This is a genomic window from Enterobacter cloacae complex sp. IR5412, from assembly GCF_049237385.1.
GTDB lineage: Bacteria > Pseudomonadota > Gammaproteobacteria > Enterobacterales > Enterobacteriaceae > Enterobacter > Enterobacter intestinihominis.
The window spans coordinates 6,142-63,812 of the sequence record NZ_JBMKHQ010000001.1 but is presented as its reverse complement, the minus strand read 5'-3'; the positions used below and the strand labels follow the sequence as shown (position 1 = coordinate 63,812).

Below are 57,671 nucleotides of genomic sequence, written 5' to 3'. Positions count from 1 at the left end.
AAGTCATACACCACGCGACGCTCGCAACCCATGATCAGGTCCAGGTTACGCAGACCGATATCGAAGTCGATTACGACGGTTTTCTTTCCCTTCTGGGCCAAACCAGTAGCGATGGCCGCGCTGGAGGTGGTCTTGCCAACGCCTCCTTTACCCGAAGTCACAACAATAATGCGTGCCATAGAAATTCCTTGTTAAAAGGGATCAATTTAACGGTTGAACGGTCAAAGCGTTATCTGCCAGCTGCAGACGAGCCGCTTTGCCATAAAATTCGGCTGGGATTTTATCGCTCAGCCAATATTCACCTGCGATAGACACCAATTCTGCCGTCAGGTGAGTACAAAAAATTTGTGCTTCTCGATCGCCGCTGGCGCCCGCAAGCGCACGCCCACGCATCATACCGTAAACGTGAATATTGCCGTCTGCAATCAGTTCTGCGCCCGCACTGACGTGGCTTGTAACAATCAGATCACAGTTTGGCGCATAAATGCGCTGACCGGAACGAACCGGCAGATCAATCAATCGCGTTTTTGTGACTGGGGCTACATTTTGCGCCGGAGGCGGGGGAGCGGGAACGGTTGCAGGCGTTGCACGCGGGGCTTTTTCTTTGCCCTCGTTCAACAAGGGCAAACCCGCGCGTTCAATTTCGGCTTTTAACTCTGCGTCTTTGCAGCCGCTAATACCCACGATGCGCAACCCCGTGGAGACGACGGCCTGCTGGAGTCGCTTCCAGTTAACCGGCCCCTCAAGGTCGCTTACATTAACGACAACAGGAGCATGCTTAAGAAAAGCGGGAGCCTGCGCGATTTTGTCTTCTAACGCCTGACGAATAACCTCGGGTTTTGCATCATGCAAATGAACCACTGATAAGGTGAAGCTACTGCCTTTAAGCTCGATGGGCGTATTTGACATCCTGGCCTTACTCAATTTGCTATTAACCGCAACACATCGCCGCGATATTCCGAAGAGTATCAGGCATGTTATAGTCAGGAGTATATTGAGGCAAGCAACCACCCATTAATTCAGAGTAAAAACATGTTTTGTGTGATCTACAGAAGTACCAGCCGCGACCAGACCTACCTTTATGTCGAAAAGAAAGACGATTTTTCCCGCGTGCCTGAGGAATTAATGAAAAGCTTTGGCCGACCGCAACTGGCGATGCTGCTGCCGCTGGACGGCCGTAAGAAGCTGGTGAACGCCGATCTGGAGAAAGTCAAAAAGGCGTTAACCGAGCAGGGCTATTATTTACAGCTTCCGCCGCCACCGGAGAATTTATTAAAACAGCATCTTGAGGTGAGCGGAAAGAAATAAGCCCGGGTCATTCCGGGAACAACTCATCAACCGATTAGGGGTCGACCATGTATCAACATCATAACTGGCAAGGTGCATTACTGGATTATCCCGTCAGCAAAGTGATCTGCGTGGGCAGCAACTATGCAAAACATATTCAGGAGATGGGCAGCGCCGTGCCGGATGAGCCGGTTCTGTTTATTAAGCCAGAAACTGCACTGTGCGATATTCGCCAGCCGCTGGTTCTGCCGCAGGGGCTGGGCTCGGTGCATCATGAAGTGGAGCTGGCGGTGCTGATCGGCGCGACGCTGCGCCAGGCGACCGAAGAGCATGTAGAGAAAGCGATTGCGGGTTACGGTGTCGCGCTCGACCTGACCCTGCGCGACGTCCAGAGCAAAATGAAGAAAGCGGGGCAGCCGTGGGAAAAAGCCAAGGGCTTTGACAATTCATGCCCGATTTCCGGTTTCGTTCCGGTGAGTGAATTTACCGACGATCCGCAGAATACGCCCCTCAGCCTGAAGGTCAACGGCGAGATCCGCCAGCAGGGGACGACCGCTGACATGATCCATAAGATCGTTCCGCTGATTGCCTACATGAGCCGCTTCTTCACCCTGAAACCCGGCGACGTGATCCTTACCGGCACTCCGGAAGGTGTGGGGCCGCTGCACAGTGGCGACGAGCTGGACGTCAGTTTTAACGGCCTGTCGCTGAAAACCCGCGTGCTGTAAAAGCACCTTGCCGCCTGAAAAGGGCGGCAAAACTTGCATCAACGTGCCAGACTCGTTATAAGGTGCGCTCTATTTTGACGTGTGGACATCCCGATGAACGACATTCCTTTCTGGCAAAGCAAAACTCTCGACGACATGACCGACGCGGAGTGGGAATCGTTGTGTGACGGCTGTGGGCAGTGCTGCCTGCATAAGCTGATGGATGAAGATTCGGATGAGATCTATTTCACCAACGTAGCCTGCAAGCAGTTAAACATCAAAACCTGCCAGTGCCGCAACTACGAGCGCCGTTTCGACTATGAGCCGGACTGCATCAAGTTAACCCGTGAAAATCTGCCGACCTTTGAGTGGCTGCCGCATACCTGCGCGTATCGCCTGCTGGCGGAAGGTAAAGATCTGCCCACATGGCATCCGCTGTTGACGGGGTCGAAAGCGGCGATGCACGGCGAGCGTATTTCCGTGCGCCACATTGCGGTGAAAGAGTCCGAGGTGCAGGACTGGGAAGACCACATTATGAATCATCCTAATCGGTGATAATAAAAAACCCGCCGAGGCGGGTTTTTTATTGTGCGCAATTTTGTCGGGTGGCGCTGCGCTTACCCGACCTACAAAACTGACGTTGCCGTTTTGCTTTTACCTTCCAAAAAGATCGCGTTTCTTTGGCTTGAACGGCTGGGCAATCAGCACCAGCAGCGCTACCACGAAGTAGGCGACAAAAATGCCCACCAGCCACTGCGGCATCTCCAGCGTCAGAAACTCCCACTGGCGTACAGAGCAGTCACCGGAGGCCACAAACACCTGCGGCAGCCATTTATCCAGCGGCAGCCAGCTCGGGAAGCGGGCCGCAAAGTCGCAGGTCATAAACGGCGACGGGTGAAGCTGCATCTGGGTGTGCTCCCAGGCAAGCGCAATCCCTTTCCCGGCGCTGTACAGCCAGATGGCAATTGCGGCATAGCGTAACGGTGTTTTAGGTGCAATCGCACCTACCAGACCTGCGCCCATAATGCCGAACAGCGCACAACGCTCATAAATACACAGGACGCAAGGTTTCAGCCCCATCACATGCTGAAACCACAGCGCGACCATTTCCAGCGCAAAGGCGGTCAGGGCCATCAACAACCACGCTCCGCGACCGCGTGAGCACTGGTTCAAAAATCGCAACATAATCATTTCCCTGGAACATGCTTAGACAGCGCAGTGTAAACGAATTTTAATGCGCCGCAAGTATACCTGCTTGCAACAACCATTGCGTACAGGGAACGAGAGTAATTTTGATGCACAGCAAACCAACAAGGGTAAGCACCAGCGTGTACGGCAGCGCCATCCAGACCATTCTTCCATAAGAAAGTCGTATGAGTGGCGCCAGCGCCGAGGTCAGCAGGAAGAGGAAGGCCGCCTGACCGTTCGGGGTTGCCACGGAGGGGAGGTTGGTTCCAGTGTTGATCGCCACCGCCAGCAGCTCGAACTGTTCACTGCTGACAATCCCTTGCTCCATCGCGGCTTTAGCCTCATTGATGTATACCGTCCCGACAAAGACGTTATCGGATATAGAAGACAACAGACCGTTAAACAAATAGAACAGCGTTAGCTGCGAATCTGGCGTGGCCTGAAGCACAAACGCGATGATTGGCGCGAACAGATGTTGGTCAATAATCACCGCCACGACGGCGAAAAACACCGCCAGCAGGGCGGTAAACGGCAGCGCTTCGGTAAAGGCTTTTCCGATAGCATGTTCGTCCGTGACGCCGCTCAGGCTGGTTGCCAGAATAATTACCGACAGACCAATCAGCCCCACCTCGGCAAGGTGGAAGGCCAGCGCAGCGATAAGCCACACGCCGATGATGCCCTGTGCAATCAGGCGCAGCGTCTCCTGGCGCGTGCGTTGTTTGCGGCTCTGCTCGTCAAACTTATGCAGCTCCTGACGGACCTGATCGGGCAACTTCGCGCCATACCCAAAAAGGTTGAATTTTTCGACCAGCACGCAGGTCGCTAAGCCGCAGATCAAAACGGGCACGCTGACCGGCGCCATGCGCAGGAAAAATTCGCCAAAATGCCACTCAGCCGCTTTGGCGATAATCAGGTTTTGCGGCTCTCCAACCATTGTCATCACGCCGCCCAGCGCCGTCCCCACGCCCGCATGCATCATCAGGCTGCGCAGAAACGCGCGGAACTGCTCGAGCACATCGCGGTTGTGCGCCTCAACGTGGCTGTCGTCCTGTAAGTTATCGCCAGGACGAGACGAGGCGACCCGGTGGTAAATACCGTAAAAGCCGACGGCGACGCTGATCACCACCGCCACAACCGTCAGCGCATCCAGGAAGGCAGAGAGGAAAGCCGCGGCGAGGCAAAACGCCAGCGAGAGCAGCGTTTTCGACGGAATGCTCAGCAGCAGACGGGTGAAGATAAACAGCAGAAGCTGCTTCATAAAGTAGATCCCCGCCACCATGAAGATCAGCAGTAGCAGGACTTCAAGATTCGACGCAATCTCGTTTTTAACATGCTCCGCGCTGGTCATTCCAATGATCACGGCTTCCAGCGCCAGCAGCCCGCCGGGCAACAGCGGATAGCACTTCAATGCCATCGCCAGGGTAAAGATAAACTCGGCGACCAACATCCACCCGGCAACGAAGGGATCCAGCAAAAAGATAACGGGATTAACGACCAGGAATACCAGTAGAGTGAGTTTGTACCAGTCAGGTGACTGACCTAAAAAGTTGCGCCACAGCGCGCGCCCAAATGAAATTTCCACGACAGACGTCCTTTCCCCGTCAAATAAGACAAGACATCAGTATACGCAAAAACGGCGGCGGAGAGGGGGATAAAGCCATTTTGTAAATTTCATAAAAATGAAACGGCGATCCCTCTTTTCTGTCTCTGCTGCGCTATCTGCCTCTGCGCGCCTCTGGTATGATGAGTGCAATTTGCTAAAGCTGTGTAATGGAAATCTCACTATGGTCATTAAGGCGCAGAGCCCGGCGGGTTTCGCGGAAGAGTACATCATTGAAAGCATCTGGAATAATCGTTTCCCTGCGGGATCAATTCTACCTGCTGAACGCGAACTCTCTGAACTGATTGGCGTCACCCGTACCACGCTGCGAGAAGTGCTCCAGCGTCTGGCGCGCGATGGCTGGTTGACGATACAGCATGGCAAACCCACTAAGGTGAATAACTTCTGGGAAACGTCCGGGCTGAATATTCTGGAAACGCTGGCGCGTCTCGATCACGAAAGCGTACCGCAGCTGATTGACAATCTGCTTTCGGTGCGCACCAACATCGCTACCATTTTCATCCGCACCGCGTTTCGTCAGCATCCTGAAGATGCGCTGAAGGTACTTGCCACCGCCAATGAGGTGGAAGACCACGCGGACGCCTTTGCGACCCTCGACTACAACGTGTTCCGCGGTCTGGCGTTTGCTTCCGGCAATCCGGTTTACGGTCTGATCCTGAATGGAATGAAAGGGTTATATACACGCATTGGTCGTCACTACTTTGCCAACCCTGAAGCCCGCAGCCTGGCGCTCGGCTTCTACCATAAACTGAGCAAGCTCTGCACCGAAGGGCTGCACGATCAGGTCTATGAAACGGTGCGTCGTTATGGCCACGACTCCGGTGAAATCTGGCACCGAATGCAGAAAACCCTGCCGGGCGATCTGGCGATTCAGGGCCGGTAAAAGAAAAAACCTCTCTATTGAGAGGATTTTTTTCGCCCGGTGGCGCTTCGCTTACCGGGCCTACAAAACCCGTAGGCCGGGTAAGGCGTAGCCGCCACCCGGCTAAAACGCACTACAGCGTATTCATTCGCGCCGGACACCGCTCCAGCAGCTCCACGCTGCCATCTTCATTCTGCTGCTCCAGCGACACGTCAAATCCCCACAGGCGATGCACATGCTTCAGCACTTCCTTACGCCCCTTATCCAGCGGCGCGCGGTTGTGAGGGATATAGCGCAGCGTCAAAGAGCGGTCACCGCGCAGATCCACATTCCAGACCTGAATGTTCGGTTCAAGATTGCTCAGGTTGTACTGAGACGACAGGCGCGAGCGGATCTCACGATAGCCCTCTTCGTTGTGGATCGCAGAGATCTCCAGGTAGTTGTTGCGGTCATCATCCAGTACGGTGAAGAAGCGGAAATCACGCATGATCTTCGGCGACATGAACTGGCTGATAAAGCTCTCATCCTTAAAATCACGCATCGCGAAGTGCAGCGTTTCCAGCCAGTCAGAACCGGCAATATCCGGGAACCAGTATTTGTCCTCTTCGGTGGGCGACTGGCAGATACGCTTGATATCCTGGAACATGGCAAAGCCGAGTGCGTACGGGTTAATGCCGCTGTACCACGGGCTGTTATACGCTGGCTGGAATACCACGTTGGTGTGGCTGTGCAAAAACTCCATCATAAACCGCTCGGTGACTTTTCCTTCGTCATACAGGTGGTTAAGAATGGTGTAGTGCCAGAAGGTCGCCCAGCCTTCGTTCATCACCTGGGTCTGCTTCTGAGGATAGAAATACTGGCTCACCTTGCGCACGATGCGCAAGATCTCACGCTGCCACGGCTCCAGCAGTGGGGCGTTCTTCTCCATAAAGTAGAGCAGGTTTTCCTGCGGCTCGGAAGGGTAACGACGCGCCTCGGCGACGGTTTTCTCCTCCTCACGTTTCGGCAGGGTGCGCCACAGCATATTCACCTGGCTTTGCAGATACTCCTCGCGGCTCTTCTGCCGGGCTTTCTCTTCCTGCAATGAGATCTTCTGCGGACGCTTATAGCGGTCAACGCCGTAATTCATCAGCGCGTGGCAGGAGTCCAGTAGCTTCTCTACCTCGTCCACGCCGTAGCGCTCTTCGCAGTCGGTAATGTATTTGCGGGCGAAGATCAGGTAATCGACGATGGAGCTGGCGTCCGTCCAGCTGCGGAAAAGATAGTTATTTTTGAAGAACGAGTTATGTCCATAGCAGGCGTGCGCCATCACCAGCGCCTGCATGGTAATGGTGTTCTCCTCCATCAGATAGGCAATACACGGGTTAGAGTTAATAACGATTTCATACGCCAGCCCCTGCTGTCCGTGCTTATACAGTCGCTCCGTTTCAATGAATTTTTTACCAAACGACCAGTGCGGATAGTTAATCGGCATCCCGACGCTGGAGTAAGCGTCCATCATCTGTTCCGAGGTGATGACTTCAATCTGATGGGGATAGGTGTCCAGACGATAGAGTTTGGCCACCCGGTCGATCTCCGCCAGGTAGACATCCAGCAACTCGAAGGTCCAGTCGGGTCCATCGCTCAGACGGGTGCTGTCCCTTGACATGGAATCTAGTGTAGCCATTAGCGCGCCCTCGTTGTTGGTCGCTCTCTCTGACTGGAGAGCCTCCTTTCAAGCATAGATCACCCCATTCAAATACGCGGGGCGCAGAAATTTTTTCTTTGCGATTTCCCGTTTTCGATACGGCAAAAAAAGCGGTGCTCGCAGAATTTTCTACTGGTTAAAAATAACGCGCAGCAGGAGATCCCAAATAAGCGCTATCCCCTGATACAGCGGGATATGTGAGTTGAGTCACCATAAAAAAGTCATATGTTGAATAATATTTTCAGCTAGGTTATCAATCTGTAATTAGATGATTGTTCTTTTGCTCATAATGGAGTGGCTATGCGTGTTGTCATACTGGGAAGTGGTGTCGTTGGCGTAACCAGCGCCTGGTATTTAAGTCAGGCGGGACATGAGGTTACCGTTATCGATCGCGAATCCGGTCCGGCGCTGGAAACCAGTGCGGCGAATGCGGGGCAGATCTCCCCGGGCTACGCTGCGCCGTGGGCGGCCCCGGGCGTTCCGCTGAAGGCGATCAAATGGATGTTTCAGCGACATGCGCCGCTGGCGATAAGCCTTGACGGCACACAGTTCCAGCTTAAGTGGCTGTGGCAGATGCTGCGCAACTGCGACACCCGCCACTACATGGAAAACAAAGGGCGCATGGTGCGCCTCGCAGAATACAGCCGCGATTGCCTGAAAGCGCTGCGTTCCTCAACGGGGATCGAATATGAAGGGCGCCAGGGCGGCACACTTCAGCTGTTCCGTACCGCGCAACAGTACGAAAACGCGACCCGCGATATCGCCGTGCTTGAAGATGCGGGCGTACCCTATCAGCTGCTGGAAGCCAGCCAACTTGCCCAGGTGGAGCCAGCACTTGCCGAGGTCGCGCACAAGCTGACGGGCGGCCTGCGTTTACCGAACGATGAAACCGGCGACTGCCAGCTTTTCACCCAGCGTCTGGCGCGCATGTGTGAGCAGGCCGGGGTGAAATTCCGCTTCAACACCTCTGTCGACAAGCTGCTGTCGGAAGGGGAGAAGATATACGGCGTGAAGTGTGGAGAAGAGGTGATCAAAGCCGATGCTTACGTGATGGCGTTCGGATCCTATTCTACCGCGATGCTGAAAGGGATCCTGGATATTCCGGTCTATCCGCTGAAAGGCTACTCCCTGACCATTCCCGTGAAAGAGGACAGCGGCGCGCCAGTATCAACCATTCTTGATGAAACTTACAAAATCGCCATCACCCGTTTCGATAACCGGATCCGCGTCGGCGGCATGGCGGAAATCGTGGGCTTCAATACCGAACTGCTCAAACCACGTCGTGAAACGCTGGAGATGGTCGTCGGCGATCTCTTCCCGCGCGGCGGTTTCATTGAGCAGGCGACGTTCTGGACCGGCCTGCGTCCAATGACCCCGGACGGCACGCCGATTGTGGGCCGTACGCCTTACAAAAATCTGTGGACAAATACCGGCCACGGTACGCTTGGCTGGACCATGGCCTGCGGTTCGGGCCAGCTGCTTAGCGACCTGATTTCCGGGCGGACGCCGGCAATTCCGTTTGACGATTTAAGCGCCGCACGCTATCAATCAGGGTTTACCCCCTCGCGTCCACAACACCTGCACGGCGCGCATAATTAAGGAGTCGTCATGTCCCGTCCCATTCTGGCCCAGCTGGATTTGCAGGCGCTGAAGGATAACCTGCAAATTGTTCGTCGTGCTGCGCCGGGTTCTCGTGTCTGGTCGGTGGTGAAAGCCAACGCCTACGGTCATGGTATCGACCGTATCTGGAGTGCGCTCGGCGCCACCGACGGTTTTGCCTTGCTGAATCTGGAAGAGGCCATCCTGCTGCGTGAGCGCGGCTGGAAAGGACCGATCCTGCTGCTGGAAGGATTCTTCCATGCGCAAGATCTGCCTCTGCTGGATAAGTACCGCCTGACGACCAGCGTTCACAGTAACTGGCAGATCAAGGCCATTCAGGACGCGAAGCTGCATGCCCCGCTGGATATCTATCTCAAAGTGAACAGCGGTATGAATCGTCTGGGCTTCCAGCCTGAACGTGTGCACACGGTCTGGCAGCAGCTTCGTGCGCTGAAAAACGTCGGTGAGATGACGCTGATGGCGCATTTTGCCGATGCGGAAAAGCCGGACGGCATTGCCGATGCTATGGTCCGCATTGAGCAGGCGGCAGAAGGGCTGGACTGTCCGCGCTCGCTGTCGAACTCAGCGGCAACGCTCTGGCATCCCGAGGCGCATTACAACTGGGTGCGCCCGGGGATCGTTCTGTACGGCGCGTCACCCTCAGGTCAGTGGCAGGATATCGCCAACAGCGGCCTGAAGCCGGTGATGACGTTACGAAGCGAAATTATCGGCGTGCAAACCCTGAAAGCGGGCGATACGGTGGGCTATGGCAGCCGCTATCGGGCAGCGGGCGAACAGCGTATCGGTATCGTGGCGGGGGGCTATGCAGATGGTTATCCGCGCATCGCCCCGAGCGGCACGCCGGTGTGGGTCGATGGCGTGCGTACGGGCACGGTAGGCACCGTCTCAATGGACATGTTGGCTATTGATTTGACGCCATGTCCTCAGGCGGGGATCGGCTCACCGGTTGAGCTGTGGGGCAACGAGGTTAAAATTGATGATGTGGCCGCTGCGGCGGGCACTGTCGGGTATGAACTGATGTGCGCGCTGGCGTCAAGAGTGCCTGTTGTGACGGTGTAACATGTGTGTGCCGAGTGGCGGCTTCGCCTTACCCGGCCTACAAAAGCCCGAACGTAGGCCGGGTAAGCGTTAGCGCCACCCGGCAAAAAAGCAGCTACTCCTCCTCCTCCTCCATCGGCCTTACGCCGACTTTGCGCACCGCGTTATCCTCTTTCTCGGCCACCGTCCAGACCATCCCGGCAAACTCCACCTGGTCACCGACGACCGGTGCAGCCCCTAATAATTGCTGAATAATCTCGCCCAGTGTTTGCTGGTTATCGCGATTCTCCAGTCCTCCCTCCAGGCCATAAATCAGCGCCACATCCGCAAAGCGGGCGCTGGCTTCGAGGATAAAATCGCCGAAGAAACGCTGATCCAGCGCCACCGGGGGCGACTGGCTGAACAGCTTGCCAAGGGCAGGCAGGTCGCGCTCGCGGCCAATCACGCAGAGGATATCGTTCTCTCGCAGCCGCGTGCTGCCGGTCGGGTGAAGCAGGGCGTTATCCCGGAACAGGGCGGCAATACGCGTTTCAGCGGGCATATGCAGATCGCGTAACGAAGCACCCACGCACCACTTATCGGCGCTTAACTGATAGACAAACTGTTCCCACGGGTTGTCTGGGTGAATATCCAGCCCCACGCGGGAGACCGGCCAGCCAACGGGCGGTACCACCACTTTGGCTTTTTTCGCCGCCCAGCCCAGCGACGTCCCCTGGAACAGCAGCGATACCAGCACCACGAAGAAGGCGACGTTGAAGAACAGACGAGCGTTGTCTAGTCCGGCCATCATCGGGAAAACCGCCAGGATAATCGGCACCGCGCCGCGCAGCCCCACCCAACTGATAAATATCCGCTCACGCAGGTTAAACCCGCGGAACGGCAGCAGCCCGGCAAACACCGACAGCGGACGGGCGATGAAGATCATCCAGGCCGACAAAAGCAGCGCTGGCACGACGATAGGCAGCAGGTCGGAAGGCGTCACCAGCAGGCCCAGCACCAGGAACATGGCGATCTGTGCCAGCCAGGCCAGCCCGTCAAAGTTTTGCAGTATCGCATAACGGTTACGAATCGGTCGGTTGCCCAGCAGGAATCCACAGAGGTAAACCGCCAGAATACCGCTGCCGTCCAGCGCGGTGGTGACGGCAAAGATCAGGATCCCGCCGCTCAGGGCCAGCAGCGGGTAAAGGCCGGAAGGCAGCGTAATACGGTTGATTGTCTGCTGTAACAGGTAACCGCCGCCGAGACCAATGATAATCCCGAGGCCAAACTGCTGGAGGATGTGCCAGGCGAACATCCAGCTCAGGCCAGTTTCGTGCTGCTGGATCATCTCAATCAGGGTGATGGTCAGGAACACCGCCATCGGATCGTTGCTGCCGGATTCAATCTCAAGCGTGGAGCCAACGCGCTCGTTCAGCCCCTTGCCGCCGAGCAGCGAGAACACCGCCGCCGCATCGGTAGAGCCGACAATCGCGCCAATAAGCAGGCCTTCCATCATATCGAGGTTAAACAGCCAGGCTGCCATCATACCGGTCAGGCCGGAGGTGATTAGCACGCCGACGGTAGCCAGAGACAGCGCCGGGCCTAAGGCAACGCGAAACGAACTTGCCTGGGTGCGCATGCCGCCGTCCAGCAAGATCACCGCCAGCGCGAGGTTACTTACCATATAGGCGAAAGGGTAATTATCGAAGGGGATACCGCCGATTCCGTCAACCCCCGCCAGCATGCCGATAGCCAGGAAAATGACAAGAATAGGTATGCCAAGGCGCGATGAAAATGAACTTAATAAAATGCTGAAGGTTACCAGGATGGAACCCAGAATGAAAAGACTGATTATCGCTGTGGCACTCAATGTCGTCTTACTCCCACCTCAATGTGAACGCTGTTATTAAAACCCTAACATATTAACAACTGTATCTGCGTTTTATTGAGGGGGAATAACGGCTTTTTTATGCCTTTAAGACCGGATGACCGCTGATTGTTAACCGACTGCCTGAATTACCGTGTGCAAGGTGCGCCCGGGCACCCAGTGGCAAGGTAACGGTTTGCTGCTCATGGCCGAAATTCAGACCGGCGATCACCGGAATATCCAGCCGGGAACGAATGAAATCGACCATCGTCTCCAGCGTGTAGCCCGCGTCGTAATCGTTGGGGGCTGACCCGCTGAAACTGCCCAGCACAATGGCCGACTGCCGATCCAGGATCCCGGCGTGATAAAGCTGTAACAGCATGCGTTCGACGCGGAACGGGTGTTCGTTGATATCTTCCAGCACCAGAATGCCGTCCTCGATCTGCGGCAGCCACGGTGTCCCAATCAGCGATACCAGCATCGCGAGGTTTCCGCCCCACAGCTGCCCTTCACATTCCCAGTGCGGTCCGTTGCCTTGCCACGCGACGGTAAACGTCGGGTTTTGCAGGGCGCGCCAGAAATGGTCCTGCGTAAACGCATCCAGCTCCGGCGCACCAAAGTTGCCGGCCAGCATCGGGCCGCTAAAGGTAATGACGTTATGCAACGCCAGCAGGCCGAGCTGGATCGCCGTGAAATCGCTGTGTCCGCAGATTAACAGCGGATCCTGCTGCTGGCGTGCGGCCAGCCCGGCCCAGTCGATGCTCTCCAGCAGCCGGCTTGCGCCATAGCCGCCGCGCACGGCCAGCACAATAGTGTTTTCACCTTCCAGCGTCGCCAGGCTGTTGATATCGCTCAGTCTCTGCGCCTCCGTACCGGCAAAACGCTGCATGCGGCGGGGGATAATTGTCTGATTTTCTACCTGATGGCCCATTTCCAGCAGGCGCTGAACGCCCCGCTGTGCCGCCTCCTGGTTGATGCAGTAGCCCGACGGTGCGATGAGATGAAACTGAGGCATGGCAATTCCTTGCTGAATGAGAATCTAATTGTCTATATCATGCCGCTTATACGCCGCCTGCTTCAAGGGGCGACGTACCGCGATGACCGGCTATAAGGATAGATGACGTGAAATTGAGATGGTTTGCTTTTTTGATTGTGTTGCTCGCTGGCTGTAGTTCAAAACATGATTATAAAAATCCCCCCTGGAATCCTGAAGTCCCGGTAAAGCGGGCCATGCAGTGGATGCCGATCAGCGAACAAGCCGGGAAGGCCTGGGGCGTGAGCCCGCGCCTGATCACCGCGATCATCGCCGTGGAGTCCGGCGGTAACCCGACGCTGGTGAGTAAATCGAATGCGGTGGGGCTGATGCAGTTAAAAGCCTCTACGGCGGGAAGAGAGGTCTATCGCTACATGGGCTGGAAGGGACAGCCATCCACCAGCGAGCTGAAAAACCCGGAACGTAATATCTCTATGGGAACCGCTTACCTGAGCATCCTGGAGCATGGCATTCTGAAGGGGATTGACGATCCGGAAGTGATGCAATATGCGCTGGTGGTGTCGTACGTTAACGGAGCTGGCGCGCTGCTCCGAACCTTCTCATCCGATCGCAAAGAGGCGATAGAAGAGATTAACGATATGGATAAAGATGAATTCTTCGAACACGTTGTGAAGAATCATCCGTCAGCACAGGCTCCACGTTATATCTGGAAAGTACAGAAAGCAATGGACGCCATGTAACGTCTTTGTCGGGCGGCAGCACGCTGCCCGACGCCTTTCAGCGCACTTTATTCGCGCGTTCCCGCGCTTCACGCTCCAGTGAAAAAATGATGCGCTGTAGTTCGCGCTCGGCGCCTGGCCCGACATTCAGAAAGCGAAAACTCAATCGCGGCGTGGTAATGGTTTCGTTTTTGCCGTCCACCACCTTGCGCTCGCTGATGGCAATCAGCTGGGCGTCAAACCAGAAGCGTCCCCATCCGCCCATATCCAGCTCGATCTGACTAAAACGCATACCTTCCACCAGCCCTTCCGGCTTCGGCATATCCATCAACGCTCCCATGCCGCCCAGCGACAGGTCGAAGAGACGAAAGCGGATCTCTTTTTTGTCCGGCATTTTCGCCTTACAGAAGTAGGCCGGGTGAAGCGGGGCGCTGATGCGAAAATACTCGCGGCGCTGCACGAACCAGAGATTAGCGGGCAGGGGGGTGATAAACGCAGGCAAACCCTGGTACACGATCGTGGTCAGGCGAGGCAGTATAAACTCAACTTTAGCCCCCTGCGTTTCGGCCATCACCGAGAGGTTTTCTGCCTGTAGCGCGGCACGGTTTTCATCGCTCTGGCTACCCAGATCCACGATCAGGTGTTCTGCCGTCACGTCCAGGATCTTGCTGATAAACTGGCTGGTTGACCAGTTGATGCGCAGCGGCACCTCGCCCTTTTTCAGGTCGCGTAACACCCCTAATACAGCCAGCGGATTTTGTTTCAGGAACTGCTCACTGTAGCTACTCACGCCAGATGGCTCCTCGATAGATGACAGACTGTCTCTGGGTTATCGGCACGCTGGCATGAAACTTAATACAAACGATCTGTTTTTCTCCGCTGATATTGATTCGGTAATAAAAATGATAATAATTGTCGTTCCCAATATCATCTAATAATAAGACGACACTATGAGCACCTCACGTTTTGCGTTATGCGCGTTGGCAGGCGCCGTTACGCTGGCATTACAGACACAGGCTTTCGCAGAAGAACCCACCATCGTGGTAACCGGTACAGAGCAGGGCAGCGCGCTCCCTGCCTGGACCAATAGCGCCACGAAATCAGCCGTCGCGGAAAGTAAAACGCCGCAGGTGATCAACACCATCGCCGCTAAAGAGATTGAGCAGCGGCACGCCAGTTCGGTAAACGAGATCCTGCGCTATGCGCCGGGCGTTTCCACGGAGGTGCGCGGGAGCACCTCTTACATGAGCGAGTACAAAATCCGCGGGTTCAACGTCGATCAGGAGTTCTACAACGGCCTGCAACTTCCCTATAACGTCACCGGGAACACCAAAGCGCGAATCGATCCGCTGCTGATTGAGAGCGTCGATATCCTGAAGGGGCCGTCATCCGTGCTGTATGGCGGCGGCTCCCCGGGTGGGCTGGTCAATATTCAGAGTAAAAAGCCGCAGAAAGAGGCGAAAACGGAACTGGGCTTTAATACCGGAAACCGCAATCTGAAAGAGGGGTACCTGGATTCCACGGGGCAGATCGCGAACAGCGACTGGAACTATCGTCTGCTGGGCAAAGCGACGGAAAGTGACGAACAGGCGCACACCACGCGCTATGAAAACTATCTGGTGGCCCCCTCCGTTACCTGGCAGCCGGATGACAAAACGCGCCTGACCATTGACGCGCTGGCGCAAAATACGCCGAGCCTGACGCCGTCTGATCCGATGCCGCTAAGCTATCTGCGGTCTAAATACGCCGATCGTCGTGACTATGCCGGGGATGAGTGGAGCGGCTTCAAACAGCGCCAGTGGATGCTGGGCTACAGCTTTGAACATGAGTTTGACAGTGGCTGGGGCTTTAACCAGAAAGCGCGCTACTTTGACGTGGATACCCACCAGCGCAGCGCCTATTCCACCGGGACGGGCAGCGAGGTCTACCAGCTTAACCGCTTCGCCTATACCACGGATGAAGATTTGCAGAGCTTCAACATTGATAATCAGGTTACCCGAACCGTCGCGCTGGGGGACTGGCAACATCATCTGCTGGCGGGCTTTGACTACCAGAAGCTGAACTCTCACTTCCATTATCGTTACGCCTCGTCCACACCGGGTATCGATATGCGCAATCCGGATCACTCGCAGATCGATAACGATGCGCTGGGGCTTGAAACCGCGCAGAAAAACCGTCTCGGCTATCAGCAGAATGGCTATTACCTTCAGGATCAGATTGCGTTTGGCGGGCTTAACGTGCTGGCCAGCCTGCGCTTTGACGACTACCGTTCCGTCACCACCAACTATCTGCAAAACGGTGACAAAGCCTGGGTATCGCAGGATCGCCTCACCAAACGACTGGGGGCGCTTTATGCCTTCGAAAATGGTCTCTCGCCGTTTATCAGCTATTCGGAAGGTTTCGCACCGGTATCGCCGCAGGGTACGCTGACCGCGAAAGACGTTAAGCCCACCACCAGTAAGCAGGTGGAGGGTGGGGTGAAATATCTGCTGGCGGAATATGCAACTACCTTCACCGCCTCGGTGTTTAACATTCGTCAGAAAAATGTGGTGACCAGCGATCCGGGCTTCCTCAACTACCGACAGACCGGGGAAGTGGAATCGAAAGGCGCGGAGCTTTCCGCTATTAGTCGTCCAACGGATAACCTGACGCTAATTGCTAATTATGCCTACACCCACGCCATCAATACCGAAGATGACAAGTACCAGGGCAAACGACCGACGCAGGTCCCTGAGAACGCCTTTAATCTGTGGGGAGATTACACCTTTGACAGCACGCCGCTGAGAGGGTTAACGCTGGGGGCTGGTGCACGCTACACCGGGCCGATGGAGATCTCGCCAGCCAATGACGCAGGCAAGCTGGGCGGTACGACGCAGTACGATCTGGCGGCATCTTACCGCATGGGCGAACTGGCGCCATCGCTGGAGGGGCTGACGCTGAAAGCGAGCGCGCAGAACGTCACCAACAAAGAGACGCTCACCTGCTATGACGCGACCAACTGCTGGATAGGCCGCGACCGCACCTTCCAGGTCGGGGCGAGCTACAGCTTCTGAAAAAAGCCCGGTGGCGCTACCGCACTGAACAGTCCCCTCGCCCCTTTGGGGAGAGGGTTAGGGTGAGGGGCGCTACTGCGCCGCCTGTTTAGCAGGTGCAACATCATCGTTTGCCGCAGACTGATTCTCCGGTACGCTGTCGCACGGCTTCTCTTTCGGGCAGACCATGTCCAGCATCCTGAGCGTCACACCGTTACTCCAGCCGAAACCGTCCTGCAACGGATACTCACCGCCGCCACCGCCGGTACCTGTCGAAGAGACATCGTACTTCTCAACCAGTTTCTTCTCGCGATCGTAGGTATGCTGAACGTTTTTCAGGAAACGCCAGGTCACGTCCATCGCCACTTTCTGCTGACCATAGTTCTGCAACCCTTCCACCGCTACCCACTGCAACGGCGCCCAGCCGTTCGGCGCATCCCACTGCTGCCCGCTGTTGATGGTGGTGGTAGAAATACCGCCCGGTTTCAGCAGGCGCGACGATGCGGCTGCGGCCACTTTATCGGCGCGATCCTGTGATGCGGCCTTCACATACAGCGGGAAGAGGGCCGCGGCAGTCAGCTGATTACGCACCTTCCTGGTTTTCAGATCGTAATCCGCATACCAGCCCTCTTTATCGTTCCACAGGTGGCTCTCCATGGCTTTCTGACGTGCGGAGGCCAGCGCGTCATATTTACTTGCGCTTGCGGTATCCCCGTCTTCCTGGCTGGCACGGGCCAGCAGTTTTTCCATCTTAAACATCAGCGCATTCAGATCCACCGGCACGATGCTGGTGGTGCGGATGGTACCCAGCTTCTGGGGATCGTCCATCCAGCGGGAGCTGAAATCCCAGCCCGAGGCCGCGGCAGAGCGCAGATCACGGTAAATCTCGGTGGCCGGACGGTTAGGGTTATTTTTGGCGGTGGTCACGTCATCCAGCCACGACTCAGGGCGTGGCGTGTCCAGATCGTCCCAGTAGCGGTTGAGGAGGGAGCCGTCATCCAGCTTCACTACGCGTTTGTTTGCCTGACCAGGCTGGAGCCCATCAGCCCCCTCCATCCAGTAGGCATACTCCTTCTCCATCTGCGGACGGTATTTCTTCAACGCGTCGCTGTCATGCGTGGCCAACAGTTCCACCATCAAAGAAAAGAAAGGCGGCTGAGAGCGGCTCAGGTAGTAACTGCGGTTACCGTTAGGGATATGGCCCCAGGTATCAAGCTCGTATGCGAAGTTGTCCACCATGTCGCCGATCTTATCCCAGTGGCCGCTCTCGGCCAGCCCCAGCATGGTGAAATAGCTGTCCCAGTAATAGACTTCGCGGAAGCGTCCTCCCGGCACGACATAGGGTTTTGGCAGAGGCAGGAGGGAGTCCCATTTGTTCGCTTTGTCGGTGGTGCGGGTCAGCACAGGCCACAGATCGTCTATGTGTTCGCGCAGGCTCTGGCCCTCAGGGGGAACATATTTCTCACCCTCCTTCGGCAGGATAAAGTTCATCTCCACGAAGTGACGCAGGTCAAAACCGGACTGGGTATGCTGCATCCGGTAATCCGCCAGGATCATCAGCGGGTCGCTTTTGGGAACGGCATCCGCGAAGGTTTTCTGATCCGGGAACAGTTTGGCGCTCTGAACGTCATTAAAGAGGGGGCCAAGAAGAATATCAGGTGAGCTTTGCTGGCTCGTTGGCTGGTCTTCAGCATAACCAAATGCGGTAACACCGAGTAGTGCGCCTGCCAACGCAAGGGGTAAAAAAGCGGGGCGTCGTGCGCGAGGTCTTATCATCGGTTCGTCTCCTGTCTTCGCTGAGCAGCGTGACCGCTGTTGTCAATTACCTGAAAACCTTAGACGAATATCGATAACTTCGCGTGTTGAATGTCCCATTTTTCGCATAACCAGATAATTCGGGTGCGCTTTCACTACACCAGGGTTGGATTACTTAATTTTTAACCACACCACGGAAAGGCCGGGTAAGCTTCACGCCACCCGGCTTAAGCCCTACAACCCTTTTTTATCCATCAGCACCGCCAAATCCACCAGACGGTTTGAGAAGCCCCACTCGTTGTCATACCACGACAGGATCTTCACCATATTCCCGCCAATCACCAGCGTTGAAAGCCCGTCGATAATGGATGAGCGCGGGTCGCCCTGATAATCACTGGAGACAAGCGGTTCATCGCTGTAGCCCAGGATGCCTTTCAGCGGCCCGCTACCGGCAGCCTGACGGAACGCGTCATTCACCTCTTCGGCGGTCACGTTGCGGCTCAGCGTCACCGTCAGATCGACAATCGACACCACTGGCACCGGCACGCGCAGGGAATACCCGGTGAGTTTACCGTCCAGTTCGGGGATTACTTTCCCGAGCGCTTTTGCCGCGCCGCTGGAATAAGGCACAATCGATAATGCTGCCGCACGCGCGCCGCGCAGATCTTTTTCTGGCTGGTCATGCAGCGCCTGGCTGTTGGTGTAGGCATGCGTGGTGTTCATCAGCCCGTGTTCAATGCCAAACTGCTGGTGCAGCACCTGCGCCGCTGGCGCCAGACCGTTAGTGGTGCAACTCCCGTTACTGACCACAAAATGCTGGGCCGGATCGTACAGCGTGTGGTTCACGCCCATTACCACCGTAAGATCATCATTTTTAGCCGGGGCGGAAATAATGACGCGTTTTGCGCCGCCGCTCGTGATATGCACCGCCGCTTTATCACGTTCGGTGAAGAAACCGGTGGCTTCTATTACCACCTCAACGTCAGCGTCTTTCCACGGAATGTTTGCCGGGTCGCGTTCACTGAATACGGTGATGCGTTGCCCGTCAACCTGTAGCGCGCCGTCCGCCGCTTCCACAGGTACCGGTAGCGTGCCGAGCAGAGAGTCATATTTCAGCAGATGGGCGAGGGTTTTACTGTCCGTCAGATCGTTAATGGCCACAATCTGGAGATCCGGATTGCCCAGCGCCGCGCGCAGGACATTACGTCCGATACGGCCGAAACCGTTAATACCGACCTTAACCATGATGCACTCCTTATCTGTGTTGTCTGGAGTTACTGTAGGTGTCAGGTCGGTTGGCGTAAATGACAAAAAAGGATCAGATTACGCCATTCTGCGGCAGTGGAAACGCTGGCGATATTCGCCCGGCGTGAGATGAAGCTGCTTTTCAAAAACGCGGCGCAGGTTGATGCTGGTCCCAAACCCGCTTTTTTCGGCAATGACCTCAAGCGGATACGGGGTCTGCTCCAGAAGCTGTCGTGCGGCGGCCAGGCGGGCTTCGGTGACATAACGGGCCGGAGGTACACCGACGTCACGCGTGAACACGCGGGTGAAATTGCGCGGACTCATGGCGACCCGTTCGGCCAGCCTTTCGACGCACAAATCTGCGGTGAGGTTTTGCAGGATCCAGCTTTGCAGTTCGCTAACCGGTCCGGTCGCGGCGGACTGCTCCAGATTATAGCGGCTGAACTGTAGTTGGCCGCCAGGCCGGCGCAGGTACATCACCATATCCTGCGCCACGTTGCGGGCGAGGGTGAAGCCGTAATCATCCTCCACCAGCGCCAGCGTCAGATCAAACCCGGAACTGACGCCGCCGGATGTCCAGACGGGACCATCCTGAACATAGAGCGGGCCGCCCTCAACGTTGACCGCAGGATAGCGGGTTTTCAACGTTTCCAGAAGCCGCCAGTGGGTCGTTGCCCGGCGCCCATCGAGAAGTCCGGCCTGTGCCAGCAGCAGGGCCCCGCCGCAGACAGAGGCGACGCGTCGCGCATGCGGCGCGGCCAGGTGCAGCCAGTCCACCACCGCAGTGCTTTCCTGCTCATTCATGCCACGGCCGGTGATGATAATCGTGTCCAGCGGCTCGCGCGGATCCAGCTCCGGCAGGCGATAGTCCGCCAGCAGATTTAAGCCGGACTGGCCATGGATCACCAGGTGAGGCTGGGTAGTGGCAATAATGATGCGGTAGCGGGGCTGCGCCAGACCGTCCGGGTGCAGACGGTTGGCCTGCATCAGAATGTCAGCTATACCGGCGGCTTCAAACAACATGCCACCATCAGGAACGATTATCAGGATCTTCTTCATGTCATGAAAAGTACCTTTCTTACAATATAAGTCAAGTGGAGGACGTTGACCGTTACCGAGCACGGTTCTGGTCAACCCCGATGCCTGCAACGGCACATATTTTGATACCCACTTAACCTGTTTTTACCGCTCGGCCTGTAAGCTATGGTGCGGGAAAGCAAAGAACTCATAACAAATTTTCATCATGTTTGTAATAAATCGTCGGAGTGGTGGAAAGCAAGCAATAGTGTAGTGACGGTAAAATGCCAAATGAAGTTCGCCTGTCGAAAGCAGCGTCTTTATTCATTACCTGGAAAGGGTGGGTTATATTTTGAGCAATGCCTTGGCGAGCAAGATTGTAGTCAGGCTTAATTATTTGTACGGCCCAGACGAGAGAAAATTATCTTAAGAAGGGGGAGAGCATAAAGTTAATTTGCGGCGTGAAATTAATTTTTTCACCCTTACTGTGTTTTCTTAATTTGATGGGACATCGTCCTGAGTATTGACGATTTGCTATCGATACAACAAATAATTCGTGTGAGATATATTCATATGCAACTGAAAAATTCTCCGTTCTACTAATTATGGTAGTGGCAGGAATAGTGGTATTACGTTAGTGAGAATGGTTCTCTTTTGGGTTTTTTTGTCTTTAAATCAGCTAATTGCGTGATTTCTCTATTTTTCAGATTAATCTCAGAGTGAGGCGAATGCCTCATGAATCAGCAGTAGCGAAAAAGGAAATATTGAAAAGGTGATAAGCTCATGTAAACTTGTTTACCGTTTGTCAAAATATGTCAGGATTACGCTGGGCCTTATTCTCGAAGGCTCGTGCGGTAGCTATGCCCAAATAATAGTAACGCCCCGAAAAAACCTGACTATTTTTAACAATAGCACCTAAGTCAAATTTTATCCCCTCTCTTCATCCTCTAAATATCGCTACGGAAAAGCATATGAAACTGCGTGTATTGTTATCACTTCTGTTTGTTATGGCGGTGGCGGGCTGTAAGGCGCCGCAAAAATCAGCGATCACCGATGATACGATTGTGACCAGCCAGGTTAATGGCATCACGCTGACGCACCGTCACGCTGTTACCCCTCCGGCGGAGTTCACTCAGGTGAATGAACCGTATCGTGCTATGTACCCGGCATCCCTGATGAGCCGTCCTGACTACGGTGGAAAAGTGATCCGTACGCTTGAGACCGGAAAAACTTACGTCGTGCTTGGGCAGGTTGAACATTTCTGGATGGCGCTGGCCGATGATGGGAGTGAACAGCTGATTGGTTACGTGCCGATGCGTGCCGTGATCAAGGCCGACCAGTACGAAGCCACCGTGCGTAAACAGGCACTGCGCCCTAAAGCGCGCAAGAAAACCACCTGTGTTGATGTCGATGGCAACAGCAAAGCCTGCAAAGACAGCGCGAACGGTACCTGGATCCTGAACTAAACGGGTTTCACGAGCATATTTTTATGAATAATAAAAATTTCCATCGGATGTGGTTCCCTTTTTTTGCGTTGATTCTCGCGCTGATCGGTGGTTGTACGTCGTCTTCACACAGCGACCCCTCCCGCTACAATCTTCAGTTTCAGGCTCATCCTCAAATCAATGATTCTGCACCGCTTAAGGTCAGAGTATTGCTGCTGAAATCCGATGCGGATTTCATGTCCAGCGACTTCTACTCCTTACAGAACAACGCGTCAGCCACGCTTGGCGCGAATCTGCTGAACAGCGATGTGTTCTTCCTGATGCCGGGCCAGCTTTCGAAAACCCTGAGCGGTCAAAGCTCACCGGAAGCGCGCTATATCGGCGTAATGGCGGAATACCAGGCACTGGACGGCAAAAAATGGCGCGTCTCACTTCCTTTGCCTGTTCCCGGCGAAAACGCGATTTACCAGTTCTGGAAATGGTCCGCAGATGAACTCCAGGCCAGCGTCTTCCTTGACGTAAATGGTATCCGGGTCATCAGCCAGTAACGCCCTTCATAACAGGAAAGAGATCATCATGACGAAAGCAGAAAAGGTCGTCTGGACCGAGGGCATGTTCCTGCGTCCCCACCATTTTCAGCGGACAGAAAGTTACCTCCTCAACCACGTTCGTGAGTGGGGGGCCTTGCAGCGTTCGTATCTCTGGGGCTTTCTCGACCTTGAGCTGGATGAAGCGATGCTTCGCCAGGGCTGTATTGCCCTGAGCTACTGTAGCGGTTTGCTCCCTGACGGCACCTTTTTCCAGGTGCGCAGCGACCGCAACGGTCCGGCCCCGCTAAAAATCCCCGATAATCTTACCAATGAAAAGGTGGTGCTTGCGCTGCCGGTTCGTCGCGGTGGACGTGAAGAGGTGATTTTCAGCGAGGAGCACTCTTCTCTGGCGCGTTTTATTACGTTTGAACAAGAGGTAGAAGACGACAACGCCATGTCGGTCGGGGAAGCGACGGTTCAGTTTGGCCGCCTGCGTCTGACCCTGATGCTGGAGAAAGATCTGACGGCAGAATGGACCGCCATCGGCGTGGCGTGCGTCGCTGAAAAGCGCAACGACAACCACGTGCGGCTGGATAACAGCTACATCCCACCAATGCTGAACGCCAATAACAGCCCGCAGCTGTACGGCATGATCAATGACCTGCACGGCCTGCTGGTGCAGCGTAGCCAGCAGATCGGCGGCCGCCTGCGCCAGCCGGGGCGTTTCAATACGTCCGAGATGGTTGAGTTCACGCTTCTTTCGCTGATCAACCGCCACCTTGGCGACATCTCACATTTAAAAACGCTGCCGCTGCTTCACCCTGAAGCGCTCTGGCGAAGCTGGCTGCCGTTTGCCACGGAACTCGCTACCTGGACGCCGCAGCGTACCGCAGAGAGCGTACTGCCGGTATACGACCATGACGATCTCGCCCTTTGCTTCGGCAAACTGATGCTAATGCTGCGTCAGGGGCTGTCGCTGGTCATGGAAGATCATGCCATCCAGCTGCCGCTGCACGAACGCTCTCACGGACTGAACATCGCCACCGTACCGGAGACCAGCATGGTCCGCGAATTTGGCTTCGTGCTGGCGGTAAAAGCCAATGTCCCCGGCGAACACCTGCAAACCCATTTCCCTGCCCAGATGAAGGTTGCGCCAGTCTCGAAAATTCGCGATCTGGTTCAGCTCCAACTGCCGGGCATCATGCTTCGGGCAATGCCCGTCGCGCCGCCGCAGATCCCGTGGCATGCAGGCTACAGCTATTTCGAGCTCGAGAGGGGCAGCGAACTGTGGCACGAGATGGACAAGTCTGGGGCATTCGCGCTGCATCTCGCAGGGGAATTCCCGGGTCTCGATATGGAGTTCTGGGCCATCCGTAGCCCGACAGAATAATAAAGCGAGCGCTTAATATGCAGGAACGACAGGATACCGGCAGTGATGCCGTGTTTACCGGAGCCAGTGGGAACAATCAGCTGGTGGCGGCCGCCAATCCGCTGCTCAATGCGATTCCGCAAATCCGTCATTCGGTTTCCCACGACGATCAGGTCGGGCTGCGCCAGCGCCTGATTGACGAAATTCGCCGTTTCGAGGTGCGATGCCAGCAGGCGGGCTTACCATATGAAGTGATTGTCGGCGCGCGCTACTGCCTCTGCACGGCGCTGGACGAAGCCGCCGCTCTGACCCCCTGGGGAAGCAGCGGCGTCTGGTCAAGCAATGGTCTGCTGGTGACGTTTCATAACGAAACCTGGGGCGGCGAGAAGTTTTTCCAGCTGCTGGCACGTCTGTCTCAGAATCCGCGCGAACACATTCTGCTGCTGGAGATGATCAACTACTGTTTGCTGCTCGGCTTTGAAGGCCGCTACCGCGTGCTGGACAATGGCCGGACCCAGCTTGAAACCATCAAACAGCGCCTGTGGCAGATGATCCGTGGCGTTCGCGGCAGCTACCCGCCGCCGCTCTCGCCGCACCCGGAAGATCGCCCCGTTCTGCGCAAGCTCTGGCGGCCGATGATTCCACTCTGGGCGTGCGTGGCGCTGGTCGGCTTTATCGCCTGCCTGTTCTATATCGTGCTGAACTGGCGTCTCGGTGATAACACCAGCCCGGTGCTGGCGAAAATTTACCAGTCCCAACTGCCGGAAACCACGATCCAGCAACCTGCGCGCCAGCTGCCGGCGGTACTGAACCTGCGCGGCTTCCTGAAACCGGAAATTGATGCCGGTCTGGTGGCCGTTAAGGATGAGGCGGATCGCAGCGTGGTGATCCTGAAAGGGGACGGACTCTTTGCCTCGGCCTCAACGGTGGTGCGCGATCGCTATGAGCCGGTCATCGACCGCATCGCCCAGGCGATGAATAACGTCAGCGGCAAAATTCTGGTGGTGGGGTACAGCGACAACGTGCCGATCCGCAGCGCACGCTTCGCCTCTAACTATGAACTCTCGCTTGAGCGCGCCCGTTCGGTGCAAAAACAGCTCCAGGGTAGCCTCTCGCAGCCTGAGCGCGTCAAAGCCGAAGGGCGGGGCGAGATCAACCCGGTAGCGCCTAACACGACGCCTGAAAATCGCGCCCGTAACCGCCGCGTGGAGATTACGCTGCTGGTATCGCCTGACAATACCCAGGCCGAGCTGAACGGATTGCCGCAAGGAAACTAAGGATGCTGACTACTCTACTTTCTATACTGACCAATCGCATTCTGTGGAGCTTCCTGGGCGTAACGGCACTCGCGGCGGTCATCTGGATGATTGGCCCGCTGTTGTCCATCGTGGACACCCGGCCCCTTGAATCAGAGCAGAACCGCGTCATCAGCATTGCGGTGGTCTACCTGATTTGGGCTCAGAGCCACATTCTGCCGCGGCTGTATAACGCCTGGCTGAACCGTAAGCTGATGGACAAGCTTAACGAAAATACCACCAGCCCGGAGGCGGCCGATCCGCAGAAACGTCTGAACAGCGAGGAGCAGATCCTTGCCGGGCGTTTCGATGAAGCCGCCCAGATGCTGAAAAAAGCCCACTTCAGCAAAGCGGGACATGGCGCGCAGTGGACGCAGCGCTTCAGTACGCAGTACCTCTATCAGCTGCCGTGGTACGTCATTATTGGCGCGCCGGGTTCAGGTAAAACCACCGCGCTGGCCAACTCCGGGCTGCAATTCCCACTGGCGGACCGCTTCGGTAAAACCGCGCTGCGCGGCATTGGCGGCACGCGCAACTGTGACTGGTGGTTTACCAACGAGGCGGTTCTGCTGGATACCGCGGGGCGCTACACCACTCAGGAGAGCGAGCAGGTTCAGGACGCCGGGGAGTGGCTGGAATTTATCAACCTGCTGCGTAAATACCGCCGTCGCCAGCCCATCAACGGCGTGATTATCACCATCAGCATTTCCGACCTGCTTTCGCAGTCCGCTGAGGCCTCCCGCCAGCAGGCGGTCAACCTGCGCCAGCGTCTCTCCGAGCTGCATGAACAGCTGGGGATTCGCTTCCCGGTGTATGTGATGGTGACCAAAGCGGATCTGCTTAAAGGCTTCCGCGCCTGGTTTGCGGATTACGACAAAGCCCAGCGCGATCAGATCTGGGGCTTTACGCTGCCGTGGGAGCAGACCAAACACGCCGATTACGACCTGATGGGCAACTTCCAGCAGGAATTTTCCCTGCTGCAACAGCGTCTGGATGCTGGCCTGCCGGAAACCATGCTTAAAGAGCATGACGCCAAAACCCGTGCGGAAGCCTATCTCTTCCCGCAGGAGTTCGCCGCGCTGCGTCCGCTGCTGGCAGACTACCTGAGCACGGTCTTTGCCCGCTCAAACTTCGAAACCGAATTTTCGCCGCGCGGCATCTACTTTGCCAGCGGCACCCAGGAAGGGATGCCGTTTGACCGCGTGATGGGCGAGCTGAACCGCGCGCTCTCCTTACCTGAAGGGGAGGAAAGCACGCGCTGGGATTCGGTAAGCAAAGAGGCGCCGATCCCGGGCGCGAAGGGCCAAAGCTTCTTCATTAAAAATCTGCTGCAAAACGTGATTTTCCAGGAAGCGGGCATCGCCGGGGAAAACCGCTGGTGGGAGCTGCGCAACCGCGCCGTGATGTGGTCCGGCTACGCGGCGCTGCTGGCCCTGCTGGTGATCCTGGGTGGTCTGTGGCTGACCAGCTACGCCAAAAATAAAGCTTATCTGGAAGAGGTAGATGCAAAAGTGCCGATGCTGGAGCAGCAGAGCAAGGCGCTGCAAAACCAGCCCCAGCGAGATCTGTTTGCGCTTCTGCCGCTGCTTAACAGCCTGGTGGATCTGCCGAAAAGCGATGCCTTCGACGTTAACAACCCGCCGGTTTCCCGCCGCATGGGGCTTTATCGCGGGGATGACGTCAGCGATGCCTCGCAGTCTCTGTATCAGAAGGCGCTGGATCAGATGCTGCTGCCTGCCGTGGCGATGCACATTACCACCTGGCTGCGCAACGACAACGGCAGCGACGTGGAGTACAGCTATGAGGCGCTGAAAGCCTATCAGATGCTCTACCAGCCTAAGCATTATGACGGTAAATTCCTGCACTCGTGGGTTATGCTCAACCTGCAACGCAACCTGCCGCAGAACGTGACGCAGGCGCAGCTTCAGGAGCTGGAATGGCACCTGACGCAGCTGCTGGAGCCAAAAATTCAGGCTTCACCGTATGCGCAGGATGAGGATCTGGTGGCCCGCGAGAGGGCGCTCATCAACCAGCAGCCGCTCTCAACACGCGTATATGGGCGCCTGAAACGTCTGCTGGAGCATGATGAGAACCTGAAGCCGGTTTCGCTTTCTGATCTCGGCGGCCCGCAGAGCGAGCTGGTGTTTTCGCGCAAAAGCGGCAAGCCGGTGAGTGAGGGCGTACCGGGCCTCTACACGCCGGACGGCTACTGGAAAAGCTTCAACGACCAGATCGACAGCGTGACCACTGCCCTGCACGAGGACGATGCCTGGGTACTGGGAGCGACCACTGCCCAGGAAGATAAACAGCAGATCGACAACGCCGTGCGTCAGCTCTACATGCGCGACTTTATCGTTAACTGGGATCGCTTTCTCGCTGACATTCAGCTCAACAACAGCGCCGATCTTTCCCAGCGTATCAACACCGCGCGCCTGCTTTCAGGCACCAATTCGCCGCTGCGCCGTCTGGTACTTAACCTGAGCAAGGTGCTGACCCTGTCGCGCACTGCGCCTGCGCCGGAAGATGCGCAGAAAGCGGAAGACCAAAGCAACCGCGCCACCCGCACGCTGGAAGCACTGTTCAGCAACGGTGACAATGCCCCGACGCAGGGCGCGGTTGTGACGCAGGCGCCTGAACAACTGGTGACCGACCACTATGCGCCGATGATTGAGCTGGCGCAGCCGCTGGAGAAGGGCGGCAAGACCATCGTCTTTGATGATTTTCTTAAGCAGGTTGACGAGCTTTATCGCTACCTGACCGCCGTTCAGGATGCAGCCAACAGCGGTATGCCCGCGCCGGGCGGCGATGCAATCAGCCGCCTGCAAGCCAGCGCGGGACGTCTGCCGGGCGGGCTGCAAACCATGTTCAGCAATATGGCCGTCGGCGCCAGCAGCGACACTCAGCGTCGCGATCTGGAGAACGTGCGTAAGCGCATTAACGTGGAAGTGGGTGGGTTCTGCCGTCAGGCGATTGCCGGGCGTTATCCGCTGGTGCGCAGCGCCAGCACCGAGGTGACGCCGGACGATCTCGCCCGCATGTTCGCGCCGGGCACCGGACTGATGGACACCTTTTTCCGCGACAACCTGACCAACAAGGTGGACACCACCCAGGCGAACTGGCGCTTTATGCCAGGCATCGACGGTAAAACGCTGCCGGGCAGTGAAGGGCTGCTGCGTCCGTTCCAGCAGGCGCAGTCTGTCCGCGATGCCTTCTTCGCAAACGGCGCGACCACGCCATCCTTCAAGGTGACGGTGCGCACCGTGCGTATGGACAATACCATTCTGAACCTGACGCTGGACGTGGACGGCCAACTGCTGCGCTACAGCCACGGTCCGCAGGCGGTGCAGATCATGACCTGGCCGGGGCCGGGCGGGACGAACCAGGTGCGTATGCAGCTCGGTCTGGCCAATGGCAGCACCGCAACGCTGGTGACTAACGGTTCCTGGGCGCTGAACCGCTTTATCGACAAGGCGCGCACCAGCCCTGGCGCGGGTAGCCTGAGCCGTCAGGCCACCTTCAACGTCGACGGACATCAGGTCACGCTGGAGTTTGCCCCGAACAGCATCCGTAACCCGTTCCAGCTTCCCCGTTTCTCATGCCCATAACCGCAAGGACAGCCGTATGACGAATACCCCTGCGATGAACCGTTATAGCTGGTATGGCAAATTACCCAGCGCCGGAGATTTTTTGCAGCGTCGCTTTCCGGATACCCTGCAACGCCAGTGGTCGCACTGGTTTCAGGTCGGCCTGCTGGCCTGGCAACAGGAAGAGCAGCGCAGCGGTGAGCGCCCGTTTTCTAAAGCCCCGGTGTGGAACTTTGTCGTCCCGCCGATGCTTGGTAGCCAGATGATTCAGATGGGCTGCCTGCTACCGGGCCGTGACAGCGTAGGCCGTCACTATCCGGTATGCCTGCAACTGAGCTTCACCCCGGCCGAGTGGTCATCCCGTCTGCTCGGGCAGGCTGAAAGCTGGTACCAGCAGCTTGGCCGTCTGGGGCTGCACGCGGTGCGTAACAGCTATTCTGCCTCCCAGCTGGATGAAATGCTGATGACCATCCCGGCGCCCCAGCCGGTTGAGCCGCAAAAGCGTTCCGACATTCTCGACGTGATTGGCTATGACGACGAGGGTCAGAGCACGCTGGGCTGGCCGCAGGCGGCGGAGTGTTTTGATCCGCTGCGCCAGACCAGCTACTGGTGGACAAACCGCTGCGACGGCTATCCGCTTTACACCCACGTCCACAGCGGAAACTTCACCGGGCAGCTCTTTACGCTGCTGTTCGATCCGGCAGGCGGCGCCCGTCCGGGCCGCCACGGTCTTTACCCGCCTATGTTTGAATAAGCAGGGATCTTATGAATATCGATGAATTTCTCGCGCCGATAAGCCCCGATAACCCCTGCGGTGAAAACCTGGAGTACGACGCTGATTTCCAGGCCATGGGGCAGGCCAGTCAGGGCAAAGCCGAACAGCAGTTTGGCGACACCATCATTCCGGCAGAGCCTGCCGACTGGAACACGGTGGAAAAACTCGCCACCAGCCTGCTGGGCCGCACCAAAGATCTTCGCGTCATGCTGGCGTTAACCCATGCCTGGACGCGTCGTCGCGGGCTGGCAGGTTACGCCGACGGGCTACTGCTGGTGCAGGAAGCCCTGTCCCGTTACTGGGAGCAACTTTACCCGCTGCTGGAAGAGTATGGCGAAACCGATCCGTTCTACCGCATTAACGCCCTCGCCGGGCTGAGCGATAAATCTGACCTGACGGTCGCGGTGCGTAACGCCTCACTGCTCCGCTCTAACGGCGATGAGATTTCGCTCCGTGACGCCCAGGCGCTGCTTGATGGCAGTAAAACAGAGTGTCCGGATTATCCGGGCGGTCGTCCACGACTGATCGATGAGCTGGCCCGGGGCGATCAGCCAGGCACCGAAGCGGTAATCGTGATCAACGAACGCCTGCTCGCCATCCGTGAACTGCTTACCGGCTATCTCGGGGAAAGTGGCGTACCGGAGATGGAACAGCTGCTGAAAACCGTCGGGCAAGTTTCGAGCGCCTGTCAGGTGACCGATATCAGCAAGTTGCTGCCGAACCGTGACGCGCAGGCTGAGCAGCACGCCGAGCCGCAGCCAGTGGCCGCGTCGCCCGTTCAGCAGGTGACGGACTGGCGCAGCGTGCAGGTGACCAGCCGCGCCGACGCGCAGCTGATGCTGGAAAAAGCGAAACAGTATTTTGCGCAGTACGAACCCAGCCACCCCGCACCGCTGATGATTGAACGGGTGCAGCGGCTGTCTGAACTCAACTTTATGGACATTATTCGCGACCTGGCGCCAGACGGCGTTAACCAACTGGAAAACATCTTTGGACGCCGCGAATGACGCGTCCTGGCATTATGACGACAGGCATGGAGTCTGCCGTTTCACCTTCACCGCGCATCTTTGATGGAGAACATCATGGCAATGAGTAACAGTGGACAGAAATTCATCGCACGCAACCGTGCTCCCCGCGTGCAGATCGAATATGACGTAGAGATCTACGGCGCAGAACGCAAAATTCAGCTGCCGTTTGTGATGGGCGTTATGGCCGATCTGGTTGGCAAGCCGGTGGAAAACCTGCCAGCCGTCGACGAGCGTAAGTTCCTTGAAATCGACATCGACAACTTCGACGAACGCATGAAGGCGCTGAAGCCGCGCGTGGCGTTCCAGGTGGATAACACCCTGACCGGCGAAGGTAAGCTCAACGTCGATCTGACCTTTGACAGTATGGACGACTTCCTGCCGGACGCGGTAGCCCGCAAAGTAGAGCCGCTGAACAAGCTGCTGGAAGCGCGCACCCAGCTCTCTAACCTGCTGACCTACATGGATGGCAAAAACGGCGCGGAAGAGCTGATTGCAAAAATCCTTCAGGATCCGACGCTGCTCAAATCCCTGAGCCAGATGCCAAAAAATGACGAAAGTGCAAAAGGTAGCGAGGAATAATCGATGAGCAACCAGACCCAACAACACGATCAGCAGGCGGGCCAGGCCTTCAGCCAGGACGAGTTCAGCGCGCTGCTGAATAAAGAGTTCCGCCCGAAAACCGATCAGGCGCGCTCTGCCGTAGAAAGCGCGGTAAAAACCCTGGCGCAGCAGGCGCTGGAAAACACCGTGACCTTTTCAAACGATACCTACCGCACCATTCAGAACCTGATTGCCGGTATTGACGAGCAGCTTTCACAGCAGGTGAACCAGATCATTCACCACGAGGAGTTCCAGAAGCTGGAGAGCGCCTGGCGCGGGCTGAGCTATCTGGTGAACAACACCGAAACCGACGAGATGCTGAAGATCCGCTTTATGAGCATCTCCAAGCAGGAGCTGGGCCGCACCCTGAAGCGCTACAAGGGCGTGGGCTGGGACCAGAGCCCGATCTTCAAAAAAATCTACGAGCAGGAGTACGGCCAGTTCGGTGGCGAGCCGTTTGGCTGCATCGTAGGCGACTACTACTTCGACCACAGCCCGCAGGACGTTGAGCTGCTGGGCGAGATGGCGCGCATCGGCTCTGCGGCCCACTGTCCGTTCATTACCGGCACCGCGCCGGGCGTGATGCAGATGGAGTCCTGGCAGGAGCTGGCTAACCCGCGCGACCTGACAAAAATCTTTCAGAACACCGAATACGCCGCCTGGCGTTCACTGCGTGAATCGGAAGATGCCCGTTATCTGGGCCTGGTCATGCCGCGCTTCCTGTCGCGTCTGCCGTACGGCATTCGCACCAATCCGGTCGACAGCTTTGACTTTGAAGAGCAGACCGACGGCGCGAACCACAACAGCTACTCCTGGGCGAACGCGGCTTACGCGATGGCCGCCAACATCAACCGTTCCTTCAAAGAGTACGGCTGGTGCACCTCGATTCGCGGCGTGGAGTCCGGCGGGGCGGTGGAAAACCTGCCGTGCCACACCTTCCCGAGCGATGACGGCGGCGTGGACATGAAATGCCCGACCGAGATCGCCATCAGCGATCGTCGTGAAGCCGAGCTGGCGAAAAACGGCTTTATGCCGCTGGTTCACCGCAAAAACTCCGACTTCGCCGCCTTCATCGGCGCGCAGTCCCTGCAAAAACCGGCCGAGTATCACGACCCGGATGCCACCGCTAACGCGCGTCTGGCCTCCCGTCTGCCTTACCTGTTCGCCTGCTGTCGTTTTGCTCACTACCTGAAGTGCATCGTGCGCGACAAAATCGGCTCCTTCCGCGAGCGAGAAGAGATGGAACGCTGGCTGAACGACTGGGTGATGAACTACGTGGACGGCGACCCGGCTAACTCCTCCCAGGAAACCAAGTCCCGTAAACCGCTGGCGGCGGCGGAAGTGCAGGTGCAGGAAATTGAAGACAACCCGGGCTACTACGCCGCGAAGTTCTTCCTGCGTCCACACTACCAGCTGGAAGGCCTGACCGTTTCCCTGCGTCTGGTATCTAAACTGCCGTCGCTGAAGACGAAGGACGCGTAATGATGATTGCCGGCCCGAAGGGGCCGGCAATTTGAGCGGAAGAGCTTAGCTTGTTTCTGTCAGTGAATAAGGATAGACGGTGAAACATATACTTTTGATCGCGACCAGTTTGCTGGCAGTTTCTACTCTCGCAAGCGCGGAGGCAGGAAATTACAAATACCCTCAAGCGGAAGCATTGCCTCAGGATGACACATCAAACTTCCAACGCGATCCGACGCTGTTAACAGGGTACGATTTAAATCTGAGTGCAGAGCGTTTTGCTAAAGCCTGGCTGTCGAAAACGAATGAACGTGAACGCATTAAGGCAAATATGTATCTTCTCGGCGTAGTCGACGCGTCTGAGGGCACTGCATGGTGCAAGGGCAGGCCTTTTTTGCCAAATACAATACATGAGTTTCTCTATTCTCGTTTTGCGAACTTATCGAAACAGCAAGGCGAGGAGCGCGCTTCAAAAATCATCATTGACGGCATGAAAGAATTACGCCCGTGCAAAAAAGGAGAGTGACAAATGAGACCATTATACGAACAACTTAAACGTCAGCATTACTCTTCAAATCACACACGCGCGGGTTTTGCCTCGGGTGAACAGGTTTTTTCAGAAATTGGCTACGATTATTCGACGATGATCAAGCAACAACCGGCATACGAAAATACCTGTGCGGTAAGAATGAGCCTGGCATTGTTAAAATGCAATGTTGAATTTACAGGGCGTTTACCCATAAAGACCGGTCCCTATAAGGGAAAAACAATCGAGCCTGGCGCAAAATTACTTGCCGATCAGCTTTATAAATCCCATGTGTTTGGCAAGGCAGAAATCTTTAAAGACCGCGAGGCTGGTGCACGCTCAATGTTGGGCCGAAAAGGTGTTGTTTTCTTCAATAAAATTGATGGGTATGGGGGTGGTCATATCGACCTTATCGAGCCTCTGAGTAATAATTCGTTTATATGTAACTCCGATTGCTTTCCGTACTGTCAGGAAATCTGGTTTTGGGAATTAAAATAATTATATTCAGGTTTCTAAAGGCCGCATTTCTTTTGCTCACTTGCTTATCTTTTTCTGCTCGCGGTGACAACCCTTACGTTGATTTTTATCAGCAGCAAACATACCGGCAGGTGGTAAAAGATTTGGTCCTGGCGCGCTGCCTTGCGCAGGTTGCAGATAAAGGCAGTCAATTTTCTGCTGATGCGGCCCGCAGTGCGAGTGCATTTATTGAGTGGATACCGTTTGATGCTGAAAACGGTACTGACAAAGTTAACGCCATTATTGGGAAGTATAAAAACCAAATTAATGGTTTCCACTCGGAGCGCAAACCTGATGTAAAAGGCGTAACCTTAAATTGTCTACGTCTTTATCATAGCGACGAACTGAATAAACTGGTTCCGCAGCTCATCATTGGCGATCCTGATCGTACCTGGATTCAGGATAATCCGCAGTAGTAAAAGACTTCACATTCTTTCCGTTCATTCAGGGGGAATGTAAGACTGTCAAATGACACGGGTCGTTTGATATGAGGCAGAGGTAAAATATGGACGGTTTTATTCAGCCCCATGCTTTCCTGTTTGCCATATAAGGGCTTTTTCGAAAGCAATATTGTTCATCCACGAAGAGTAGATATTATGGCTATTGATATGTTTCTGAAGGTCGAGGGTGTTACGGGCGAATCTAAAGATTCTAACCACACCGGCTGGACTGACATTACCTCCTTCTCCTGGGGCGCGTCCCAGCCAGGTAATATGAGTGTGGGTGGTGGCGGCGGTGCCGGTAAAGTTAACTTTAACGATCTGCACGTTAACGCTCTGATCGACAAATCCACTACAGCAATCCTGAAACACTGCGCAAGCGGTAAACACCTGACCAAAGTTGAACTGTCCGTCTGCAAAGCGGGTGGTCAGCAGGTTGAATACACCCGCATCACCCTGGAAGACGTTCTCGTGACTTCTGTTCAGTACACCGGTGCAGACAACGGCGATACCGTTGGCGTGACCTATGCATTCCAGGCTGCGAAAGTGAAACAGCAGTACTGGGAGCAGACCACTGCCGGTGGTAAAGGTGCTGAAAGCAGCGCTGGCTGGAACATTAAAGAAAACAAAGAAGCGTAATTGTTCATCCATGACCGGGGAACCTCCCCGGTCATGATGATTGATTCCAAATATGTTGCAGGTGAATGATGATTAGAGAGTTAAACGTAATATCAATCGCATTAGCCTGTAGTGCTTGCATTTCACCACCTGCACAGTATAAGAAACTTTCTGTTACGTTAAAAAAACAAAATCCCTTGTTTTGATATCAGGCTGGATTCAAATTTTATTGGGCCTGTATCAGTTTACGCACCATCTGTAATGAAACGCGTTGGTAATCAATGGAAAACTATTAATTCTCATGACCAACTTCCAGCAATGCATATCTTGATTACAGAGGAGTGTATTCGTCTGAATGAGGTTGACTGGCGCAAAAGTGAGTATGATGTTGTATTGAAGATTGTCAATGAAAAAACTGCTATTCGATATGCTGCACGGTTAATATTAAAGAAAGGTATAAGTTGCGAGTTACTTTTAACGGCAAGTGAATGATATAATTTTCAAACCTCGGTGTTTTCGAGAGTGCATCGGCGTTTGAATGTTTATTTAATTATAAAATAATTAAACAATTCACCACTGCAAACTCTGGACAACTATGTGTGTTGATTAAAGGGTTTAAATATGACACATCGTTCAACCGTTAGCCCGGGCTACTGTGTGGTCCAACATCCTGGAACTTTAGATTATCAAGCTCGATTATTGTTTAATAATGTCAATAGCGAAGCCGCTAGATACTTTATGCAAATAAACAATGACACACCTTGGTTGAAACCAGGGCAGTTACTCATCGTGGCTGACCCAGACAACACGAATCAGTCATCGCAACTGAGTATTCTTTCCAGGGCAAAACAGAAAATTAACCATGCGCTGGCATCATTAAACACATCGGTTGCAGAGTATCTCCACGCTAATTATGACAATATTTCTGCATTGACTTCTTTAGGTGATAAACTAGCTGGGAATGCTGGTGATTTAGGTGAGAAATATTTCAGGCAAATTGAAAATATACTCATTAAAATTGAGAAGACTTATCAGAATCAGTTTATATCCCAAGGTTCTTTAATTGGTCAGCAGTTTTATATGGAAAGAAGGGCGTTATTCTCTCAGCTAAAACCTTTATTAAATAACGTAAGCAAGCTAACACTTAAGATTCAAACCTACGAAAATATTAAAAAAGCATTGAACTTATCAAGCCGCTCTATCGTCCATGAATGGAGTACGGTTGGTATCGGCGCGATCCCTGGATATTCAGATTATATTGTACGCTCTTCTCGCGCGGCTAGTATTATGAAAGCAGGGGGCTGGATCTCACTAGGTTTCTCTTTTTTGAATACTTCTAATGATGTTTATAAAGCCTGTACTGTCGATCGTGAAGATGAATGTGGAAAAGTTGCTGTTACTGAATATAGTAAGTTTGGTGGAGGTACGCTTGGTGCTGCGGGAGGAGCCTGGGCTGCGTCTTTAGGTACTGGCGCTCTTTGCGGTGCAATGGGAATACCTACGATGGGTACTGGTGCCCTTGTGTGTGGAATTGTTGTAGGACTAGGCGCTACTTCTGCGGGAGCCTGGATGGGTACTAAAGGAGGGGCTGAATTGGGTGAAGGGATTAGTAACTTGATTTTTTCTGGGGACGAATAAATGTATGGAGATTTGCGTTTAATATTGCTTTTATTGGTTTTTTTAGGACTGTTTGCTTCTTTGTGTTTTTATTTTTATTTTTATCGTAAATATTCCCTGGAGCTATCAAAATCATTTCATATTTTGAGTGATAAGCAATATTTAGATGTAAACGATTATCTTTTTTATGAACAACTTGGTCTTCCCGGATTTGCGCATCGTGTGTTCCTTATGAAAAGGATTTTGGCTGGAAAAGCCACAAAGCAAAATAGCAAAAAAAATCTCCCTCCGGAGGCAGAAGCATTAGTATCATCGATATACGATTTCTCATGGATAAAAATGTTTTACAGGATGACACTTTTTGTTGTCTTTCTGATGCTTCTATTGTTCTTATTGATTGCTACAGGACCCTAAAAGCATGTCATCTTTATGCCTGGCAAATATAACGTTATTGTTTCTTGTGCTTTTATTTATTAACGTTGTAATCATGGATGTTTACAGTTCTCGGTTTTTTAAAAAACACGAGTCAGATTATAAGTGGCTTCTCTCTGAATATCGCCAAAAAGGCTACGATCTCGATCTGGTGACAAATTACGCATCTTTTTTTGGCTCGCTGGCGAACTATCAAAAAATAATCTGGTTTGTTCGTCTTCGCAAAGGCGTGAAGATGAAATTTACCAAAGACAGAAATGTTCAGGATGATGCCTATAAATTCGTTCAGGCTTTACCGGAAGAGAGAATCGGCTGGATATTAAAACTTCATCGACGCTATAAAGTTCAGGCCTTACTTTTTACGCTATGGCTGCTTATCGGCATTATTTTCCTGAATGTAGTCAAATAGCTTTAATCAGCCCTTAACCCCCAAACCCCGCCGTTTTCACCCCCGAGAGCGGCAGCGTTTGAGCGCTAATCATACCAGCAGGAATACGCCATGCGATTCACGATTATTTCTACGAAACCCGGTCATCAGCCGCCGCAAAGCAGCTGTGATTTTTATGCCCCGGGCGGCACCATTGGGCGCGGTACGGATAACAATCTGGTGCTGCCGGACAATGACCGCACTATCTCGCGTTTGCAGGCCATCGTTCACGTCGACGCCAGCGGCGAATGTCGCGTCACGAACCGTGGCAGCGTCACCCGCGTGGTATTGAATGATATTCCGCTGGAGCGTGGGCGTCAGGTTGAGCTTCAGGATGGGGATATTCTCGGTATTGATGATTATCGCATTGAAGTCAGCGAACTCATTCATGACACCCAGCCCGTAAGCCGCATGGCGGCCAGCATGCAGCAGGCGCGCCCAGCGGCGACACCTGCTCCGGCGGCACAACCGAAACCGGCCAGCGCCGCGCCTCGCGGAAAAGCTGAACCTACGGCCGTGCCGTCGGAAATCTGGGACAGCCTGATGCAGGAGTTCTCCATCTCCGACAGCATCTCCAGCAATCGGGCAAAGCCACAGCCCGCGGCCTCCCACGACCCGTTCTCCCAGCCTGCGGCCCCGGAGCGGAATGCCGAAGACCCGCTGGCGATGTTCAACGATGCCGATCCGTCGCTTGAACGTAAAAACGTGGACCCGGACACGCTGTTCAGCGATGAAGCGTTGTTTAAAAAAGAGAGCATCTTTGACGATGTCACCCCTTCAACGCTGGTACAGCCGGACGAAAGCAAACCTGCCCAGCCAAAGGAAGAGGCGTCGGATGAACTCGATCCGTTAGCCCTGTTTGGCGGGTCGGCGAGCGCGCCTGCCGCGCGTCACGATGACCCCCTTGGCCTGATGGGCGGCGCGCCGTTAACCCATCCGGATGAAATCGTGGCTGATAAGCCGGAGCCAAAGCCTGAAGCGCAAGCCGCACAGGAAGAGGATGCGCTGGCCAGTTCACCGCTGTTCGATCCGGAACCGACTGAACCACAGGACGCGCCGCGCGCGGAAGAAGAGCCCGCGCGTCCCGATTACGCTGGCTTCACCATGCCAACGCCGCAGGCCGTGGCGCGCAGCAACGCGCAGGCACCGAAAGGCCGCCTGCGTATCGACCCGGTTAAAAACGCTGCATCGCCTGCTGCCTCAGCGCAGACCGGCGAGCGGGGCGAGGTGCTTCAGGGCGAACTGCTGGAGGCGCTGCTGGAGGGCATGGGCCTGAGCGAAATGCAGCCGGTGCCGCAGTTTGACCGGGAAAATATGCGTCAGCTGGGGCAGATCCTGGGCATGTTCTCGCAGGGAACCGTGGCGCTGCTCTCCTCGCGCTCCATTCTCAAGCGCGGGGTGAAGGCCGATATGACCATGGTGCTTGACGATGCCAACAACCCGTTCAAGCTGCTGCCAACCGGTAAAACGGTCCTGATCCAGATGTTCGGCACGCCGATGCCGGGCTTTATGCCGCCGACCAAATCGGTGCGTGATGCGCTGATTGATCTGCAGGCGCACCAGTTGGGGATGATCTCCGGTATCCGCGCCATTATCGCCGCCATGCTGCAATCCTTTAACCCGGAACAGCTGGAAGAGCAGGCGAAACAGAACGGAATGACGTCACGCCTGGCGCTGCCGGGCAGCCGTAAAGCCGCGCTGTGGGATTATTTTGTTCGCAGCTATGGCGAGACGGCGGGCGAGATTGAGGACGACTTCCACACCCTGTTTGGCGAAGCCTTCCTCCATGCCTATGACATGGAGGTCAATCAGTACAAAGACTCACAAAGCGGATCCGAAGAAAAATGAATATCGCAACGGCTTCTCTCTCCCGCCAGGGGACGCGCGCCAGCAACCAGGATCAGACGGGAGAAACCATCGGGGAACGTTCAGCCTGCTTTGTCGTCTGTGACGGCATTGCGGGCCTGCCGGGCGGCGAGGTGGCCGCTGAGCTGGCCCGCAACAGCATTATTTCCCGCTTTGACGGCGACAAGCACCTGAATGCGCAGCATATTCGTGACTACGTCCAAACGGCGAACCGCACCATCCTCAGCGAACAACAGGCCGTGCAGGACTATCGCCGGATGGGTACCACGCTGGTCAGCCTGTTTATCGACAGGGATTACCGTCTGGCTTACTGGGCGCACGCCGGAGACAGCCGCCTGTACCTGTTTCGCCGCGGCTGGCTGTGGCACGTCACCACCGACCACAGCCTGGTGCAGCAGATGAAAGATGCCGGGCATCAGACCGACGATCTCAACAGCAACCTCCTGTATCTGGCGCTGGGTATTGAGAATGGCGGACCGGAAGCGAGCTACAGCGATGTCGTGCAGGTTGAAGACGGTGATGCGTTTTTACTCTGCACCGACGGTTTCTGGCACGGCGTCAGCGAAGAGCAGATGAAACAGTCGCTGCACATGGTCAATACGCCACAGGAGTGGCTGACCTTGATGAACCAAATCATTCAAAAGAATGCTGAACAGGAGGGCAATGCTCAGGATAACTATACCGCCGTGGCGGTGTGGATGGGCAACCCTCAGGACACCACTTTGCTGCATACGCTCTCTGACGCAGCACAATTTCTTCCCTGCGGAACTGATTAGACACACAAGGATTGATATGAAACTTTGGCTATCGGGTTTGGCTCTTCTGACGGTGGCGACCACCGCACAGGCTGAAAACTTCCGCATCGTGCAGTCTCCTGCGCAGAAGCTGGATATCTGGATCGACAACATTAAAGACAATACGCCGCAAAGCTGGTGTAAGGCGGACGTGGCGCTGCGTATCGTGGCGAACGGCAAGAAAGAGGTTTCGGTGCTGGAAAACTTCGTGCCGCGCCTTGGCTCGCTGCTGGAGCACCAGTGTAGCAAACTGAATACCCTGAACTGGACGCTTAACGATCCGGAAGGCACGACGCTTGCCCGGGGCACAGCGGCTAAAGCGCAGGACTGGGCGCTGGTGGTGAAACAGCAGGAAACGGCGGCGGCAACGACTACCACCACCACCTCAGGCGCGCTGCTACCGCCTGACCAGAATCCGGAGACGCACACCGTGGCGGCAGATCGTACGCCATGGCAGGAGTTCACCCTTCAGGACGGTTGCCACCTGCGCACCTTCTGGGAGGGCGGTTCCTCCGCGCCAGCGCTGTTTATTCCCGATTCCGACACTACTCGCTGCGGCAACGGCAGCTGGCTCAGCGGCCACACCGTGGTGACGCAGAATCGTAACGGGACGCAGAAAGCGATTCCGGTCACCTACATTCACGGCTTCCCGGTGATGGGACTGAACAACGCGGTCGATCCTGAAAAGGCGCTGATTACCTCCGTTAACAAAGAGCGCATGGTCTTCAGCACCCCGAACAGCGATCAGAGCTGGATGATCCTGCCGTACGACAGCACCCTGAACGGCTGGAAGAGCAACGGCACGGTGGCGGTGGAAATCACCCGTGAGATCGCCAGCGACGACGCCAGACTCCAGGCGCGTATCGCAGAGGTGAAGAAGATCTGGAGCGCATGGGTTGCACCGGGCGCGGAGCTGAACGTTGTTCTGATTGACACGCTGCGTCCGCAGCTACGCGATCCGGCTGTGGGCGCCTGGCGCGCGGCGAATTAAGGAGGGGCTATGAATACGCTTTATCAACGTCTGGCGGGTGAGTCGATTAGCGACGCGCTGCTTCGCCTGGAAGCCGAAATCAAAGCTCGTCCGGCGGATGCCGATCTGCGCGCTGCGTTTGTGCAGTTTCTGATCCTCAGCGGCAACTGGGCGCGCGCCCTGACCCAGCTGAAAAGCTGGCTGGCGCTGAAGCCGCAGGCAAAACCAACCGTAACGCTGCTGGAGCAGGCCATTCAGGGTGAACAGCAGCGGGCGCGCGTGTTCGCGGGAGAGGTACGACCGGCAATGCCCGAGGCGCAGTGGCCGTGGCTGACGACGTTAGCCCAGGCGCTGACCGAAAGCGCAGGGCATGCGCAAACGCTGCGCCTGGCAGCACTCGAACAGGCCCCGGCAAGCCGCGGGCAGGTCACGCTGGAGAATGAAGAGAGCCACACCTTTGAATGGCTGATGGACGGCGATGCCCGTCTGGGGCCGGTGTGTGAAACCCTGGTCAACGGCCGCTATTTCTGGGTGCCGTTCTGCGCCATCGACACGATCCGTTTTCAGGCTCCGGCCAGCGTGACCGATCTGGTGTGGCGTCATGCGCTGGTCCGCCTCACGGACGGCACCGAGCAGGTGTGTCAGATCCCGGCGCGTTATCCGTTTGCTGACGGAGCGCCAGACAGCGTTAAGCTGGGGCGCACCACCGAGTGGCTTCCACTCGACGATGACGGCACCCTGTATGAAGGCATGGGGCAGAAAGCCTGGCTGAGCGAGCAAAGCGAAAGCCCGCTGCTCACCCTGAGCCTGGTGACGTTCGCCGCGGATGGCGCGGATGAGTAATCCCGCTGGCGAAGGCGATCTGCTGCGCAGCGGCTGGCAGGCCCGCAGCAGGCAGGAGAAAGTGGGGGCGCGCGACAAAATGCAGCCGTCACTGCTGGATCGCCTGACGGATAACGATCCGGAAAAAAAACGCGAGTCCGCCAACAGTAATCTGATTACCCACGCCGCGCTGCGTCGTAACGTCCTGCGGGATTTACAGTGGTTGTTTAACACCATTAACCACGATGCCTCCAGCGATCTGAGTGGTCTGACGCAGGTGAGCCGTTCTGTCGTTAACTTTGGCGTCGCGCCGCTGGCGGGGAAAAGAATGTCCGATATCGAATGGCACGACATTCAGCGCAAGCTCACCGAAGCGATTATTAACTTTGAACCGCGGATCCTGCCGCAGGGGCTTCAGGTTCGCTGCGTGTCCGATACCTCCTCATTAGATCTGCACAACGTGCTGTCTATCGAAATCAAAGGCCGCCTGTGGTGCGTACCGTATCCGCTGGAGTTTCTCTTTCGCACCGACGTCGATCTTGAGAACGGCCATTTTGAACTGAAGGATGCGGGGTAATTATGGAAAGCAAACTGCTCGAATATTACAACCGTGAACTGGCCTATCTGCGCGAGATGGGCGCGGAGTTCGCCGAACGCTACCCAAAAGTGGCGGGGCGGCTCGGCATGCGCGGCATCGAAGTGGCGGATCCGTACATAGAGCGCCTGATGGAAGGTTTCGCCTTCCTGACCTCCCGCGTGCAGATGAAAATGGACGCCGAATTTCCACGCTTTTCACAGCGTATGCTGGAGATGATTGCGCCAAATTATCTGGCGCCTACGCCGTCGATGGCGATCGCTGAAATTCAGCCCGACAGCAGCCGGGGCGACCTGAGCAAAGGCTTTATTGTGCCGCGCGGCACCATGATGGACAGCCTGGCGCTGAAAAAAACCGGCGTTACGTGCAGCTATACCACGGCGCACGAGGTCAACCTGCTGCCGTTAAAAATTGAGCGGATCGAGCTGGGCGGCGTTCCCGCCGATCTGCCGCTGGCCCAGCTCGGCCTGAGCCAGCGGGGGATCAGCAGCGCTTTACGGATCCGCATTGCCTGCGATGGCCCGCAGCATCTTGGGCATCTGGACTTTGACCGCCTGGAGTTCTTCTTAAGCGGCCCGGACATCGAGGCTCTGAAGCTGCTGGAGCTGGTGATGGAGCACCACGCGGGTATTGTCTGCCAGACGGTCAGCAAGCAGCCCCAGCGCCAGCTGCTGTCGTCTGACGCCCTGCGTCAGGAAGGCTTTGATGCGGATCAGGCGCTGCTCCCGGACGATCTGCGTAACTTCGACGGCTATCGCCTGTTGCAGGAGTACTTTGCGTTCCCGGCGCGTTTTCGCTTCATCAGCCTGAGCGGGCTGGGCAAGCTGATCCAGCGCTGCGAAGACGAAAAAGCGTTTGATATCTTCGTTCTGCTCGACAAGAGCGACGATCAGCTGGAGCGCGTGGTGGAAGCCAGCCACATGGCGCTGCACTGTACGCCGGTGATCAACCTGTTCCCGAAAGTGGCGGCCCGGCAGAAGCTGAGCGAAAGCCAGCATGAATACCATCTGGTGGTGGATAACATCCGCCCGCTGGATTATGAAATTTATGCTGTGAAAAAAATCTATGCCAGTGCGGATGGTCAGCGGGACGACCAGACGTTTCGTCCGTTCTGGAGTACCTGGAGCGGAGACGCGGGCAACTACGGCGCCTATTTTTCCCTGCGCCGTGAACAGCGCGTCCTCTCTGAACACGCGCTGCGCTACGGCACCCGCACGGGCTATATCGGCTCGGAGGTCTTCGTCTCGCTGGTGGATGCGCAGCACGCGCCGTGGCAGGAGAATTTGCGCTACATTTCCGCCGAGGTGCTGTGTACCAGCCGCGACCTGCCGCTGATGCTCCAGCAGGAGCTTGGGCAGTTTATTATGGCCGACTCCATGCCGGTGAAGGCGTTAACCCTGCGTAAAGGCCCGACGCCGCCGCGTCCGGCGCTGGCGGAAGGGTTCAGTACCTGGCGGCTCATCAGCCAGCTGCAAATGAACTACCTCAGCCTGATGGACAGCGAAAACGAAGAGGGCGCTGCCGCGCTGCGTCAGCTGTTAGGGCTGTACGCTAACCTCGCCGAGACGCCGGTTGCCCGTCAGGTGGATGGCGTTCGTCACTGCGTGCTGGAGCCGGTGCACCGCCGCGTGCCGGAACCCGGCCCGGTGGTGTTCGCCCGCGGGATCGGCATCACCCTGACGGTGGACGAACGCGCCTTTTCCGGTGCCAGCCCGTGGCTTTTCGGCAGCGTGCTGGAACGCCTTTTTGCCCGCCTGGTCTCCATCAACAGCTTTACGGAGTTCACGCTCAAGAGCCAGCAGCGCGGCGAAATCGGCTACTGGGCGCCGCGCATGGGTAAAAGGGCGCTGGTATGAGTGAAGTTGCCCCTGCAACGCTGCGCGTGCATCGCCTGACGCCGCTGCCCGATGCGTTCTGGCGCGGAGTGTGCGAGACGCCGTGGCGCTACGATCTGTTTCAGCTGTTAAGACGTATTGATGCCCAGGGCGGTGAACGTTACCCGCTGGGGCGCGCGCCGCTGCCTAAATTTGAGCCGCTGCGTATTGGTCAGCAGCCTTCAATGGGGTTTGCGCCGTCAACGGTTGCCGAGGTCCGGCAGCGGGAAGAGACCGGACTGCATGAGGTTTCCATTCTGAGCTTCGGCCTGTTTGGTCCTAACGGCCCGCTGCCGGTGCACATGACCGAGTATGCCCGCGAGCGTATTCATCATCATCAGGATCACAGCCTCAGCGCGTTTGCCGACCTCTTTCACCACCGCCTGACGCTGCTGTTTTACCGCGCCTGGGCGGACGCGCAGCCTGCCGTTTCACTGGATCGCGACGACAACAGGCGCTTCGAAGGGTATCTTGCATCGCTGATTGGCATGGGTCAGCCCGGCCAGATGTCGAAAGGCAGCCTGAGCCCGCATGCCCGCTTTACTCACGCCGGGCACCTGACCCGCCACGGGCGGGACCCGGAAGGGCTGGAGAAGATCCTGCGCAACTATTTCAACATTCCGGTCAGGTTGGTGGCCAATGTACCGCAGTGGATGCCGCTCTCAACGCGGGAGCAGGCACAGCTGGGTGAGGGGCGTCGCCTGCCGCGCATGGGGGAGTCCGCTTTTCTCGGCATTGCGGTACGTGACGTGCAGCATAAATTTCGTCTTGAGATTGGCCCGTTGAGCGCAGACGAATACAACCGTTTTCTGCCGGGCGAAGGGTGGGTCACCGAGCTGCGCGACTGGGTGCGACAGTACGCCGGGGTGGAATTTGAATGGGAAACACGGGTGATCCTGCGCGCCGATGCGGTGCAGGGCACCACGCTCGGCAGCGCCGGGCGATTAGGGTACAACACCTGGCTGGGCCTTCAGCCTCAGCCTGTTCCGCGTGGCGATCTGGTGTATCGCGCAGAGCGATAATCCTTCCGTATACCGAATCATTGTTAATGGAAACTAACATGTCAGAAATTAGCCGTGCCGTGCTTTTCGGCAAACTGGATACGCTGTTATTTACCTCTCTGGAAAGCGCGACTGCCTTCTGTAAGCTGCGCGGCAACCCGTACGTTGAGCTGGTGCACTGGCTGCATCAGCTGATGCAGCAGCAGGATGGCGATCTGCAACAGGTCATCCGTCACTTCGCCCTTGATGAACAGCAGCTGACGCGCGATATCGTGGCGGCTCTGGATGCCCTGCCGCGTGGCGCGAGTTCCGTCTCTGATCTTTCCGAGCATATCGACAGCGCTGTCGAGCGCGCCTGGGTCTACGGCTCGCTGAAGTTTGGCGTCAGCCGCATCCGCGGCGGCCATTTGTTGATCGGCATACTGAAAACGTGGAATCTGGCTAACGTGCTGAAAAGTATTTCGGCGCAGTTCACCCGTCTTAACGTCGAGGTGCTGATCGAGCAGTTCGACGCTATTTGCGCCAGCAGCAAAGAGAGCCAGCAGGCCGCCGCCGCTGCGGACGCAGCTGCCGGGGCAGTACCGGCTGCGCAGGGCACGCTGGCGCAGTATGGTCAGGATCTGACGGCGCGCGCCCGGGATGGGAAAATTGACCCGGTGGTGGGGCGCGATGAAGAGATCCGCCAGATGGTCGATATTCTGATGCGTCGTCGCCAGAACAACCCCCTGCTGACCGGGGAAGCTGGCGTCGGGAAAACGGCGGTGGTGGAAGGGCTGGCGCTGCGTATCGCTGACGGCGACGTGCCTGAGCCGCTGCAAAACGTTCAGCTGTGGCTGCTGGATATCGGCATGCTTCAGGCCGGAGCGGGCATGAAAGGGGAATTTGAGGCGCGCCTCCAGGCGCTGATTAACGAGGTGCAGTCCAGCGCCACGCCGATTATTCTGTTTATCGATGAGATCCACACCCTGATTGGCGCTGGCGGCCAGCAGGGTACCGGTGATGCCGCTAACCTGCTCAAGCCTGCCCTGGCGCGTGGGCAACTGCGCACCATCGGCGCGACCACCTGGGCGGAATACAAAAAATACATTGAGAAAGATCCGGCGCTGACCCGCCGTTTCCAGACCGTACAGGTTCACGAGCCGGATGAAGCGAAAGCTGTATTGATGCTGCGCAGCACCGTGTCGCCGCTGGAAACTCATCATCAGGTTTTACTCCTCGACGAAGCGGTCAGCGCGGCGGTGAAACTGTCGCATCGCTATATTCCTGCGCGTCAGCTGCCGGATAAAGCGGTGGCGCTGCTGGATACCGCCTGCGCGCGCGTGGCCGTCAGCCAGAGCGCGCCGCCTGCCCAGCTGGAAGACTGCCTGCGTCATCTGGCGGCCCTGGACGTGGAGCTGGAGATTGCCGAACGCGAAGCGCGCGTGGGGGCGGGCGATCCGGCGCGCGTGGCGACATTAAGCGCCGAACGTGACGCGTTCGAAACCCAACGCGAGGCCCTGGCTAGTCGCTGGGAAGAAGAGCGCACGCGGGTGCAGGAAATTATCCGTCTGCGTGCCGCACTGTTTGCGGCGAGTGATGAGGATACGGCTGAACTGCGCGGCCAGCTGGCAGAACAGCAGCAGGCGCTGAAGACCTTACAGGGTGACGAACCGCTGCTGTTTGCGGCGGTCGATGAAAACGTGGTGGCTGCGGTGGTTTCGGACTGGACCGGGATCCCGCTGGGCCGGATGGTGAAAAATGAGATCGACGCGGTGCTGAACCTGGCTGATACGCTGAACCAGCGGGTTATTGGTCAGCGTCACGGTCTGGATCTGATTGCCCGTCGGGTAAAAACCTCGCGGGCGAAGCTTGACGATCCGAACAAACCGGTCGGCGTATTTATGCTCTGCGGGCCGTCCGGCGTGGGCAAAACCGAAACCGCGCTGGCGCTGGCGGAGTCGCTTTACGGCGGCGAGCAGAACGTCATTACCATCAACATGAGTGAATTCCAGGAAGCGCACACCGTTTCGACGTTAAAAGGTGCGCCTCCGGGCTATGTGGGCTATGGTGAAGGCGGCGTCTTAACCGAGGCCGTGCGCCGCCGTCCCTACAGCGTGGTGCTGCTGGACGAAATTGAAAAAGCGCACCCGGACGTGCACGAGATCTTCTTCCAGGTCTTCGACAAGGGCTGGATGGAGGATGGCGAAGGGCGTCACATTGATTTCCGTAACACCATTATTATTCTGACCTCTAACGTCGGTACCGAGCTGATCGCAGCCATGTGTGCCGACCCGGAACTGATGCCGGATCCTGATGCGTTAAGCGGCGCCCTGCGCCAGCCGCTGCTGGAGGTGTTCCCGCCTGCGCTGCTGGGCCGCCTGCTGGTGGTGCCGTATTACCCTCTGAGCGACGAGATGCTGGGGCAGATTGTGCGTCTTCAGCTCAGGCGCATTCAGCGTCGTCTGGAAGAGAATCACAATATTATTTCTGAATTTGACGACAGCGTGGTCGAACAGATTGTTCAGCGCTGTACCGAGGTTGAGTCGGGCGGGCGTATGGTGGATGCGATTCTGACCAATACGTTGCTGCCTCAGATGAGCCAGATTTTACTTACCGCCAGCCGCAGCGACGAGCAATACCGACGTCTGCATGTCACCTGCGAGCAGGGCGAGTTCCACTGTCAGTTTGCCGCGTAATAATCATCAAGAGAACTGTAAAAGATGACGGATAATGATAACAATCGGACTGTCCCAAACGCGCTCCCGGTCGGGTACCGTTTCAATGAGTTTGAGATAAAAGAGGTGATTGGCGGCGGCGGATTCGGCATCGTCTATCGCGCATGGGATCACCAGCTCGAACGCACTATCGCTATCAAAGAGTTTATGCCTTCCTCCCTCGCCGTGCGCGGCGAGGATATGACGCTGGTGCTGCGCAGCGAGCGCTTCGGCAAAGCGTTTTCTGCCGGTCTGAACAGCTTCATCCAGGAAGCCCGCCTGCTGGCGCGCTTTAACCACCCGAACCTGCTGCACGTGCTGCGCTTCTGGGTGCAAAACGACACGGCCTATATGGGGACGCTGTTTTACAGCGGCACCACGCTGTCGCGTCTGCGCGAAGAGAAACCGGAGCTGATTAACGAGGCGTGGATCCGCCGCATGCTGCCAATGCTCTTCGGCGCCATCAAAACGATCCACGATGAGGGCTACCTGCACCGCGACATCTCGCTGGATAACATTCAGATTCAGGATAACGGCCTGCCGGTGCTGCTTGATTTCGGATCGGCGCGCCGCACCATCGGTAATCTCTCGGATGAGACGGAAACCATGCTGCGTCCGGGGTTCGCGCCTATCGAGCAGTATACCGACGACAATGAAAGCGAGCAGGGGCCGTGGACGGATATCTACGCGCTCGGCGCCGTATTGCGCACCCTCATCGTCGGCTCTCCGCCGCCGGTCAGCGTGGTGCGTTCGATTCAGGACACTTGCAAACCGCTGGTGGAGCTGATGCCGCAGGGGTATTCCATTCCGCTGCTTCAGGCCATCGACAAGGCGCTGGCGCTGCATATGGAAGACCGTCCGCAATCCATCGAGGAGTTTGCGGCGCTGATCGAGATGCCCGTCGCCGGTATCGACGAGGTGCTGACCGCGAAGAAGACCGGCACGATGCTGGTGCCGGTGGAAGAGGAGACATCTGCTTCCGCGCTGGACTGGCGACGTTACAAGCTTCCGGGGCTGGTGGCCGCGGGCGTGCTGGTTGGGGTGGTTGCCGGTGCGATGCTGTTCGGCGGCGGCAGCCAGGAAACGCCAGCGCAGACGGCGCAAACCCCTGCCGTGAGCCCTCCGGCTGAAACCTCCGCCGCAGCGGAAACCAGACCAGCAACGGCCGACGTGAGCGAGCCGGTAGCGCCACCTGCTACGGCGCAGCAGAGTGCGTCGCCTGTCGACGCCAGCCCGGTCGCGCTGGTCTATATCCGCATGCTTGATGGCGAGACGCTGAAGGTGAACGGCGAGCCGAAAGCGCTGCGTCCGGGGAATAACGGTTACGCATCGCTGAAATTGCCTGCGGGCGAGACCCGCATTGAACTGGAAGGCAATGGAAGAACGCGTACCCAGACGCTGGATATTGCGAAGCCAGGCACCTGGCTGGTGAATCCGTAAGCCTGCGGGTAACAGGACGGAGCGAATGTATAACATCAAGTTTGTCTATCTGTTCCACGAGAACGTCTCGCCAGCGCTGTTTGCGAAAATAATCCGCCCGTCCGTTGCCGGACAGTGGATTATGTCGGTTCCCGACCATTCGCTGCGCTCGTTCTTCACGCGCTACGATCTGCTGCGCACGATCACCGGTGCGAATCCTTATCAGTCCGGGCGCGATACCCGCACGCTGATCGCGCAGGATTTAGAGATGGGCAGAGTGGTTGCCATTGACGAAAGTTTTCGTGACTGGTCATCAGTAACGGAAATTTTTTATATCAACGCCAAAGGGCAACTCCAGGCTGCCTCGCTGGTCGGCCTGGGCTGGTATCCGGTGAGTACGATTGTTGACCGCTACGAAACCATGGTGAGAACGTACGGATCTCGCCCTGCGCCAACGGTACTGCCAAAACAGGTAGTGAAATCTAAAACGGCACAGGTGCCGGATGAACCTACTCCCGGCAAGGACGGTAAAACCTATGCCGGGCAGCTTCAGAATATGACCAAAGCAGAACGCTGGCAGGCGCGTAAGGATCTGATTGCGAAGGGGAGCAATAGCCTTTATCCGGATGCCCAGATCGCCGCGAAACGTCTGGCAGCGAATAATATCGCGGTGGAAAAAGCGAAGCTTGCGGAAAATATTTATAAGACCGTGAACCCGCTGGAAACCACACCGGGCGTGCCGGAGGGATGGACAGATATCAGTAATGACGATGCGCTGTTAGGAAAGTTCGGGCTGAACAAATCCATGCTCTTTGACGATGATACGTCCCCCAATTTTCTGGCGCGCGTCTATCAACCGAAGCCGGAAGTGTTTGGTGCAGATATGAACCCCACGCTGGTATTCAGGGGATCGCGCGAGCCTGGTTTCGCCTCTCTGTCTGAGAATGTCTCCTCTCTACTGACCAAAGGGGAACTGGCGCCGGTGGTAAACGGGGCTGACTGGTCGAATAACTTCTCACAGGGCATGGGTATGGCTTCAGATTATTATAAAAAGGCCGTGAGTATCGGTAAGGAGCTGGCAAGGTCAGGGCAGAATATTGATATTGCCGGTCATTCCCTTGGCGGTGGTCTCGCCTCTGCAACCTCTATGGGCAGCGGGAAAGCGGGGTGGACGTTTAACGCCGCCGGCCTCAATGCCGGAACCGTAGAAAAATACGGCGGTAAGATATTAGGCAGTACGGATAATATCCAGGCGTATCGGGTTGAAGGTGAACTGCTGACGAAGATTCAGGAAGTTAACCCCTGGGAAGATCTGAAAACGATGAAAGGGCATGTCCCTTCGTGGATCCTCAAAGAGGAAATCTCTGCGCTGAGCCCTAATGCTGCCGGAATACCCCATGATCTTCCCGGTGGAACCGGAAGCGCGCTGGACCGCCACGGAATTAATCAAGCGATTGATTGCATAGAGCAACAGAAGGATGAGGATATTTCGATAATCGGGAGTCGATTGTGAAAAAAGGGTTGATGGCTTTTGTCGCGTTATGTTTTTTATTCATGATTCAGGGGTGTAAGCAGGATATGGACCTTAATCCACAGGACTACTTCAGCGGCCAGCAGCTTGAACTGGCGAAAGCGATTGAGGAAGGCGACGTCGATGCGGTGAAGACGCTTGCGCCAGACAGCGACCTTAATCAACCAGGAAAGCAGGATATGACCCTGCTTTTCTGGGCCCTTGGCAACGCAATTAATGATAAAAAAACGTCGAGCCATTTAAAGGTGATTACGTTGCTAGTTAAGGATGGCGCAGATCCGCTCCAGCCTCGACCGCAGGGAAAAAGCAGTCCTGCTGAATTTGCCCTAAAGGGAGACAGTGCGGACTGGATCGACGCGATGCTGGACGGTGGCCTCTCACCCAACGTGAAAGATAAGGTGTTCCACGAACCGATCGTCTTCCAGTCGCTTAAAGCGAAAAATACAGAGACGCTGGAAGCCATGCTCGATCGCGGTGCTGACGTCAACTCAACCAACTCACTGGGTAAAACGCTGGTGTTTGATGCGCTGGATAACCAGGCTTACGATCATGTCTTGTTGCTGCTCGATCGGGGAGCGGATCCGTCAATTAAGGCCAAAAATGGCTGGTCGATGAGCAATGCGCTCGCGGACGCGCTGAATGGACTTGAGCGAGGCAGTGAGCAATACGAGAAATTAAACGAAATAAAAGAGAAACTCATCCAGAAGGGGGGCGAATGGCCACCCGCGCCGGTTAAGTGATAGCTCAACTGTCATGAACGCCAGAGATAAGGTTTTCGTTTTCTGGGGATGCATGGATGCCCTGGCCATTGTGCTCTATTGTGCCCAGTCCGTGCGACATGACAGGATCCCTTTTATTTCCGATATACACGCCTTCAGTACGGTTGTGAACACGCTGTCTGCTGGTGGGTATAGCGCTCTGGTTATTCTTTTCTTTATTCTCGATTTCTTGTTGTTGCTCTCTTTTATTGCCTCAGCATGGTGCTTCTTCGCCCGGAATTTATACGCGAGCAGACTGGCGCTCTACCAGGAAATACTGCGTCTGGTTGGATTTCGCTACTCAGTTTCCCTTTTCCCCATGGTGTTAAGTTTCACGGGCGTGATGAATGTCTGGCTAAATGGATTTTTACTCATTTTGTCAGAGTTTCTGAAAATCTATTCCCTGTGGATTTATAAATATGAAGGGGAAAGGCCCCCGGTTAAAGAGTAAGACGGCCAATAACCAGAACATTCACGTTTAAAAAAGCATTTCGTTAAAAATATTCTCAGCATAAACCATTACGGAATAAAGATTATGCTCAACCGAATTACCGTTCAGCTCCCGGTTGAGGGGCTGCTTTTCTGGAAACTCTCCGGCCGCGAGGCGATGTCGGAGTCGTTCGCGCTGACGCTGACCCTGCTCGGCACGGATGCGCGCCTTGACCGCAGCAGGCTGCTCGGCCAGCCGGTCACAGTGACCATCCCCACGCAGAGCCTGCTTACTCCCCGCTATATCAACGGTAAGGTGACGCGCGTGGCGGTGAGTGCCGTGGAGCTGACGGGCACCCGCTATGCGGTCTACCAGCTGACTGTAGAGCCGGACCTGTGGCCGATGAAGCGCGACCGTAACCTGCGGATTTTCCAGGGCCAGACGGTACCACAGATTGTCAAAACCCTGCTGGGTGAGCATCAGGTTAACCTCGAAGACAAACTCACCGGCAGCTACCGGGTGTGGGACTACTGCGTGCAGTATCAGGAGTCGAGCCTGGACTTCATCAGCCGCCTGATGGAGCTGGAGGGGATTGCGTATCACTTCAGCCACGAGGCGGACAAGCACACCCTGGTACTGACCGACGCCGCGACGCAGCATCAGCCGTTCAGCGGCTATGAGGTCATTCCTTACCATCAGACGCCGTCCGGCGGCAGTACGGATGAAGAGGGCATCAGCCAGTGGGCGCTGGAGGACAGCGTGACGCCGGGGATTTACAGCCTCGATGATTACGACTTCCGCAAGCCGAACGCGTGGCTGTTCCAGGCGCAGCAGAACCCGGCGTCACCGAAACCGGGCAGCATCGACGTGTACGACTGGCCGGGGCGCTTTGTGGAGACAGGCCATGCGGAGTTCTACGCCCGTATCCGTCAGGAGCGCTGGCAGGTGGAGCATCAGCAGATTCAGGCGACGGCCACGGCGGCGGGCATTGCGCCGGGCCACATCTTTACCCTGACCAACGCGCCATTCTTCAGCGATAACGGCGAGTATCTGGTGACGGCGGCGGGTTACCACTTCGAGGAGAACCGATACGCGAGCGGCGAGGGGGAAACCATTCACCGCACCGATTTCACCGTTATCCCGGCGGCGGTGTCGTACCGTCCGGCGCAGAGCACGGCGTGGCCGCGGACCTACGGCCCGCAGACGGCGAAAGTCGTGGGGCCGCAGGGGGAGAGTATCTGGACGGACAAATATGGCCGCGTGAAGGTGAAGTTCCACTGGGACCGTCTGGCGAAGGGTGACGACACCAGTTCCTGCTGGGTGCGTGTCTCCAGCGCATGGGCGGGCCAGGGCTACGGCGGGGTGCAAATCCCGCGCGTGGGCGATGAGGTGGTGGTGGACTTTATCAACGGTGACCCGGACCGACCGATTATCACCGGCCGCGTGTATAACGAAGCCAGCATGCCGCCGTGGGCGCTGCCGGCTGCGGCAACGCAGATGGGCTTTATGAGCCGCACGAAAGACGGTTCCGTGGACAACGCCAACGCCCTGCGCTTTGAGGACAAGGCGGGCGCAGAGCAGGTGTGGATCCAGGCCGAGCGTAATATGGACACCAGCGTTAAAAATGATGAAACGCACAGCGTCGGGGGCGCGCGCAGCCATTACGTGAAGAAAAATGAGCTGCATCGTGTTGAAGCGAACCAGATCCAGGCCGTGAAAGGCGGAACCGAGATCCTGACGGGAAGAGGCAAGCTGGATGCAGCGGTAGAGCAGTATGTCATTGCTTCCGGGACCAAGCTGCGGCTGGTCTCGGGTGAGAGTGCTATTGAGCTTAACGCTAACGGCAAAATTAACCTGATTGGCAAAGAGTTTAACTTTTTCGTGGAAGGGGATGGTTATATCACCACGGGTGGTAAGCTGCATCTGAATACCTCGGGAACCAAGCCGGGCACAACGGCACCGGGATCGGGGCATAAAGGGGATATTGATGCGGCGGTGCAGGAGAAGTTTGCGCCGGGAAAGGAGAGTAAGGCAGGTGCGGCTGCAAGCGCGCCTGCCGAAACCTCTAAAACTGCAACACCCCCATCATCAGGTGTGCCTTCAAGCGGATATGGTAAGGATGTGGATGGTCTTGTAGACAAATCACCAACCATGAAAAATGACATTGCGACTTTAAAGAAACGAGGCTGGACATTCGAAGAGGGTGAAGCAGGCAAGGGAACGTTTGCTAATCGTCAAACGCGAGTTATTACCGTTGATAAAAATGAGCTTGGTAATCCGAAGGCTGTTGTTCAGTCTCTGTCGCATGAAAGTGGCCACGCGTTATATGAACCTAACATTGATGTTTCATCGCGCGATGCCTACCTGAACAGTGCACTTAGTGATGAAGGCGCTGCAACACTGAATAATATCCGGGTGCAGCGTGAAATCCTGGCCAATAAGGGAGGGGATATCGGTATTGCAGGCAATCCAGCAAATCAGACACAATATAATCGTATCTATGATTCTCTCGAACGTGGGGCTATAAAGGAAAGTGAAGCGCGTACGCAGATAGGCCGTATCTTTGGCAAAGGCGAACAAACGTCTACCACAGGGCAATATTACGAAGATTATTATGGCGGTTGGTATGATAAAAATTATCCATAGTATAAAAACGGGTGCGGTGCTTGCGGCTTTATTAACGACGGGAATGGCAGGAGGTAACATGCAAAAACAGGATCTTTGGCAGTTCATTGCAGAAATGAGCGCATCACTCAAAACGTTGTCCGTTAACAGTCTGGATAACGCTCCGTTGTCATTCAAGCTAACGAAACAGAATGAATATATCAATTTCTACAATGCCGACGATATCCAACTGGCGGATGGAACGAACATTACTGCAATTGATTTACGTTTAAGCAAAGAAAGTGAAGGTATGGCACCGTTACTGAATTTTTCACCGTCCGGCCAGTGCATCACTCTCGACACGGTTAAAAAACATTATCCGCAACTGACGTTAACTGATTATCCACGAGGCCGTTCGGAGAACGAAGTGACCAGTTATACAGCGCCAAAGGATATGAATGGACAAAAAGTAAGCTTCAGTTTCACAGTAAAAAAAACTGACTGCTTGGGTGGGGTCGCTATTAGCGCTGACTAAAAATGCTTATTTCATTACTCACCGCTTTTTAGAGTGGTGAGTAGCATAATATTTATCCAGCAAATGACGATTAACGTGAAAAAACGCCTTTCTGTCTCTCTTTTTTTTACCCTCATGTCTACCTTTCTGAGCAGTTATGAAGTAGTAGCTCACACTATGCCGCCCAGTCTGGCTAAAAAGGATTTTTCTCTACAGATAAAAGACCAGATTGTGGCACTGGGCGATAGGTGGACTCCTGAGATTGCGCGTAAAATTGCAGTTTCAGTGGAAGGTAGTTTTGTCGGTGAGGTTCCTTTTGACGGAACGAGCTATAAATTCTACCAGCATCAGAAGACTGGGTTAAAAATATTCAGTTCCAATCTCTGGTGGGATAAAACCGAGCGAAGTGTTGACGATTATATTGTGGCGCAGATTACGCTAACTGCTACGGATGGCAAAACAGCTCGCGGGATCCATATTGGTTCAACATTAAATGAACTTAATAAAGCATATGGTGCTGGCCAGGTCGAAAATGATTCAGGGGAGCAGTGGGTTTCCTATAAATTGGGTAAAAAATTACTCTTTTTGAGGTGAAAGACAGTAAGGTTGTAAAAATAACAATGAATTACGATAATGATTCTTTAGAGTGATTTATGACCAAGAAATTTCTGGCAGTCGTATTGTTCACTGCTTTATGGGCAGGCGTAGTTGAAACGTCATCTGCGCTTGAATTATCGCAATACAATAACCTCAATACGGTTAGTCACATCGTTAACGACAGTGAAGTGACAGACAATCTCAGGAAGACGCTGGGAAATCATTACCAGACCTTTATTGATAACTTTGATGTCTTCGGTGAACCGCATACCACCACAGGTGGAGGATTGTTTGTCGAAGGCTGGCTAAAGGATCTCTACCAGGAGAATGCGTCAGCGCTGGTCATCGATCCTGACGGCAAAATCTTTGCGGCCTGGGTGGTTCCGGAGTCGGACGTCATTCATTACCAGTCTTCTGATAATAGCCCGGTTATTCATGCCGATATTCAGCAATGGGCTGCCAGATTCAATGCTTTGCATTTTGCAACGAACATCCAGGCAGGTCTCGCGTTTGACGGGGACTGGGCTGGCGAATTCGAGAACGACTCGACGTTAACACTGCGGTTAGCTGAATCAGGCAACCGGATCACCGGCTCTTATTGCTATATCTCCCAGAGAGGAAACCGCATAGATTGCCCTGAAGATGATGAGCAAAATCTTAGCGGTACGATCGCTGGCAATCGTGTCAACGTTGAGTTCAACTCATCATTTGGCAGCGTAGGCGGTCGGGCTGTTCTGGAAATAAAGGGGAGTGAGATGGAATGGCGTTTAGTTACTCCTCCTCAAAAAGGAAATTATTATGCTCCGCAGCGTTATACGTTACGTAAAGCCGCTTCGGTTCAAAACGCTGAAACCAGAAAACTGGACACCGAAAGGTTCGCTATTTCTCTTATAAATAAGTGCGGTCATTTTGATAGCGAATGTGACCAGATGGTCTATCTCGGCGTGCGCAAAAGCGATAACAGTACGATCTCCTTAAGGGGAAAAACGTTGCACGACTCCGCAGGTAAAATAATCGGCTCAACGTACAAGAATGGCGAGACCGTTTACACCGTAACGTATGCACCTGTGAAATTGGTTGTCAGCAAAGGCAGTCATGTTTTAGTCGAACAGTCAGGCCAGTGGCTTAAATAACTATACAGCCAGCCAAAAGGCCAGCACGGATTGGCCTCTTTTGTTTCTCACAATATTAATCATCCCGAGTTCACTTATGAAATACACCCTCCAGGAAGGTTCGTTTTCCCTTTTTCCTGCCGCCTGGCAGGATAACAGCATGAACATCATTCGTGATGACGAGAGCGGATTATCCGTGGTGGTCAGCCGCGGCGTTATCCCGGATGGCAGCAATTACGAACAAGAGTTTCACCGCCAGTGGGATGTGCTGCGCCCTCAGATGGGTGAGATCGCCCAGAGCGAATTTCAGCACGTAAAAGCCGGGCCTGACGGAAAAATTAACGGGCTGGAAGTTGAGACCACCTTTGACCGTAACGGCCAGCGCCTGTGGCAAAAACAGCTTGCCGTGCAGACGCCGGACAAACCGGTACTGATGATTTTTACCCTCTCGGCCTTAAAAGCCTTTACGGAAGAGGACGAGGCGCGCTGGAGCGCACTGAAGCAAAGTCTGACGCTAAACGACAACCGGAATGTGTAAGGCATGAGCGATAACAACGCGGCCCGTAAGGGCGACGAGATTATTCACTCCAGCATTTTTGCTGATATAACCAGCATTGTGGCGGAAGGTGCCGCCTATGCGGTGATTGGCGCGGCGGTGGGGGCAGCAGCTACCGTGGCGGCGCCACTGCTGGGAGCCGGGGCGGCAGCCGCAGGCGTGGCGGCGATCGGATCCAGCTGTCTGCTGAGCGGCATTATTGGGGGTGTCCTGGCGAACGTTGCGGGGATCACCGACGATATCAGCAACGCCGC

53 protein-coding genes and 1 pseudogene (1 of these 54 running past the window's edge) are annotated in these 57,671 nt (G+C 55.6%); 43 read left to right on the top strand and 11 right to left on the bottom strand.

Annotated features, from left to right (window positions below):
* Both minD and minC read right to left on the bottom strand, forming a co-directional pair.
* Nucleotides 1–179 carry the 5' end (the start) of a septum site-determining protein MinD gene (minD, locus tag ACOTX2_RS00300; RefSeq protein WP_003859938.1) on the bottom strand. The gene continues 634 nt to the left of window position 1, outside the view, so only the first 179 of its 813 coding nucleotides appear in the window; the start codon lies at nt 177–179; the stop codon falls past the left edge of the window.
* A gap of 22 nt (nt 180–201) precedes the next feature.
* Nucleotides 202–909: a septum site-determining protein MinC gene (gene minC, locus ACOTX2_RS00295; protein ID WP_015570311.1), complete on the bottom strand. Its 708-nt coding sequence runs from the start codon at nt 907–909 to the stop codon at nt 202–204.
* Between the two features lie 123 nt (nt 910–1,032).
* On the opposite strand from minC, the gene ACOTX2_RS00290 reads away from it, so the two are divergent.
* The 3 genes from ACOTX2_RS00290 to ACOTX2_RS00280 all read left to right on the top strand — a co-directional run bounded on the left by ACOTX2_RS00290 (nt 1,033) and on the right by ACOTX2_RS00280 (nt 2,549).
* Nucleotides 1,033–1,308, top strand: coding sequence for a YcgL domain-containing protein (locus tag ACOTX2_RS00290; RefSeq protein ID WP_006810982.1), 276 nt, complete (start codon nt 1,033–1,035; stop codon nt 1,306–1,308).
* Nucleotides 1,309–1,355: 47 nt separating this feature from the next.
* Nucleotides 1,356–2,015 (top strand): fumarylacetoacetate hydrolase family protein, encoded by a 660-nt coding sequence (locus ACOTX2_RS00285; RefSeq protein ID WP_022648433.1) that lies wholly within the window; start codon nt 1,356–1,358, stop codon nt 2,013–2,015.
* Nucleotides 2,016–2,108: 93 nt separating this feature from the next.
* Nucleotides 2,109–2,549 carry a YcgN family cysteine cluster protein gene (locus tag ACOTX2_RS00280; RefSeq protein WP_022648432.1) on the top strand — a complete coding sequence of 147 codons (441 nt, stop codon included), beginning with the start codon at nt 2,109–2,111 and terminating at the stop codon, nt 2,547–2,549.
* Between the two features lie 99 nt (nt 2,550–2,648).
* Here the strand turns inward: ACOTX2_RS00280 and dsbB are convergent, their stop codons facing one another.
* Nucleotides 2,649–3,179 carry a disulfide bond formation protein DsbB gene (gene dsbB / locus ACOTX2_RS00275; RefSeq protein ID WP_032622423.1) on the bottom strand — a complete coding sequence of 177 codons (531 nt, stop codon included), beginning with the start codon at nt 3,177–3,179 and terminating at the stop codon, nt 2,649–2,651.
* 46 nt (nt 3,180–3,225) lie between these two features.
* Nucleotides 3,226–4,764, bottom strand: a complete 1,539-nt coding sequence (gene nhaB / locus ACOTX2_RS00270) for a Na(+)/H(+) antiporter NhaB (RefSeq protein WP_023306467.1) — start codon at nt 4,762–4,764, stop codon at nt 3,226–3,228.
* Nucleotides 4,765–4,966: 202 nt separating this feature from the next.
* On the opposite strand from nhaB, the gene fadR reads away from it, so the two are divergent.
* Nucleotides 4,967–5,686, top strand: a complete 720-nt coding sequence (gene fadR, locus ACOTX2_RS00265) for a fatty acid metabolism transcriptional regulator FadR (protein ID WP_003859951.1) — start codon at nt 4,967–4,969, stop codon at nt 5,684–5,686.
* A 112-nt stretch (nt 5,687–5,798) separates the two neighbouring features.
* On the opposite strand, the gene ACOTX2_RS00260 is transcribed toward fadR, so the two are convergent.
* On the bottom strand, nt 5,799–7,331 hold the full coding sequence (locus ACOTX2_RS00260) for a SpoVR family protein (protein WP_048966754.1): 1,533 nt from the start codon (nt 7,329–7,331) through the stop codon (nt 5,799–5,801).
* Nucleotides 7,332–7,652: 321 nt separating this feature from the next.
* Here ACOTX2_RS00260 and ACOTX2_RS00255 point away from each other — a divergent pair, with 321 nt between their 5' ends.
* Complete coding sequence (locus ACOTX2_RS00255) at nt 7,653–8,951, top strand: D-amino acid dehydrogenase (RefSeq protein ID WP_063147822.1); 1,299 nt, start codon at nt 7,653–7,655, stop codon at nt 8,949–8,951.
* A gap of 9 nt (nt 8,952–8,960) precedes the next feature.
* Nucleotides 8,961–10,031: a catabolic alanine racemase DadX gene (gene dadX / locus ACOTX2_RS00250; protein ID WP_022648427.1), complete on the top strand. Its 1,071-nt coding sequence runs from the start codon at nt 8,961–8,963 to the stop codon at nt 10,029–10,031.
* A 160-nt stretch (nt 10,032–10,191) separates the two neighbouring features.
* On the opposite strand, the pseudogene ACOTX2_RS00245 reads toward dadX, so the two are convergent.
* Both ACOTX2_RS00245 and ldcA read right to left on the bottom strand, forming a co-directional pair.
* Nucleotides 10,192–11,859, bottom strand: a pseudogene (locus tag ACOTX2_RS00245) (potassium/proton antiporter); the annotation flags it as partial.
* A gap of 97 nt (nt 11,860–11,956) precedes the next feature.
* Entirely contained in the window at nt 11,957–12,871 is a 915-nt protein-coding gene (gene ldcA, locus ACOTX2_RS00240; RefSeq protein WP_063147823.1) for a muramoyltetrapeptide carboxypeptidase, read from the bottom strand.
* Nucleotides 12,872–12,978: 107 nt separating this feature from the next.
* Here ldcA and emtA point away from each other — a divergent pair, with 107 nt between their 5' ends.
* Complete coding sequence (emtA, locus tag ACOTX2_RS00235; protein ID WP_022648424.1) at nt 12,979–13,590, top strand: membrane-bound lytic murein transglycosylase EmtA; 612 nt, start codon at nt 12,979–12,981, stop codon at nt 13,588–13,590.
* A 37-nt stretch (nt 13,591–13,627) separates the two neighbouring features.
* Here the strand turns inward: emtA and ycgR are convergent, their stop codons facing one another.
* Complete coding sequence (ycgR, locus tag ACOTX2_RS00230; RefSeq protein ID WP_022648423.1) at nt 13,628–14,359, bottom strand: flagellar brake protein YcgR; 732 nt, start codon at nt 14,357–14,359, stop codon at nt 13,628–13,630.
* Nucleotides 14,360–14,519: 160 nt separating this feature from the next.
* Between ycgR and ACOTX2_RS00225 the strand changes: the two genes are divergently transcribed.
* Nucleotides 14,520–16,622, top strand: a complete 2,103-nt coding sequence (locus ACOTX2_RS00225) for a TonB-dependent siderophore receptor (RefSeq protein ID WP_063147824.1) — start codon at nt 14,520–14,522, stop codon at nt 16,620–16,622.
* Between the two features lie 72 nt (nt 16,623–16,694).
* On the opposite strand, the gene ACOTX2_RS00220 is transcribed toward ACOTX2_RS00225, so the two are convergent.
* The 3 genes from ACOTX2_RS00220 to ACOTX2_RS00210 all read right to left on the bottom strand — a co-directional run bounded on the left by ACOTX2_RS00220 (nt 16,695) and on the right by ACOTX2_RS00210 (nt 20,660).
* Entirely contained in the window at nt 16,695–18,377 is a 1,683-nt protein-coding gene (locus ACOTX2_RS00220) for an alpha,alpha-trehalase (RefSeq protein WP_045623225.1), read from the bottom strand.
* A 213-nt stretch (nt 18,378–18,590) separates the two neighbouring features.
* Nucleotides 18,591–19,601 (bottom strand): type I glyceraldehyde-3-phosphate dehydrogenase, encoded by a 1,011-nt coding sequence (gene gap / locus ACOTX2_RS00215; protein ID WP_023306461.1) that lies wholly within the window; start codon nt 19,599–19,601, stop codon nt 18,591–18,593.
* A 78-nt stretch (nt 19,602–19,679) separates the two neighbouring features.
* The gene (locus ACOTX2_RS00210; RefSeq protein ID WP_063147825.1) at nt 19,680–20,660 is read right to left on the bottom strand and encodes a GlxA family transcriptional regulator; all 981 of its coding nucleotides are present in this window, start codon (nt 20,658–20,660) and stop codon (nt 19,680–19,682) included.
* A gap of 929 nt (nt 20,661–21,589) precedes the next feature.
* Here ACOTX2_RS00210 and ACOTX2_RS00205 point away from each other — a divergent pair.
* The 35 genes from ACOTX2_RS00205 to ACOTX2_RS00035 form a co-directional block, all read left to right on the top strand.
* Nucleotides 21,590–22,084 (top strand): hypothetical protein, encoded by a 495-nt coding sequence (locus ACOTX2_RS00205; protein WP_063147826.1) that lies wholly within the window; start codon nt 21,590–21,592, stop codon nt 22,082–22,084.
* A 23-nt stretch (nt 22,085–22,107) separates the two neighbouring features.
* Nucleotides 22,108–22,611, top strand: coding sequence for a type VI secretion system lipoprotein TssJ (gene tssJ / locus ACOTX2_RS00200; RefSeq protein ID WP_022648418.1), 504 nt, complete (start codon nt 22,108–22,110; stop codon nt 22,609–22,611).
* A 28-nt stretch (nt 22,612–22,639) separates the two neighbouring features.
* Nucleotides 22,640–23,983 carry a type VI secretion system baseplate subunit TssK gene (gene tssK, locus ACOTX2_RS00195; RefSeq protein WP_022648417.1) on the top strand — a complete coding sequence of 448 codons (1,344 nt, stop codon included), beginning with the start codon at nt 22,640–22,642 and terminating at the stop codon, nt 23,981–23,983.
* Nucleotides 23,984–24,000: 17 nt separating this feature from the next.
* A complete protein-coding gene (locus ACOTX2_RS00190) occupies nt 24,001–25,239 on the top strand; it encodes a DotU family type VI secretion system protein (RefSeq protein ID WP_003859963.1) in 1,239 nt (412 codons plus the stop codon).
* 2 nt (nt 25,240–25,241) lie between these two features.
* Entirely contained in the window at nt 25,242–28,862 is a 3,621-nt protein-coding gene (tssM, locus tag ACOTX2_RS00185; protein WP_063147827.1) for a type VI secretion system membrane subunit TssM, read from the top strand.
* A 16-nt stretch (nt 28,863–28,878) separates the two neighbouring features.
* A complete protein-coding gene (tagF, locus tag ACOTX2_RS00180; RefSeq protein WP_006810959.1) occupies nt 28,879–29,595 on the top strand; it encodes a type VI secretion system-associated protein TagF in 717 nt (238 codons plus the stop codon).
* Between the two features lie 11 nt (nt 29,596–29,606).
* Nucleotides 29,607–30,623: a type VI secretion system protein TssA gene (gene tssA, locus ACOTX2_RS00175; protein ID WP_063147828.1), complete on the top strand. Its 1,017-nt coding sequence runs from the start codon at nt 29,607–29,609 to the stop codon at nt 30,621–30,623.
* A 75-nt stretch (nt 30,624–30,698) separates the two neighbouring features.
* Nucleotides 30,699–31,223 carry a type VI secretion system contractile sheath small subunit gene (gene tssB, locus ACOTX2_RS00170; RefSeq protein ID WP_022648413.1) on the top strand — a complete coding sequence of 175 codons (525 nt, stop codon included), beginning with the start codon at nt 30,699–30,701 and terminating at the stop codon, nt 31,221–31,223.
* Between the two features lie 3 nt (nt 31,224–31,226).
* Complete coding sequence (gene tssC / locus ACOTX2_RS00165) at nt 31,227–32,726, top strand: type VI secretion system contractile sheath large subunit (protein WP_006810956.1); 1,500 nt, start codon at nt 31,227–31,229, stop codon at nt 32,724–32,726.
* 79 nt (nt 32,727–32,805) lie between these two features.
* Entirely contained in the window at nt 32,806–33,231 is a 426-nt protein-coding gene (locus ACOTX2_RS00160; RefSeq protein ID WP_038416233.1) for a Rap1a/Tai family immunity protein, read from the top strand.
* A gap of 3 nt (nt 33,232–33,234) precedes the next feature.
* Nucleotides 33,235–33,729 (top strand): T6SS effector amidase Tae4 family protein, encoded by a 495-nt coding sequence (locus ACOTX2_RS00155; protein WP_063147829.1) that lies wholly within the window; start codon nt 33,235–33,237, stop codon nt 33,727–33,729.
* The gene (locus ACOTX2_RS00150; protein WP_063147830.1) at nt 33,714–34,163 is read left to right on the top strand and encodes a T6SS amidase immunity protein Tai4 family protein; all 450 of its coding nucleotides are present in this window, start codon (nt 33,714–33,716) and stop codon (nt 34,161–34,163) included. Before ACOTX2_RS00155 ends, ACOTX2_RS00150 begins: the two co-directional genes overlap by 16 nt.
* A 180-nt stretch (nt 34,164–34,343) precedes the next feature.
* The gene (locus tag ACOTX2_RS00145; protein ID WP_014884229.1) at nt 34,344–34,826 is read left to right on the top strand and encodes an Hcp family type VI secretion system effector; all 483 of its coding nucleotides are present in this window, start codon (nt 34,344–34,346) and stop codon (nt 34,824–34,826) included.
* A gap of 240 nt (nt 34,827–35,066) precedes the next feature.
* The gene (locus tag ACOTX2_RS00140) at nt 35,067–35,297 is read left to right on the top strand and encodes a hypothetical protein (protein ID WP_123906481.1); all 231 of its coding nucleotides are present in this window, start codon (nt 35,067–35,069) and stop codon (nt 35,295–35,297) included.
* A 129-nt stretch (nt 35,298–35,426) separates the two neighbouring features.
* Entirely contained in the window at nt 35,427–36,443 is a 1,017-nt protein-coding gene (locus ACOTX2_RS00135; protein ID WP_023306455.1) for a hypothetical protein, read from the top strand.
* Nucleotides 36,444–36,836 (top strand): hypothetical protein, encoded by a 393-nt coding sequence (locus ACOTX2_RS00130; protein ID WP_032628301.1) that lies wholly within the window; start codon nt 36,444–36,446, stop codon nt 36,834–36,836.
* A 73-nt stretch (nt 36,837–36,909) separates the two neighbouring features.
* Nucleotides 36,910–37,263, top strand: a complete 354-nt coding sequence (locus ACOTX2_RS00125; RefSeq protein ID WP_226856357.1) for a hypothetical protein — start codon at nt 36,910–36,912, stop codon at nt 37,261–37,263.
* Between the two features lie 90 nt (nt 37,264–37,353).
* Nucleotides 37,354–39,129 (top strand): type VI secretion system-associated FHA domain protein TagH, encoded by a 1,776-nt coding sequence (gene tagH / locus ACOTX2_RS00120; RefSeq protein ID WP_032624080.1) that lies wholly within the window; start codon nt 37,354–37,356, stop codon nt 39,127–39,129.
* Nucleotides 39,126–39,923, top strand: coding sequence for a PP2C family protein-serine/threonine phosphatase (locus ACOTX2_RS00115; protein ID WP_003859969.1), 798 nt, complete (start codon nt 39,126–39,128; stop codon nt 39,921–39,923). The genes tagH and ACOTX2_RS00115 overlap by 4 nt, the downstream gene beginning before the upstream one ends.
* A 16-nt stretch (nt 39,924–39,939) precedes the next feature.
* Nucleotides 39,940–40,932, top strand: coding sequence for a hypothetical protein (locus tag ACOTX2_RS00110; protein WP_063147832.1), 993 nt, complete (start codon nt 39,940–39,942; stop codon nt 40,930–40,932).
* A gap of 9 nt (nt 40,933–40,941) precedes the next feature.
* Entirely contained in the window at nt 40,942–41,754 is an 813-nt protein-coding gene (locus ACOTX2_RS00105; protein WP_022648404.1) for a type VI secretion system accessory protein TagJ, read from the top strand.
* On the top strand, nt 41,747–42,310 hold the full coding sequence (tssE, locus tag ACOTX2_RS00100) for a type VI secretion system baseplate subunit TssE (protein WP_015570336.1): 564 nt from the start codon (nt 41,747–41,749) through the stop codon (nt 42,308–42,310). The genes ACOTX2_RS00105 and tssE overlap by 8 nt, the downstream gene beginning before the upstream one ends.
* Before the next feature lie 2 nt (nt 42,311–42,312).
* Nucleotides 42,313–44,184 carry a type VI secretion system baseplate subunit TssF gene (gene tssF / locus ACOTX2_RS00095; protein WP_063146339.1) on the top strand — a complete coding sequence of 624 codons (1,872 nt, stop codon included), beginning with the start codon at nt 42,313–42,315 and terminating at the stop codon, nt 44,182–44,184.
* Nucleotides 44,181–45,224, top strand: coding sequence for a type VI secretion system baseplate subunit TssG (gene tssG / locus ACOTX2_RS00090; RefSeq protein WP_063147833.1), 1,044 nt, complete (start codon nt 44,181–44,183; stop codon nt 45,222–45,224). Before tssF ends, tssG begins: the two co-directional genes overlap by 4 nt.
* Nucleotides 45,225–45,262: 38 nt before the next feature.
* Entirely contained in the window at nt 45,263–47,878 is a 2,616-nt protein-coding gene (tssH, locus tag ACOTX2_RS00085; RefSeq protein WP_038416229.1) for a type VI secretion system ATPase TssH, read from the top strand.
* Between the two features lie 24 nt (nt 47,879–47,902).
* Nucleotides 47,903–49,336: a serine/threonine protein kinase gene (locus ACOTX2_RS00080; RefSeq protein ID WP_023306450.1), complete on the top strand. Its 1,434-nt coding sequence runs from the start codon at nt 47,903–47,905 to the stop codon at nt 49,334–49,336.
* A gap of 25 nt (nt 49,337–49,361) precedes the next feature.
* Complete coding sequence (locus ACOTX2_RS00075; RefSeq protein WP_063147834.1) at nt 49,362–50,828, top strand: hypothetical protein; 1,467 nt, start codon at nt 49,362–49,364, stop codon at nt 50,826–50,828.
* Between the two features lie 11 nt (nt 50,829–50,839).
* A complete protein-coding gene (locus tag ACOTX2_RS00070; RefSeq protein ID WP_063146375.1) occupies nt 50,840–51,586 on the top strand; it encodes an ankyrin repeat domain-containing protein in 747 nt (248 codons plus the stop codon).
* Between the two features lie 52 nt (nt 51,587–51,638).
* Entirely contained in the window at nt 51,639–52,055 is a 417-nt protein-coding gene (locus ACOTX2_RS00065; protein WP_223862212.1) for a hypothetical protein, read from the top strand.
* Nucleotides 52,056–52,139: 84 nt separating this feature from the next.
* Nucleotides 52,140–54,680, top strand: coding sequence for a type VI secretion system Vgr family protein (locus tag ACOTX2_RS00060; RefSeq protein WP_063147835.1), 2,541 nt, complete (start codon nt 52,140–52,142; stop codon nt 54,678–54,680).
* Complete coding sequence (locus tag ACOTX2_RS00055; protein WP_046619505.1) at nt 54,661–55,173, top strand: hypothetical protein; 513 nt, start codon at nt 54,661–54,663, stop codon at nt 55,171–55,173. The genes ACOTX2_RS00060 and ACOTX2_RS00055 overlap by 20 nt, the downstream gene beginning before the upstream one ends.
* Nucleotides 55,174–55,248: 75 nt before the next feature.
* Nucleotides 55,249–55,746, top strand: a complete 498-nt coding sequence (locus ACOTX2_RS00050; protein WP_232944562.1) for a hypothetical protein — start codon at nt 55,249–55,251, stop codon at nt 55,744–55,746.
* A 59-nt stretch (nt 55,747–55,805) separates the two neighbouring features.
* Complete coding sequence (locus ACOTX2_RS00045) at nt 55,806–56,882, top strand: hypothetical protein (protein ID WP_063147836.1); 1,077 nt, start codon at nt 55,806–55,808, stop codon at nt 56,880–56,882.
* 76 nt (nt 56,883–56,958) lie between these two features.
* Entirely contained in the window at nt 56,959–57,399 is a 441-nt protein-coding gene (locus tag ACOTX2_RS00040; protein ID WP_045308288.1) for a DcrB-related protein, read from the top strand.
* A 3-nt stretch (nt 57,400–57,402) separates the two neighbouring features.
* Nucleotides 57,403–57,671: hypothetical protein (locus tag ACOTX2_RS00035; protein ID WP_421625865.1), on the top strand; the 269-nt coding region annotated here is incomplete at its 3' end.

Bases quoted from the DNA above. Each gene is read 5' to 3' on its own strand.
- fadR (WP_003859951.1), top strand. From the start codon at position 4,967: ATGGTCATTAAGGCGCAGAGCCCGGCGGGTTTCGCGGAAGAGTACATC.
- ldcA (WP_063147823.1), bottom strand. From the start codon at position 12,871: ATGCCTCAGTTTCATCTCATCGCACCGTCGGGCTACTGCATCAACCAG.
- tssF (WP_063146339.1), top strand. From the start codon at position 42,313: ATGGAAAGCAAACTGCTCGAATATTACAACCGTGAACTGGCCTATCTG.
- ACOTX2_RS00080 (WP_023306450.1), top strand. From the start codon at position 47,903: ATGACGGATAATGATAACAATCGGACTGTCCCAAACGCGCTCCCGGTC.
- ACOTX2_RS00075 (WP_063147834.1), top strand. From the start codon at position 49,362: ATGTATAACATCAAGTTTGTCTATCTGTTCCACGAGAACGTCTCGCCA.
- ACOTX2_RS00055 (WP_046619505.1), top strand. From the start codon at position 54,661: ATGATAAAAATTATCCATAGTATAAAAACGGGTGCGGTGCTTGCGGCT.
- ACOTX2_RS00205 (WP_063147826.1), top strand. From the start codon at position 21,590: ATGAAACTGCGTGTATTGTTATCACTTCTGTTTGTTATGGCGGTGGCG.
- tagF (WP_006810959.1), top strand. From the start codon at position 28,879: ATGACGAATACCCCTGCGATGAACCGTTATAGCTGGTATGGCAAATTA.
- tssE (WP_015570336.1), top strand. From the start codon at position 41,747: ATGAGTAATCCCGCTGGCGAAGGCGATCTGCTGCGCAGCGGCTGGCAG.
- ACOTX2_RS00060 (WP_063147835.1), top strand. From the start codon at position 52,140: ATGCTCAACCGAATTACCGTTCAGCTCCCGGTTGAGGGGCTGCTTTTC.
- ACOTX2_RS00255 (WP_063147822.1), top strand. From the start codon at position 7,653: ATGCGTGTTGTCATACTGGGAAGTGGTGTCGTTGGCGTAACCAGCGCC.
- tssJ (WP_022648418.1), top strand. From the start codon at position 22,108: ATGAATAATAAAAATTTCCATCGGATGTGGTTCCCTTTTTTTGCGTTG.
- tssH (WP_038416229.1), top strand. From the start codon at position 45,263: ATGTCAGAAATTAGCCGTGCCGTGCTTTTCGGCAAACTGGATACGCTG.
- ACOTX2_RS00130 (WP_032628301.1), top strand. From the start codon at position 36,444: ATGTATGGAGATTTGCGTTTAATATTGCTTTTATTGGTTTTTTTAGGA.
- tssG (WP_063147833.1), top strand. From the start codon at position 44,181: ATGAGTGAAGTTGCCCCTGCAACGCTGCGCGTGCATCGCCTGACGCCG.
- ACOTX2_RS00040 (WP_045308288.1), top strand. From the start codon at position 56,959: ATGAAATACACCCTCCAGGAAGGTTCGTTTTCCCTTTTTCCTGCCGCC.
- ACOTX2_RS00290 (WP_006810982.1), top strand. From the start codon at position 1,033: ATGTTTTGTGTGATCTACAGAAGTACCAGCCGCGACCAGACCTACCTT.
- ACOTX2_RS00105 (WP_022648404.1), top strand. From the start codon at position 40,942: ATGAATACGCTTTATCAACGTCTGGCGGGTGAGTCGATTAGCGACGCG.
- ACOTX2_RS00280 (WP_022648432.1), top strand. From the start codon at position 2,109: ATGAACGACATTCCTTTCTGGCAAAGCAAAACTCTCGACGACATGACC.
- ACOTX2_RS00220 (WP_045623225.1), bottom strand. From the start codon at position 18,377: ATGATAAGACCTCGCGCACGACGCCCCGCTTTTTTACCCCTTGCGTTG.
- minC (WP_015570311.1), bottom strand. From the start codon at position 909: ATGTCAAATACGCCCATCGAGCTTAAAGGCAGTAGCTTCACCTTATCA.
- ACOTX2_RS00045 (WP_063147836.1), top strand. From the start codon at position 55,806: ATGACCAAGAAATTTCTGGCAGTCGTATTGTTCACTGCTTTATGGGCA.
- tssB (WP_022648413.1), top strand. From the start codon at position 30,699: ATGGCAATGAGTAACAGTGGACAGAAATTCATCGCACGCAACCGTGCT.
- ACOTX2_RS00145 (WP_014884229.1), top strand. From the start codon at position 34,344: ATGGCTATTGATATGTTTCTGAAGGTCGAGGGTGTTACGGGCGAATCT.
- gap (WP_023306461.1), bottom strand. From the start codon at position 19,601: ATGGTTAAGGTCGGTATTAACGGTTTCGGCCGTATCGGACGTAATGTC.
- ACOTX2_RS00285 (WP_022648433.1), top strand. From the start codon at position 1,356: ATGTATCAACATCATAACTGGCAAGGTGCATTACTGGATTATCCCGTC.
- ACOTX2_RS00155 (WP_063147829.1), top strand. From the start codon at position 33,235: ATGAGACCATTATACGAACAACTTAAACGTCAGCATTACTCTTCAAAT.
- ACOTX2_RS00115 (WP_003859969.1), top strand. From the start codon at position 39,126: ATGAATATCGCAACGGCTTCTCTCTCCCGCCAGGGGACGCGCGCCAGC.
- ACOTX2_RS00135 (WP_023306455.1), top strand. From the start codon at position 35,427: ATGACACATCGTTCAACCGTTAGCCCGGGCTACTGTGTGGTCCAACAT.
- ACOTX2_RS00210 (WP_063147825.1), bottom strand. From the start codon at position 20,660: ATGAAGAAGATCCTGATAATCGTTCCTGATGGTGGCATGTTGTTTGAA.
- dsbB (WP_032622423.1), bottom strand. From the start codon at position 3,179: ATGTTGCGATTTTTGAACCAGTGCTCACGCGGTCGCGGAGCGTGGTTG.
- ACOTX2_RS00110 (WP_063147832.1), top strand. From the start codon at position 39,940: ATGAAACTTTGGCTATCGGGTTTGGCTCTTCTGACGGTGGCGACCACC.
- tssM (WP_063147827.1), top strand. From the start codon at position 25,242: ATGCTGACTACTCTACTTTCTATACTGACCAATCGCATTCTGTGGAGC.
- tssK (WP_022648417.1), top strand. From the start codon at position 22,640: ATGACGAAAGCAGAAAAGGTCGTCTGGACCGAGGGCATGTTCCTGCGT.
- tssA (WP_063147828.1), top strand. From the start codon at position 29,607: ATGAATATCGATGAATTTCTCGCGCCGATAAGCCCCGATAACCCCTGC.
- ACOTX2_RS00065 (WP_223862212.1), top strand. From the start codon at position 51,639: ATGGATGCCCTGGCCATTGTGCTCTATTGTGCCCAGTCCGTGCGACAT.
- tssC (WP_006810956.1), top strand. From the start codon at position 31,227: ATGAGCAACCAGACCCAACAACACGATCAGCAGGCGGGCCAGGCCTTC.
- ACOTX2_RS00140 (WP_123906481.1), top strand. From the start codon at position 35,067: ATGAAACGCGTTGGTAATCAATGGAAAACTATTAATTCTCATGACCAA.
- ACOTX2_RS00125 (WP_226856357.1), top strand. From the start codon at position 36,910: ATGGATGTTTACAGTTCTCGGTTTTTTAAAAAACACGAGTCAGATTAT.
- dadX (WP_022648427.1), top strand. From the start codon at position 8,961: ATGTCCCGTCCCATTCTGGCCCAGCTGGATTTGCAGGCGCTGAAGGAT.
- ACOTX2_RS00070 (WP_063146375.1), top strand. From the start codon at position 50,840: ATGGCTTTTGTCGCGTTATGTTTTTTATTCATGATTCAGGGGTGTAAG.
- ACOTX2_RS00190 (WP_003859963.1), top strand. From the start codon at position 24,001: ATGCAGGAACGACAGGATACCGGCAGTGATGCCGTGTTTACCGGAGCC.
- ACOTX2_RS00260 (WP_048966754.1), bottom strand. From the start codon at position 7,331: ATGGCTACACTAGATTCCATGTCAAGGGACAGCACCCGTCTGAGCGAT.
- tagH (WP_032624080.1), top strand. From the start codon at position 37,354: ATGCGATTCACGATTATTTCTACGAAACCCGGTCATCAGCCGCCGCAA.
- ACOTX2_RS00225 (WP_063147824.1), top strand. From the start codon at position 14,520: ATGAGCACCTCACGTTTTGCGTTATGCGCGTTGGCAGGCGCCGTTACG.